This is a genomic window from Bacillus sp. ISL-41 (genome assembly GCF_018613235.1).
In the GTDB taxonomy this organism is placed as follows: domain Bacteria; phylum Bacillota; class Bacilli; order Bacillales; family Cytobacillaceae; genus Mesobacillus.
The window spans coordinates 1-56,751 of record NZ_JAGGQP010000013.1 but is presented as its reverse complement, the minus strand read 5'-3'; the positions used below and the strand labels follow the sequence as shown (position 1 = coordinate 56,751).

57 protein-coding genes, 1 tRNA gene and 2 other annotated features are annotated in these 56,751 nt (G+C 42.0%); of the genes, 19 read left to right on the top strand and 39 right to left on the bottom strand.

Annotated elements, in window-relative coordinates:
- The first annotated feature begins 148 nt into the window (after nucleotides 1-148).
- Both J7I80_RS06275 and J7I80_RS06270 read left to right on the top strand, forming a co-directional pair.
- Entirely contained in the window at nucleotides 149-1,768 is a 1,620-nt protein-coding gene (locus J7I80_RS06275; protein WP_214736686.1) for an ABC-F family ATP-binding cassette domain-containing protein, read from the top strand.
- 55 nt (nucleotides 1,769-1,823) lie between these two features.
- Complete coding sequence (locus tag J7I80_RS06270) at nucleotides 1,824-2,030, top strand: hypothetical protein (RefSeq protein WP_214736684.1); 207 nt, start codon at nucleotides 1,824-1,826, stop codon at nucleotides 2,028-2,030.
- Between the two features lie 226 nt (nucleotides 2,031-2,256).
- Here the strand turns inward: J7I80_RS06270 and J7I80_RS06265 are convergent, their stop codons facing one another.
- A complete protein-coding gene (locus J7I80_RS06265; protein WP_192471704.1) occupies nucleotides 2,257-2,391 on the bottom strand; it encodes a YuzL family protein in 135 nt (44 codons plus the stop codon).
- A 103-nt stretch (nucleotides 2,392-2,494) separates the two neighbouring features.
- Between J7I80_RS06265 and J7I80_RS06260 the strand changes: the two genes are divergently transcribed.
- The 3 genes from J7I80_RS06260 (at nucleotide 2,495) to modB (ending at nucleotide 4,367) form a co-directional block, all read left to right on the top strand.
- Nucleotides 2,495-2,746, top strand: a complete 252-nt coding sequence (locus tag J7I80_RS06260) for a YkuS family protein (RefSeq protein WP_192471703.1) — start codon at nucleotides 2,495-2,497, stop codon at nucleotides 2,744-2,746.
- Between the two features lie 176 nt (nucleotides 2,747-2,922).
- Nucleotides 2,923-3,705, top strand: coding sequence for a molybdate ABC transporter substrate-binding protein (modA, locus tag J7I80_RS06255; RefSeq protein ID WP_214736683.1), 783 nt, complete (start codon nucleotides 2,923-2,925; stop codon nucleotides 3,703-3,705).
- A 5-nt stretch (nucleotides 3,706-3,710) separates the two neighbouring features.
- Nucleotides 3,711-4,367, top strand: a complete 657-nt coding sequence (modB, locus tag J7I80_RS06250) for a molybdate ABC transporter permease subunit (RefSeq protein WP_214736682.1) — start codon at nucleotides 3,711-3,713, stop codon at nucleotides 4,365-4,367.
- Nucleotides 4,368-4,543: 176 nt separating this feature from the next.
- Here the strand turns inward: modB and J7I80_RS06245 are convergent, their stop codons facing one another.
- The 4 genes from J7I80_RS06245 to J7I80_RS06230 all read right to left on the bottom strand — a co-directional run bounded on the left by J7I80_RS06245 (nucleotide 4,544) and on the right by J7I80_RS06230 (nucleotide 9,428).
- Complete coding sequence (locus tag J7I80_RS06245) at nucleotides 4,544-5,197, bottom strand: DUF4352 domain-containing protein (RefSeq protein ID WP_214736681.1); 654 nt, start codon at nucleotides 5,195-5,197, stop codon at nucleotides 4,544-4,546.
- Nucleotides 5,198-5,262: 65 nt separating this feature from the next.
- Entirely contained in the window at nucleotides 5,263-6,651 is a 1,389-nt protein-coding gene (locus J7I80_RS06240) for an alkaline phosphatase (RefSeq protein WP_214736680.1), read from the bottom strand.
- Between the two features lie 140 nt (nucleotides 6,652-6,791).
- Nucleotides 6,792-7,961, bottom strand: a complete 1,170-nt coding sequence (locus J7I80_RS06235; RefSeq protein WP_251027630.1) for a D-alanyl-D-alanine carboxypeptidase family protein — start codon at nucleotides 7,959-7,961, stop codon at nucleotides 6,792-6,794.
- 273 nt (nucleotides 7,962-8,234) lie between these two features.
- On the bottom strand, nucleotides 8,235-9,428 hold the full coding sequence (locus J7I80_RS06230) for a DHH family phosphoesterase (protein ID WP_214736677.1): 1,194 nt from the start codon (nucleotides 9,426-9,428) through the stop codon (nucleotides 8,235-8,237).
- 144 nt (nucleotides 9,429-9,572) lie between these two features.
- Between J7I80_RS06230 and J7I80_RS06225 the strand changes: the two genes are divergently transcribed.
- The 5 genes from J7I80_RS06225 (at nucleotide 9,573) to J7I80_RS06205 (ending at nucleotide 15,980) form a co-directional block, all read left to right on the top strand.
- Complete coding sequence (locus J7I80_RS06225) at nucleotides 9,573-10,022, top strand: cupredoxin domain-containing protein (RefSeq protein WP_214736675.1); 450 nt, start codon at nucleotides 9,573-9,575, stop codon at nucleotides 10,020-10,022.
- 313 nt (nucleotides 10,023-10,335) lie between these two features.
- Nucleotides 10,336-11,694: an IS1182 family transposase gene (locus tag J7I80_RS06220; protein ID WP_214736673.1), complete on the top strand. Its 1,359-nt coding sequence runs from the start codon at nucleotides 10,336-10,338 to the stop codon at nucleotides 11,692-11,694.
- 417 nt (nucleotides 11,695-12,111) lie between these two features.
- On the top strand, nucleotides 12,112-14,337 hold the full coding sequence (pflB, locus tag J7I80_RS06215) for a formate C-acetyltransferase (protein WP_214736670.1): 2,226 nt from the start codon (nucleotides 12,112-12,114) through the stop codon (nucleotides 14,335-14,337).
- A 77-nt stretch (nucleotides 14,338-14,414) separates the two neighbouring features.
- Nucleotides 14,415-15,155, top strand: coding sequence for a pyruvate formate-lyase-activating protein (gene pflA, locus J7I80_RS06210; RefSeq protein WP_214736668.1), 741 nt, complete (start codon nucleotides 14,415-14,417; stop codon nucleotides 15,153-15,155).
- 90 nt (nucleotides 15,156-15,245) lie between these two features.
- Nucleotides 15,246-15,980, top strand: a complete 735-nt coding sequence (locus J7I80_RS06205) for an urease accessory protein UreH domain-containing protein (RefSeq protein ID WP_214736666.1) — start codon at nucleotides 15,246-15,248, stop codon at nucleotides 15,978-15,980.
- 645 nt (nucleotides 15,981-16,625) lie between these two features.
- Here J7I80_RS06205 and J7I80_RS06200 read toward each other — a convergent pair.
- Entirely contained in the window at nucleotides 16,626-16,946 is a 321-nt protein-coding gene (locus tag J7I80_RS06200; RefSeq protein WP_214736664.1) for a hypothetical protein, read from the bottom strand.
- A 181-nt stretch (nucleotides 16,947-17,127) separates the two neighbouring features.
- Here J7I80_RS06200 and J7I80_RS06195 point away from each other — a divergent pair, with 181 nt between their 5' ends.
- The 3 genes from J7I80_RS06195 (at nucleotide 17,128) to abc-f (ending at nucleotide 20,327) form a co-directional block, all read left to right on the top strand.
- Nucleotides 17,128-17,415, top strand: coding sequence for a hypothetical protein (locus tag J7I80_RS06195; protein ID WP_214736662.1), 288 nt, complete (start codon nucleotides 17,128-17,130; stop codon nucleotides 17,413-17,415).
- Between the two features lie 20 nt (nucleotides 17,416-17,435).
- The gene (gene yidC, locus J7I80_RS06190; protein ID WP_214736660.1) at nucleotides 17,436-18,206 is read left to right on the top strand and encodes a membrane protein insertase YidC; all 771 of its coding nucleotides are present in this window, start codon (nucleotides 17,436-17,438) and stop codon (nucleotides 18,204-18,206) included.
- Nucleotides 18,207-18,605: 399 nt separating this feature from the next.
- Nucleotides 18,606-20,327, top strand: a complete 1,722-nt coding sequence (gene abc-f, locus J7I80_RS06185) for a ribosomal protection-like ABC-F family protein (RefSeq protein ID WP_214736657.1) — start codon at nucleotides 18,606-18,608, stop codon at nucleotides 20,325-20,327.
- Between the two features lie 49 nt (nucleotides 20,328-20,376).
- Here the strand turns inward: abc-f and J7I80_RS06180 are convergent, their stop codons facing one another.
- The 12 genes from J7I80_RS06180 to J7I80_RS06125 all read right to left on the bottom strand — a co-directional run bounded on the left by J7I80_RS06180 (nucleotide 20,377) and on the right by J7I80_RS06125 (nucleotide 29,343).
- The gene (locus J7I80_RS06180) at nucleotides 20,377-20,727 is read right to left on the bottom strand and encodes a fluoride efflux transporter FluC (protein WP_214736655.1); all 351 of its coding nucleotides are present in this window, start codon (nucleotides 20,725-20,727) and stop codon (nucleotides 20,377-20,379) included.
- Nucleotides 20,724-21,113 (bottom strand): fluoride efflux transporter CrcB, encoded by a 390-nt coding sequence (crcB, locus tag J7I80_RS06175; RefSeq protein WP_214736653.1) that lies wholly within the window; start codon nucleotides 21,111-21,113, stop codon nucleotides 20,724-20,726. The genes J7I80_RS06180 and crcB overlap by 4 nt, the downstream gene beginning before the upstream one ends.
- 23 nt (nucleotides 21,114-21,136) lie before the next feature.
- Nucleotides 21,137-21,721 (bottom strand): GNAT family N-acetyltransferase, encoded by a 585-nt coding sequence (locus tag J7I80_RS06170; protein WP_214736651.1) that lies wholly within the window; start codon nucleotides 21,719-21,721, stop codon nucleotides 21,137-21,139.
- 213 nt (nucleotides 21,722-21,934) lie between these two features.
- Entirely contained in the window at nucleotides 21,935-22,141 is a 207-nt protein-coding gene (locus J7I80_RS06165; RefSeq protein ID WP_214736649.1) for a DUF6501 family protein, read from the bottom strand.
- Nucleotides 22,142-22,215: 74 nt separating this feature from the next.
- Nucleotides 22,216-22,419, bottom strand: a complete 204-nt coding sequence (locus J7I80_RS06160; RefSeq protein ID WP_214736647.1) for a hypothetical protein — start codon at nucleotides 22,417-22,419, stop codon at nucleotides 22,216-22,218.
- A 107-nt stretch (nucleotides 22,420-22,526) separates the two neighbouring features.
- Nucleotides 22,527-23,195, bottom strand: coding sequence for an SOS response-associated peptidase (locus J7I80_RS06155; RefSeq protein WP_214736645.1), 669 nt, complete (start codon nucleotides 23,193-23,195; stop codon nucleotides 22,527-22,529).
- A gap of 110 nt (nucleotides 23,196-23,305) precedes the next feature.
- On the bottom strand, nucleotides 23,306-23,575 hold the full coding sequence (locus J7I80_RS06150) for a hypothetical protein (protein ID WP_192470569.1): 270 nt from the start codon (nucleotides 23,573-23,575) through the stop codon (nucleotides 23,306-23,308).
- A 172-nt stretch (nucleotides 23,576-23,747) separates the two neighbouring features.
- On the bottom strand, nucleotides 23,748-24,842 hold the full coding sequence (locus tag J7I80_RS06145; protein WP_214736643.1) for a threonine aldolase family protein: 1,095 nt from the start codon (nucleotides 24,840-24,842) through the stop codon (nucleotides 23,748-23,750).
- A 3-nt stretch (nucleotides 24,843-24,845) separates the two neighbouring features.
- Nucleotides 24,846-25,403 carry a GNAT family N-acetyltransferase gene (locus tag J7I80_RS06140; RefSeq protein WP_214736641.1) on the bottom strand — a complete coding sequence of 186 codons (558 nt, stop codon included), beginning with the start codon at nucleotides 25,401-25,403 and terminating at the stop codon, nucleotides 24,846-24,848.
- Between the two features lie 137 nt (nucleotides 25,404-25,540).
- Complete coding sequence (locus tag J7I80_RS06135) at nucleotides 25,541-27,181, bottom strand: AMP-binding protein (RefSeq protein WP_214736791.1); 1,641 nt, start codon at nucleotides 27,179-27,181, stop codon at nucleotides 25,541-25,543.
- A 159-nt stretch (nucleotides 27,182-27,340) separates the two neighbouring features.
- Nucleotides 27,341-27,910, bottom strand: coding sequence for an FAD-dependent oxidoreductase (locus J7I80_RS06130; RefSeq protein WP_214736639.1), 570 nt, complete (start codon nucleotides 27,908-27,910; stop codon nucleotides 27,341-27,343).
- 299 nt (nucleotides 27,911-28,209) lie between these two features.
- Complete coding sequence (locus J7I80_RS06125) at nucleotides 28,210-29,343, bottom strand: MBL fold metallo-hydrolase (protein ID WP_214736638.1); 1,134 nt, start codon at nucleotides 29,341-29,343, stop codon at nucleotides 28,210-28,212.
- Nucleotides 29,344-29,648: 305 nt separating this feature from the next.
- Between J7I80_RS06125 and sda the strand changes: the two genes are divergently transcribed.
- Nucleotides 29,649-29,783 (top strand): sporulation histidine kinase inhibitor Sda, encoded by a 135-nt coding sequence (gene sda, locus J7I80_RS06120; protein ID WP_192470565.1) that lies wholly within the window; start codon nucleotides 29,649-29,651, stop codon nucleotides 29,781-29,783.
- A gap of 199 nt (nucleotides 29,784-29,982) precedes the next feature.
- Nucleotides 29,983-30,891, top strand: coding sequence for a nuclease-related domain-containing protein (locus tag J7I80_RS06115; RefSeq protein ID WP_214736636.1), 909 nt, complete (start codon nucleotides 29,983-29,985; stop codon nucleotides 30,889-30,891).
- An 801-nt stretch (nucleotides 30,892-31,692) separates the two neighbouring features.
- Here the strand turns inward: J7I80_RS06115 and odhB are convergent.
- The 5 genes from odhB to J7I80_RS06090 all read right to left on the bottom strand — a co-directional run bounded on the left by odhB (nucleotide 31,693) and on the right by J7I80_RS06090 (nucleotide 38,342).
- A complete protein-coding gene (odhB, locus tag J7I80_RS06110) occupies nucleotides 31,693-33,018 on the bottom strand; it encodes a 2-oxoglutarate dehydrogenase complex dihydrolipoyllysine-residue succinyltransferase (protein ID WP_214736634.1) in 1,326 nt (441 codons plus the stop codon).
- Nucleotide 33,019: 1 nt separating this feature from the next.
- Nucleotides 33,020-35,860, bottom strand: coding sequence for a 2-oxoglutarate dehydrogenase E1 component (sucA, locus tag J7I80_RS06105; protein WP_214736632.1), 2,841 nt, complete (start codon nucleotides 35,858-35,860; stop codon nucleotides 33,020-33,022).
- A 273-nt stretch (nucleotides 35,861-36,133) separates the two neighbouring features.
- Complete coding sequence (locus J7I80_RS06100) at nucleotides 36,134-36,370, bottom strand: hypothetical protein (protein WP_214736630.1); 237 nt, start codon at nucleotides 36,368-36,370, stop codon at nucleotides 36,134-36,136.
- A gap of 195 nt (nucleotides 36,371-36,565) precedes the next feature.
- Nucleotides 36,566-37,624 carry a tRNA 2-selenouridine(34) synthase MnmH gene (gene mnmH, locus J7I80_RS06095; RefSeq protein WP_214736627.1) on the bottom strand — a complete coding sequence of 353 codons (1,059 nt, stop codon included), beginning with the start codon at nucleotides 37,622-37,624 and terminating at the stop codon, nucleotides 36,566-36,568.
- A gap of 142 nt (nucleotides 37,625-37,766) precedes the next feature.
- The gene (locus J7I80_RS06090; RefSeq protein WP_214736625.1) at nucleotides 37,767-38,342 is read right to left on the bottom strand and encodes a hypothetical protein; all 576 of its coding nucleotides are present in this window, start codon (nucleotides 38,340-38,342) and stop codon (nucleotides 37,767-37,769) included.
- A 391-nt stretch (nucleotides 38,343-38,733) separates the two neighbouring features.
- On the opposite strand from J7I80_RS06090, the gene J7I80_RS06085 reads away from it, so the two are divergent.
- Nucleotides 38,734-39,333, top strand: a complete 600-nt coding sequence (locus tag J7I80_RS06085; RefSeq protein ID WP_214736623.1) for a class I SAM-dependent methyltransferase — start codon at nucleotides 38,734-38,736, stop codon at nucleotides 39,331-39,333.
- 69 nt (nucleotides 39,334-39,402) lie between these two features.
- Here J7I80_RS06085 and trpA read toward each other — a convergent pair whose 3' ends face one another.
- The 8 genes from trpA to J7I80_RS06045 all read right to left on the bottom strand — a co-directional run bounded on the left by trpA (nucleotide 39,403) and on the right by J7I80_RS06045 (nucleotide 47,107).
- Complete coding sequence (gene trpA / locus J7I80_RS06080; protein ID WP_214736789.1) at nucleotides 39,403-40,185, bottom strand: tryptophan synthase subunit alpha; 783 nt, start codon at nucleotides 40,183-40,185, stop codon at nucleotides 39,403-39,405.
- Nucleotides 40,185-41,390 carry a tryptophan synthase subunit beta gene (trpB, locus tag J7I80_RS06075; protein WP_214736621.1) on the bottom strand — a complete coding sequence of 402 codons (1,206 nt, stop codon included), beginning with the start codon at nucleotides 41,388-41,390 and terminating at the stop codon, nucleotides 40,185-40,187. Before trpB ends, trpA begins: the two co-directional genes overlap by 1 nt.
- The gene (locus J7I80_RS06070; RefSeq protein WP_214736619.1) at nucleotides 41,387-42,010 is read right to left on the bottom strand and encodes a phosphoribosylanthranilate isomerase; all 624 of its coding nucleotides are present in this window, start codon (nucleotides 42,008-42,010) and stop codon (nucleotides 41,387-41,389) included. Before J7I80_RS06070 ends, trpB begins: the two co-directional genes overlap by 4 nt.
- Nucleotides 42,007-42,795 (bottom strand): indole-3-glycerol phosphate synthase TrpC, encoded by a 789-nt coding sequence (gene trpC, locus J7I80_RS06065; protein WP_214736616.1) that lies wholly within the window; start codon nucleotides 42,793-42,795, stop codon nucleotides 42,007-42,009. Before trpC ends, J7I80_RS06070 begins: the two co-directional genes overlap by 4 nt.
- 1 nt (nucleotide 42,796) lies before the next feature.
- Entirely contained in the window at nucleotides 42,797-43,822 is a 1,026-nt protein-coding gene (gene trpD / locus J7I80_RS06060) for an anthranilate phosphoribosyltransferase (RefSeq protein WP_214736614.1), read from the bottom strand.
- Nucleotides 43,806-44,408: an anthranilate synthase component II gene (locus J7I80_RS06055; RefSeq protein ID WP_214736612.1), complete on the bottom strand. Its 603-nt coding sequence runs from the start codon at nucleotides 44,406-44,408 to the stop codon at nucleotides 43,806-43,808. Before J7I80_RS06055 ends, trpD begins: the two co-directional genes overlap by 17 nt.
- A complete protein-coding gene (trpE, locus tag J7I80_RS06050; protein ID WP_214736610.1) occupies nucleotides 44,392-45,786 on the bottom strand; it encodes an anthranilate synthase component I in 1,395 nt (464 codons plus the stop codon). The genes J7I80_RS06055 and trpE overlap by 17 nt, the downstream gene beginning before the upstream one ends.
- A gap of 56 nt (nucleotides 45,787-45,842) precedes the next feature.
- Nucleotides 45,843-46,098, bottom strand: a binding site (T-box leader).
- Between the two features lie 59 nt (nucleotides 46,099-46,157).
- Nucleotides 46,158-46,404: a binding site (T-box leader), on the bottom strand.
- A gap of 61 nt (nucleotides 46,405-46,465) precedes the next feature.
- The gene (locus J7I80_RS06045; protein WP_214736608.1) at nucleotides 46,466-47,107 is read right to left on the bottom strand and encodes an MOSC domain-containing protein; all 642 of its coding nucleotides are present in this window, start codon (nucleotides 47,105-47,107) and stop codon (nucleotides 46,466-46,468) included.
- A gap of 162 nt (nucleotides 47,108-47,269) precedes the next feature.
- Here J7I80_RS06045 and bcbE point away from each other — a divergent pair, with 162 nt between their 5' ends.
- Complete coding sequence (gene bcbE, locus J7I80_RS06040; RefSeq protein WP_214736606.1) at nucleotides 47,270-48,538, top strand: bacillibactin exporter BcbE; 1,269 nt, start codon at nucleotides 47,270-47,272, stop codon at nucleotides 48,536-48,538.
- A gap of 30 nt (nucleotides 48,539-48,568) precedes the next feature.
- Here bcbE and J7I80_RS06035 read toward each other — a convergent pair whose 3' ends face one another.
- The 7 genes from J7I80_RS06035 to J7I80_RS06010 form a co-directional block, all read right to left on the bottom strand.
- Nucleotides 48,569-49,339 carry an alpha/beta fold hydrolase gene (locus J7I80_RS06035; RefSeq protein WP_214736604.1) on the bottom strand — a complete coding sequence of 257 codons (771 nt, stop codon included), beginning with the start codon at nucleotides 49,337-49,339 and terminating at the stop codon, nucleotides 48,569-48,571.
- A gap of 241 nt (nucleotides 49,340-49,580) precedes the next feature.
- Complete coding sequence (locus tag J7I80_RS23630; protein ID WP_225649917.1) at nucleotides 49,581-49,670, bottom strand: putative holin-like toxin; 90 nt, start codon at nucleotides 49,668-49,670, stop codon at nucleotides 49,581-49,583.
- Nucleotides 49,671-49,828: 158 nt separating this feature from the next.
- A complete protein-coding gene (locus J7I80_RS06030) occupies nucleotides 49,829-50,629 on the bottom strand; it encodes a DUF2935 domain-containing protein (protein WP_214736602.1) in 801 nt (266 codons plus the stop codon).
- A 109-nt stretch (nucleotides 50,630-50,738) separates the two neighbouring features.
- The gene (locus tag J7I80_RS06025; RefSeq protein ID WP_214736600.1) at nucleotides 50,739-52,595 is read right to left on the bottom strand and encodes a PTS fructose transporter subunit IIABC; all 1,857 of its coding nucleotides are present in this window, start codon (nucleotides 52,593-52,595) and stop codon (nucleotides 50,739-50,741) included.
- Nucleotides 52,596-52,610: 15 nt separating this feature from the next.
- Nucleotides 52,611-53,522 carry a 1-phosphofructokinase gene (gene pfkB, locus J7I80_RS06020; RefSeq protein WP_214736597.1) on the bottom strand — a complete coding sequence of 304 codons (912 nt, stop codon included), beginning with the start codon at nucleotides 53,520-53,522 and terminating at the stop codon, nucleotides 52,611-52,613.
- A complete protein-coding gene (locus tag J7I80_RS06015) occupies nucleotides 53,519-54,271 on the bottom strand; it encodes a DeoR/GlpR family DNA-binding transcription regulator (protein ID WP_214736595.1) in 753 nt (250 codons plus the stop codon). The genes pfkB and J7I80_RS06015 overlap by 4 nt, the downstream gene beginning before the upstream one ends.
- A 174-nt stretch (nucleotides 54,272-54,445) precedes the next feature.
- Nucleotides 54,446-55,078, bottom strand: a complete 633-nt coding sequence (locus J7I80_RS06010; RefSeq protein WP_214736594.1) for a LysE family transporter — start codon at nucleotides 55,076-55,078, stop codon at nucleotides 54,446-54,448.
- Nucleotides 55,079-55,263: 185 nt separating this feature from the next.
- On the opposite strand from J7I80_RS06010, the gene J7I80_RS06005 reads away from it, so the two are divergent.
- Nucleotides 55,264-55,347 (top strand) — tRNA-Leu (locus J7I80_RS06005).
- A gap of 86 nt (nucleotides 55,348-55,433) precedes the next feature.
- Here J7I80_RS06005 and J7I80_RS06000 read toward each other — a convergent pair.
- Nucleotides 55,434-55,640 (bottom strand): cold-shock protein, encoded by a 207-nt coding sequence (locus tag J7I80_RS06000; RefSeq protein WP_192470543.1) that lies wholly within the window; start codon nucleotides 55,638-55,640, stop codon nucleotides 55,434-55,436.
- Between the two features lie 420 nt (nucleotides 55,641-56,060).
- Between J7I80_RS06000 and J7I80_RS05995 the strand changes: the two genes are divergently transcribed.
- Nucleotides 56,061-56,681 carry a LysE family transporter gene (locus tag J7I80_RS05995; RefSeq protein ID WP_214736592.1) on the top strand — a complete coding sequence of 207 codons (621 nt, stop codon included), beginning with the start codon at nucleotides 56,061-56,063 and terminating at the stop codon, nucleotides 56,679-56,681.
- Nucleotides 56,682-56,751: the final 70 nt, after the last annotated feature.

The following is a 56,751-nucleotide window of genomic DNA, read 5'->3' as shown; positions in this document are numbered from 1 at the left end:
ATTATCTCATTTAGTTACTACTCTCGCCTTTTCCCATTTTGTTCCCTCTAAAAACACCTTTCAACAAAAAAATGTTCCATTCATTCGCTCATAGCATTTAAACATGTTATAATCTTTGGGATATATATTAATGGAGGCTACTAAATAAATGATTACAGTTCAAAATGTTGGCTTGAGATATGGTGACCGCAAGCTCTTTGAAGATGTTAATATTAAATTCACACCGGGTAATTGCTACGGCCTGATTGGTGCTAATGGCGCCGGCAAATCAACTTTCCTTAAAATCTTATCAGGAGAAATTGAAGCGCAAGCAGGAAATGTATCCATGACACCTGGTGAGCGTATGGCAGTATTGAAGCAGAACCACTTTGAGTACGAAGATGTGGAAGTGTTGAAAGTCGTCATTATGGGACATGCCCGTTTATATGAAGTCATGCAGGAAAAAGATGCCATATACATGAAGGCAGACTTTACAGATGAAGACGGCATGAAGGCCGCCGAGCTTGAAGGTGAGTTTGCTGAGCTTAATGGCTGGGAAGCAGAATCCGAAGCAGCGATTCTTCTTAAAGGCTTAGGAATCGGCGAAGAGCTTCATGATAAAAAAATGGCTGATATCGGCGGAGGAGAAAAAGTGAAGGTCCTTCTTGCACAGGCACTGTTCGGCAAGCCGGATGTTCTCCTTCTTGATGAACCTACTAACCACCTTGATATCGCTGCGATCCAATGGCTGGAAGAATTCTTGATCAACTTCGAGAATACAGTTATTGTTGTATCCCACGACCGTCACTTCCTGAATAAAGTTTGTACCCATATCGCTGACCTTGACTTTGGCAAAATCCAGCTTTATGTCGGCAACTATGATTTCTGGTATGAATCCAGCCAGCTGGCATTAAGAATGCAGTCGGATACAAATCGCAAAAAAGAAGAGAAAATCAAGGAATTGCAAGCGTTCATTGCGCGTTTTAGTGCAAACGCATCTAAATCCAAACAGGCTACTTCCCGTAAAAAACTGCTTGATAAGATTTCTCTGGATGATATCAAACCATCATCCCGTAAATATCCATACGTTGGATTTACTCCCGAACGTGAAATAGGGAATGACTTATTAAGAGTTGACGGAATTACCAAGACAATTGACGGGGTAAAGGTTTTGGATAATATCAGCTTCATTATGAACAAAGATGACAAAATTGCGCTTGTTGGAAAAAACGAAATCGCGATTACGACATTGTTCAAAATCCTTACCGGTGAAATGGAGCCAGACAGTGGAACTTTCAAATGGGGTGTAACGACATCCCAGGCCTATTTCCCTAAAGATAACTCTGAGTTCTTTGAAGGCAGTGACCTGACCCTGGTTGACTGGCTACGCCAATTCTCACCAAAGGATGACAGCGAAAGCTTCCTTCGCGGATTTCTTGGACGTATGCTTTTCTCCGGTGAAGATGTATTGAAAAAAGCAAGTGTACTTTCCGGTGGCGAAAAAGTACGCTGCATGCTGTCAAAAATGATGCTATCTGGAGCAAACGTCCTTCTATTAGATGAGCCTACTAACCACCTGGATCTTGAATCCATCACTGCCCTGAATAATGGCATGATCAATTTTAAAGGTTCAATGATCTTTTCATCCCATGACCACCAGTTCGTTCAAACTGTGGCGAACAGGATTATGGAAATCACTCCTTCAGGGTTGATTGATAAGCAGATGACTTATGATGAATACCTTGAAAATGAAGAACTGCAAAAGCAAATTGCTGAAATGTACGCATAAGTACAATAAGCGCAAGCGCCTCGTTCAGCCCCGACAAGCGCTGGAGGTCCAGACAGTGAAGTCGTTCTTTGACTTCATTGGCAGGACCGAAACCGAAGAGTATAGCCGACTGTCCAGAAACACAGAAACTGGAGACGCCGACAAAGAAGCGTTTTTTGCTTCTGTCGGAGGTGTTGAAGTTTCGGAGTTTCTAGGAGGCGACACTGGACAATTGGAAAAGCGGAGGCGACTGCCCAACTCCGACAAGCGTTGGAGGTCCTGACAGTGAAGTCGCTCTTTGACTTCATTGTCAGGACCGAAACGTCTCGAGGAGTTAGGAGCCGCAGCTAGACAAGCGTCTCGAGGGGTTAGGCGCTGGAACTGGATTAAGACAACTACTTGTAGTTATCCAAACCTAAATGCTTTTATAATTTCCTGGATAATCACAAAAACCCTCGGGAATATCCCCGAGGGTTTCTCTGTTTAAAGCTTGGATCTTATTAACTTTCTTAATCTTTTTTCTGTTTCTTTCTTGAAGAAGCAGCGGTTCTGCTGCCTGTTTCACTCACCGTTGTCCCCTGTCCTTCAACCTGGGATGAATTCAACCCTATTGTCGATGGATCCTTTTTTCTTTTATTGCTCATAAATACCCCTCCACTTTACAAATAGTCTTCTTTAATATTGTCTTGCGAAAAGAATATTTTATACTGCTGACGGACAACTTAGATTAGTGAGGAGGTGTTATTGATGGCAAGAGTAGGTGTAGAACAATCACTAACGAATATTTCTGAAGCCTTGCGTGAAAGAGGCCATGATGTCGTCGAGTTACGCTCAGAAGCTGATGCACAAGGCTGTGACTGCTGTGTTGTAACTGGAATAGACTCAAACGTCATGGGGATGCAGGATGTTTCAACACAAGGATCAGTCATTGAGGCAAACGGACTTTCCGCAGATGAGGTTTGCAGGCAGATTGATCAAAAAACTGGACAGAATCAATAATACTTATGAAACTGCCGGCCAGGCAGTTTTTTCTTTTCCCCCCCTATTTTTCTTTTCCTGCACCTGATTCATGATATTTTCACTAACTTGTGATATTTTCTGTATGTAGGATCAATCTAATTTCGATATAATCAGTTATATCTATTGTATATGTTTAAAAAGGACTGTTTGAAAGGATGTCAGGATTGAGGAAATTACATATTGTTCTTCTCACAGCCCTCTCACTCTACATTTCAGGATGTACAGATGACAGTGAGTCAAGGAAAACGGAGCTGACTATCTCTGCCGCAGCAAGTCTCCGGGAAGTCATGGAAGAAGCTGGGCAACTATATATGGAACAGAATCCGGGAATTAATATTGTCTTCAATTTTGGCGGATCCGGTTCCCTGCAACAGCAAATCTCCCAGGGTGCCCCAGTAGACTTATTTATTTCCGCGGCTGAGGATAAATTCGATTCCTTACTTTCCAAAAAGCTTATAGATCAGCAACACAGCGTTAAACTGCTCAGAAACGAACTTGTAATGATCACACAGAAAGAAAACAAGGAAATCGACTCAGCTGAAGCGCTGACTAGCGCTAATATTGAAAGAATTGCCATGGGCACTGCCGAATCTGTGCCTGCCGGCATGTATACCAAACAAGCATTGCTATCGTTGCAATTATGGGAAAAGCTTGAGCAAAAAGTTATTCCTGCTAAGGACGTACGCCAGGTTCTTTCCTATGTTGAAACAGGTAATGTCGATGCTGGCTTTGTTTATAAAACAGATGCACTGATTTCCGATAAAATCAGGATTATCCCTTTGAATGGAAAAGCACTTCACGATCCTATTGTTTATCCGGTTGGTGTAGTGGCAGGGACTGAGCATCCTAATGAGTCCATCGACTTTTTCAACTTCCTAAATGGACAAGAAGCAATGAACATTTTTAAAAAATATGGCTTTAAAGCAGCATTGGAATGATTTTTATGAGCAGTGATTTCTGGAGTCCGATTAAACTTTCCCTAGAGGTTGCTTCAGTGTCGGTAGTATTCGTGTTCTTATTTGGCATATTTGCTGCAAGATTTATGGCAAGAAGGCGTTTCATTGGCAAAACAGCTGTAGAGACCCTGTTGACATTGCCTTTAGTACTCCCTCCTACTGTAGTGGGATTTCTATTGATTGTCGTCTTTGGCATAAATAGTCCAATCGGAAGATTTATTGAACATGTTTTTGGCAGTCCCCTTATCTTTAGCTGGTGGGCAGCAGTTATTGCTGCATCTGTCGTTGCGTTTCCATTGATGTATCAATCAGCCAAGACAGGATTTCTGTCAATTGATCCTGGATCAGAGGAAGCAGCGAGAGTAGATGGAGCAAATGAGTGGAAGGTTTTTTTATATGTTACTCTGCCCCTATCAGCAAAAACATTGATTACCGGGCTAATTTTAAGCTTTGCCAGGGCCCTTGGGGAATTCGGCGCAACCCTTATGTTTGCCGGAAACTTGCCCGGGAAGACTCAGACCGCCCCAACAGCAATCTATGTAGCGCTTGAGTCTGGAAATATGCAGACAGCCTGGCTATGGGTAATTGCCATGGTGGGAATATCGTTCCTTATGCTCCTTTCGACTTCATTATTAAAACAATAAATGATGCATACCTATAACGCTGGGTTAACGAATAGATATACCCCCTGATTGAAAAGTTTCCAACCCCTTCAAATCGTATAGAAAAAGCCATGGACCTACCATGGCTTCTTTGCATTCTATTAGACTATAAAGTGGTATATTTTGAAAAAAAGGTTATATTACAAACTATTAACCCTCTAATCAAAGGTTACAACGAGGTTAATAGGTTCGCCGATTTTCTTTTTGTCCTTATCAACCAGGTCGCCTGAGAGGATTTCCACTTTCTCAAGGTTTTCAAGCTCCTCCACGATAAACCCGAGATTCCCTTGCTTCTTTTGTCCTGATAAAATCTCTCCATGTAATTCTTCCAAGTAAAAATCGTCTTCCCATGTCTTGTGGATACTATCATTGATATTAACCATTGCCACAGGCCCAAAATGATAGCTTCCACTGGAATGATTTTTTACTTCTACGCCAATTTTCACAAAATCAAATTCTTCATCATGTGTATACGGATGGAAGAAATCGATCAGGCTGTAATCAGGAATAAAGTGCATCAACTTAATATCTTTAACCTTATATTCAATCCCATTATGATTGAATGTTTTATTGACTTCTTTTACCGCCTTAAGTGTTAATTCTCCTTTAACGTCAATCAAAGATTCCCCTGCTTTAGTCAGTTCCCTGTCATCCGTAACTTGTGGATTCGGTACGTACACTTCAGTATTTTTCTTCATTGGTTTCTCTGCAACAGCTTCAACAGGATTCTTCTCTTCATTTGAATCAGCCTGTGCCAATGAACAGCCTGTCAGCAGTGAAACAGCCAGCATCAACTGCAAATGTTTTTTCATTTTGAAAACCCCTTTTCAGTAAATCTCCCGCAGATCCGGGGTTCCGCGGGAGATTTTCAAATTCATTACTTTCTTTTGCCATTTGCAAGGATATCAAAAATGTTTTTCGCATTGTCAGTATTGTCAATCTGGCCGTAGAAGCGCTCTTTCCCAGGACCGAATGCATATACAGGTACATCTTCACCAGTGTGTCCGCCTGTTGTCCAGCCAGTGTGGGAACGTTTATCGAAGATCTGTTCAATAGCGTTGTCAATGTCTCTGGCTTTCTTTGTTTGAGTTGCGTCTTTTACGGACTGAATTTCTTCCGCAGTCAACTCAGGAAGACCGACAGATTTAAAGTCAATATATTTCTTTAATGTTTGTTCTGCATCAGCACCGTTAGCAATTTCGGCAGCCATGAAATCCGGCGTGCGTTTTGCAGCTTTGATTGGCGCTCCAAACCAGTTATAGATTCCATCTGCACCAATTGAATATCCGCCAGTTGAATGGTCAGCAGTCGCCACAACTAATGTGTGTTTGTCTTTCTTGGCAAATTCGATAGCTGCTTTGTATGCCTTCTCGAAATCTTCCATTTCGCTCATGGCAGCAACAATATCGTTGTCATGTCCAGCCCAGTCGACCTGGCTGCCTTCTACCATCAGGAAGAAACCATCCTTATCCTTATTCAGGTGCTGTATTGCTGATTTTGTCATTTCTTCAAGGGATGGAGTTTCTTGATTGCGATCGATCATCTTGTCCATTCCACCTGGTGCAAATAGGCCAAGTACCTTTTCGTTTTTGTTATTTAGCAAGTCCTGCTTATTCGTTACATAGCTAAAGCCATCTTTCTGGAATTCCTTTGCAAGGTTCCTGTCATTACGAACAAAGTTACTTAATCCCCCGCCAAGCATTACATCGATTTTATGCTCGCCATTAACCAATTCATCATAATAATCATCAGCAATCGCATTCATATTCTTTCGGCTTTCATCATGTGCTCCAAAAGAAGCTGGGGTGGCATGCGTAATTTCAGAAGTAGCTACAAGGCCTGTAGCTTTGCCGTTTTCCTTGGCAGCTTCCAAAACTGTCTTTACTTCTGTTCCGTCATTGTCTACTGCAATTGCATTATTGTAAGTTTTAATCCCTGCTGACATCGCTGTTGCAGCTGAAGCGGAATCAGTTACGTTTTGTTCGGGATCTTCTGGATAAGTCATCTGGCTGCCTACTAGGTATTTGTCAAATTCAGTCTTCTCAGCTTCTACTGTTTCAGGATTGTCCTTCAAGTAGCGGTATGCTGAAGTATAGGAAACTCCCATCCCATCACCAATCAAGAAAATAACATTCTTGATTTTCGCAGAGTTCTCTTTTGCCTCATTTTTCGCATCTGCGTTGAAAGTACCTGCTAAGCTTCCGAACGCTACAGTTGAAAGAACAGCAATCGGAAGAATCTTCTTTTTAAAATTTGCTTTAATCATGTCAAGACCTCCAGAAAAGTTATTTACTACGCCTTTTAATATAATGGGAATCTATTAATCTCTTATTAATTGAATGTAAAAAAACATTGAGTTTTTGTTAAAGCCCTCTCACTTGAGAAAATAAAAAAGCAGGTGATTGCTCACCTGCTTCGAAACCTTCTGCTCTTTTTTTGTTTTCGATTGGCCATCCACACTCCAGCGGCCGCCACTAGCACTACTACTGCTATTAAGGTATTGACAGAAAGCACTCCGCTTTGTTCCGGCTCTGGTGCGGCCTCCTTTTTCACTTCAGGTTTTTTTCCAATCAGGGGTTTAAGTTCGATAGACTGGATTATTTCCCCACCCTTATTATAAATCTTTAAAATTCCATCTTTGTCCACGACTCTCTTGCCATTTTCAACCGGTTCAGTAAAAAGGAGATTTTCACTTGCTTTGAACTTCAGATTACCACTTGCGAAAGTTTCCCCTTTTTTGATTTGAGAGGACTTAAAAGCAGCGAAACCATAGTCGAATAACTTGGCAGTATCCTCATAGATTTTCCGTTTGTATTCTGATTTCAGCAGGATGGCCGTCAATTTCAACTGGCCGTTATCAGCTGTGGTGGCAAGCGTTTGTTTTGACTGGTCTACAAAGCCTGTCTTACCCCCTGTTATTCCTTCATATGGTATTTCACCTTTTAGCATACGATGGTGGGAGTGAATGGTTGTATCCCATGACTCACCATCCCAATCCACTTGCTTAGTGCCAAAAATCTCCCGAAAATCCTGATTGTTCATCGCATAGTTTAAGATTAAGCCAAGGTCCCTGGCTGTTGTATAATGATTTTCATCGAACAAACCATGTGGGTTGACAAAATGAGTATCCTCTACCCCGATATTTGTCTCCAGGAACTGATTAATCTTTTTTGAATAGCTCTCCGTCGATCCATCCAGATGGATGGCAATCGCCAATGCAGCGTCATTTCCTGAATTAATAAGCATACCCTGGATCAGCTTTCTTAATGAAACCTGTTCTCCCGGGTTGAGATAAACCCTTGTTCCATCGATATTCTCTATTTCCTCACTTACTATGACTAGCTCATCAAGATCGGCTGTTTCCATTGCATAGATGGCCGTAGCAATCTTCGTCAAGCTCGCAGGATACATCTTTGTTTCTTCATTTTTCCCGAATAATACCGCACCCGTCTCCGTGTCCATCAAAACGGCGGCTTCAGAAGTTAAAACAGGATCATCTGCCTCTGCATTAACTATTCCGGCAGAAAGATACACGCTCATTAATAACAACATAAACAGGGCCAAAAACTTCCTCATCATACCACTTCCAGTATCCTAATCTCTCCCCTTATTTTAGCAGAATCCTGTCGAAAGATGTTTAGTGTTATTATTTTTTAATTAAAATGGAATAAACTGAAAAGATTGTAAACGTAAAAAACTCCGGGCCTTCTTCTTTTTACCAGTGGCTTACTGGGGCAGAGGAATGGAAGATTTTCAGGAAATACCTCCCCCTGAAAAAACAGGTCACCAATAAAATTTATCGGTGACCTAATTGTAACTATAATTCATTACCATTGACTGAGTTCTCCCTCAATTGCCTCCGTTGAAAACGATATTTTCCAGATAGGAAATATAGACGTCATCCCTGGCTAGAGCGGCTCCATACTCCCTTTTTACAAATCGTTCAGCTAATTCAAAAGCGTCAAAGGGTCCGTGCCGTTCCTTACTCTCCTGTTGAACGAAATATCGGGTACCATCCGTATAAATCAGATAAAAGTCACGGTCGCGATTTTCATATAGACATCCATTTTTGTTGTCCTTTAAATTATAAGTATTTCTAAAGGCGTCCGGCTTGATTGGATCCAGCGGAAAAGCCTGCTCAATATAGCGATTATATGCCTCTTTGTTCATGGAGCATCCAGATGCTTTAGCGTGTCCGCCCCCGCCAAATTCGCCCGCGACAGCAGAGACATCCACGTCATCATGGATTGTCCTGAAGCTTATTTTCTTTCCGCCTAAATTCAAAATCGCTATATAATCCAAATGTGGATATTCCTTGCCAAGCTCGTTCCCCAATTCCGAATGATAGGATTCCGCGTGAACGACACCTCCAAATAAACCATCTGTTTCAATTTGGATAATTTCGCGTTTTTTCCTCCTGATGTATCGCTCTATTTTATCCTCTTCCATCTCAAGCAGTTTTTTTTCAAAATCATCATAATCAAAACGATCTCCAGATGTCAGACGAGGTACCATCCGCTCTTCAAATTCTTCTATCGAAACCATAAAAAACAGGTCGTTCAAATTCTTTGCTTTATAATTCTTAAGGATGTCCCAGTCCCAGGTATCATATTGCCTGACAAGCTCAACAAACTCATCTAGAGATCCATTTTTAACTAGATGGTTTTCCTGGACTAAATAGTCATATACGAGTGATGCTGCGCTAGTCAGCGTCCCGGATTCATCCTCCACTTTTACCCTGCCCCAGCTGTATTCATTAAAATGCATTGCAGTTTTATGGTGGTCAATCAGCTTTGCCTTTCCACCTTCATTAACAAACTGATTGATTTTTTCAGTGTTCTCATGGTTAACAGATAAATCGGTTATGTAAAGGTGGTCCTCCTTTTTCATGCGATCATTCATTCTGTCAAAATATTTCTCCACCTGGAAGTTAAGTCCAGAGACAGAATTATAACGGACATCGGCTTTTTCACCGAACGCAAGCCTGAATAAAATCCCGCATGCCACTCCATCTAAGTCATTATGCGTAAATAAACGGTACATACTTTCCTCCTTGGTTTGTATCTAATCTAATCTATAGTTTGTTGTTGCCCAGTTAATCTATACAAGAGAAATTCAAAAAAAATAGACAAGTTCAGCAAGGGGACGAGCATAGATATTTAAAGAGGATAGTAAGGAGGTGAAAACATGCATTTCTTTGTGTTTAAAAGAAGAACATTATATTTTTTTGGACTAATCGTATTTATTGCCATCGTCGGTACCCTATGGTTGAGCCTAAAGCCTGATGCCACTCCGGCAATTGGCGGACAGAATGAACAAATCCGCGAAATTCATATGGTGACAGGCGAGTTCAAATCTACTACAGATGATGGCAAGGAAATTGAAGCATACCGATGGGACCCAGGAACAATCTTTTTGGAAAAAGGGGAAAAGGTTCGTTTGAAGATCCTGGGGGTCAACGGAAAAGAACATCCCTTCATCATTGAAGGAACCGATATTAAAGGCGTAGTGAAAAAAGGGGAAGAAACAGTCGTCCCTTTACAATTTGAAAAAGAAGGGACATACAGGCTCATTTGTCTGACTCATCCTTCAGCTGAGCATAACGGACCCATGATCGCCTATATCGTCGTCGATTAATCCAAAAGGAGAACAGGATATTGCATCCTGTTTCAGACTGTAGACAAACTCGATGGAAATCGAGCTTGTCTACAGTCTTTTTGTTTGGTGGAAAATTGGGGGCTGTTGATTTCCGTTCCAGGCGCTTCGCTTTCCGCGGGGCCGGCGGTGAGCCTCCTCGCCGCCGTTGGCGTCTGCGGGGTCTCACCTGTCCAGCTGATCCCGCAGGAGTCTACGCGCCTTCCACTCCAATCAACAGGACTTCTAAATTTAGCGTGGAACTACAACGTAGTCTATTTTAAAATAGATACATATAACGCTTGAGGTGATAATGATGCTTACGAAGAACAATCCAATCCAACGAGACCAATTAGAAATGGTTGCTTTAGACCAGCTTGTTCCTCCGGAACATTTAGTCCGCAAGATGGAAGCAGCCCTTGATTTTTCTTTCATTTACGACTTGGTGAAGGATGTGTATTCGGAAGTTGGTCGCCCAAGCATTGACCCTGTGATTTTAATAAAACTCACCTTCATTCAATATACCTTTGGCATCCGTTCCATGCGGCAGACTATTGCCGAAGTAGAAACGAATATGGCCTATCGCTGGTTCTTAGGTTATGGATTCCATGATAAAGTGCCTCACTTCTCCACCTTCGGGAAGAATTACGAACGCCGTTTTAAAGAAACCGATTTGTTTGAGCAGATTTTCTATCGAATCCTTAAGACTGCAGCTGAAAAGAAACTCATCAGTGCCGAACACGTCTTTATTGATTCAACTCACGTAAAAGCCAGTGCGAATAAGCATAAATTTGAGAAGAAAGTGGTTCGAAAGGAAACACGGGCGTATCAAGAGAAACTCCAGGAAGAAATCAATCAGGATCGGGAAGACCATGGGAAGAAGCCTTTTCCTCCTGATAAGTTCGACAAGGAAGAATCGAAAGAAATCAAGGAAAGCACGACCGATCCGGAGAGTGGTTACTACGTCAAGGACGAGCGGACAAAACAGTTTGCCTACTCCTTTCATGCCGCATCAGACCGTAACGGATTTGTCCTGGGGACAATTGTGACACCTGGAAATACGCATGACAGCCTGATCCTTGAGCCACTGGTAGAACAAGTGATAGAGAAAGTAGGAAAGCCTAATGGCGTTGCGGCCGACGCAGCCTATAAAACTCCAGCTATTACGAAGTTTCTGATAGAAAACGAAATGACCCCAGCTCTGCCTTATACCAGACCGCGGACGAAGGATGGCTTTTTTCGCAAATATGACTATGTATATGACGAATTCTACGACTGTTATTTGTGTCCTGCCGGTGAGATCCTGAAGTATTCGACCACCACAAAAGAGGGATATCGTGAATATAAATCCCCAAAAAACATCTGTGCAACCTGCCCGTTTTTAGCGCAATGTACTGAAAGCAAAGACCACCAAAAGGTGGTAACACGCCATATCTGGCAGGAGTATGTGGAAGAAGCGGACCACTTGAGGCATAAGCAAGAAGTAAAAGAAATCTATGCGAAGCGCAAAGAAACCATAGAGCGCGTATTCGCAGATGCAAAAGAAAAGCATGGCATGCGTTGGACAACCCTGAGGGGACTTAAAAAATTGTCGATGCAGGCGATGCTTACTTTCGCTGCCCTAAACCTGAAGAAGATAGCCAACTGGACTTGGAGAAGTCCAGTAATGGCCTAAAAGTATAGCGAAGAGAGTTTATTTTCCTTTGAAAAATCAGATGAAATCCCAAAAGGGGTTCGGAATGAGAACATTCCGAACCCCTTTTGTCGACAAACTGGAACAGGATATTGCATCCTGTTTTTTTTTTGGTTACACTTCTGAAATTGACACAAAACATACATAACACTATAAACACGGTACTAAGTTTCCTGATAGAATTATAGCTATAAAGATTTTTTTATATAACAGCGCCAGAAAATATCCACACAATTATATAACAGTATTTTATTTTAGATCCAGATAAAAGAGAAAAACGTATACCAATATTGTATTGTTCATAATTTCACAAATATGTCACACTCAATCTGTTATATCCGTAGTATGATAAAAGTGTAGCAACTGTTATATAAACATCTACTTTAGAGGTGAATTTAAATGGAACAATGGAAAGGCTTTAAAAATGGTGCTTGGCAGGAAGATATCAATGTTAGGGACTTTATTCTAAAAAACTTCTCTGAATATACCGGTGATTCAAGCTTCCTTGAAGGTGCAACTGAGGAAACGCTTCAATTATGGCAGCAGGTAATGGAATTGACAAAGCAGGAACGAGACAATGGTGGTGTTCTTGATATGGATACCAAAGTTGTATCCACCATTACATCCCATGGACCTGGTTATCTTGACCAGAGCAAAGAAAAAGTCGTCGGCTTCCAGACCGATAAGCCATTTAAACGTTCTATGCAGCCTTTTGGAGGCATTCGTATGGCGAAAGCAGCATGCGAGGCATATGGTTATGAATTGGATAAAGAAGTAGAAAAAATCTTTACTGACTTTCGTAAAACGCATAACCAGGGTGTATTTGATGTTTATACAAAAGAAATGCTCCAGGCTCGTAAAGCAGGAATCATCACTGGCCTGCCGGATGCTTATGGACGCGGCCGCATCATTGGCGACTACCGCCGTGTAGCTCTTTATGGTGTTGACTTCCTGATGGAGCAAAAGAAGAAAGATCATGGAATGACAAGCAGTGTCATGACTGAGGACACAATGCGCCTAAGGGAAGAAATTTCTGAGCAATACCGTTCACTGAATGAATTGAAGCAGCTTGCCCAGAGCTATGGCTATGATATTTCCAAGCCAGCATCCAATGCAGTTGAAGCCTTCCAGTGGGTCTACTTCGCATACCTTGCAGCAATCAAAGAACAGAATGGTGCAGCAATGAGCCTTGGCCGTGTCGCAACATTCCTTGATATCTATATTGAAAGAGACTTGCAAAATGGAACACTTACTGAAAAAGAAGCACAGGAGGTTGTGGATCATTTCGTCATGAAGCTCCGCCTCGTGAAATTTGCACGTACTCCTGACTATAACGAGTTATTCAGCGGTGACCCAACCTGGGTAACTGAATCAATCGGCGGTATGGCACATAACGGGCAATCGCTTGTAACGAAGAATTCTTTCCGCTTCCTTCATACACTTGATAATCTCGGACCTGCTCCAGAGCCAAACCTGACAGTGTTATGGTCACCTGCCCTGCCTGAGAACTTCAAGAAGTATTGTGCGGATATGTCAATCAAAACGAGCTCCATCCAATATGAAAATGACGATTTGATGCGCTGCGAATATGGCGATGACTATGGAATTGCATGCTGCGTATCAGCGATGGAAATCGGCAAGCAAATGCAGTTCTTCGGAGCGCGCGCCAACCTGGCGAAAGCATTGCTTTACGCAATCAATGGCGGAGTCGATGAAAAGCTTAAAATTCAAGTTGCTCCGGCTTTAAGCCCGATCACTTCCGATGTGCTTGACTATAAAGAAGTAATGGCTAAATTCGATACTGTAATGGAATGGCTTGCTGGCCTTTACATCAATACTCTTAATGTCATCCACTACATGCATGATAAATACAGTTACGAAAGAATTGAAATGGCGCTGCATGATACAGAAGTCCTTCGCACAATGGCAACTGGAATCGCTGGCTTAAGTGTAGTAGCGGATTCATTAAGTGCAATAAAACATGCCAAGGTAAAAGTAATCCGGGACGAAAACGGCATTGCCGTTGATTTTGAAACAGAAGGCGATTTCCCTAAATACGGAAACAACGATGACCATGTTGACAGCATCGCAGTTGAACTCGTGAAAAACTTCATGACAAAGCTGCGCAAGCACCCGACATATCGCAACTCTGTCCATACTATGTCAATCTTAACGATAACTTCAAACGTCGTTTATGGTAAAAAGACAGGTAATACACCGGATGGAAGACGCGCTGGCGAACCATTCGCTCCAGGTGCTAACCCAATGCATGGACGTGACACGAAAGGAACACTCGCTTCCCTGTCATCTGTAGCAAAGCTTCCATACAGCTATGCACTGGACGGAATTTCAAACACATTCTCCATCGTGCCAAAAGCACTTGGAAAAGATGAAGACAGCCGTACAAATAACCTTGTATCCATCCTTGATGGCTATGCGATCAAAGACGGTCACCACTTAAACGTAAACGTGTTTAACCGGGAAACTCTATTAAATGCTATGGAGCATCCTGAAGAATATCCGCAGCTGACAATCCGTGTATCTGGATATGCAGTCAACTTCATCAAGCTTACACGTGAGCAGCAGCTGGATGTCATTAACCGTACTTTCCATGAAACAATGTAAATAATTCAAGCGTACCGAAACAGGAGTTGCCCCTCCCCATGGCGGGAACTCCTGTTTTAATGAAAGGAGAAATCATCATGAACGGAAACATTCATTCTATTGAAACCTTTGGAACCGTAGACGGACCTGGGATTCGCTATGTCATCTTTACACAGGGGTGCCTGCTGCGGTGCCAATTTTGCCATAATGCAGATACCTGGGAGATCGGCACGGGCAAACAGATGTCTGTTTCCGAAATTATTGATGATTTGAAAGCCTATCTTCCTTTTATTGAAGCTTCTGGCGGCGGCATCACAGTAAGCGGCGGTGAACCGCTTTTACAGATTCCTTTTATTACTGAGCTTTTCAAGGAGTGCAAAAAACTTGGAGTGCACACCACTATTGATTCTTCAGGAGGATGTTATTCAACCGCTCCCCTTTTTCAGCAGCAGCTGGAAGAGCTTTTAAATTACACTGACCTGATTCTATTAGATTTAAAGCATATCAATAGGAAAAAACATATAAAACTGACAGGAATGGCCAATGATCACATCCTGGATTTCGCCCGTTTTTTATCAGACCATCAAGTTCCAATTTGGGTTCGCCATGTACTGGTCCCTGGAGTCACAAATGAAATTGAGGACCTTACCAAATTAGGCGAATTTATTGGCACACTGGGAAATGTAAAAAAGCTGGAGGTATTGCCGTATCATAAGCTTGGCGTTTATAAATGGGAAGCATTAGGGCTTGAGTATCCACTTAAAGATGTCGAACCTCCTTCCGATGATGAAGTGGAAAATGCCTATAAGCTATTGACGGCCCATATAGCAGTGAATTAACAGCAGGATTCCTACCTGCTGTTTTTTTCTGCATACTATTTGGATATTTTTTTAGTATCATAGTGGTAATAGTTTTTGTGGAGGTTCTTTATGTATCAACTGTTTACAGAGATCAGCAATTTTTTGAGCGGACCATTTTTCACCCTTGTGAACCAGACTGAACAAATCCCCTTATTGGCAAGCTTCCTTTTAGGACTCGTCGGGGCCCTTGCTCCATGCCAGCTGACAGGAAATCTCGGTGCTATCACCTATTATGGCAACCGGAGTCTGCAAACAAAAAGCCAGTGGATCGAAATTGCCTTTTTCATCTTTGGCAAAATATTGGTTTTTACACTTCTAGGCCTTGCAGTCTGGATAGTAGGCCAGAGCTTCCAGCAGGTCTTGCCAGGCTTCTTTTCCTGGTTCCGTAAACTGATGGGACCTCTTTTCATTTTAATCGGTCTGTCACTTATCGGCCTCTTCGCATTTAATTGGATCAATCGTATCACTTCAGTTTTGCCACAATGGACTGGCAGCGGAAAAACAGGATCTTTTTTAATGGGAGTAAGCTTTTCAATCGCATTCTGCCCTACGATGTTTTCTCTATACTTCTTCACACTTATGCCGATTGTCCTGAATACATCGTACGGTGCAGTCCTACCATCTGTTTTTGCCATTGGAACTTCGATTCCGCTGATTATCTTTGCAGTTGTAATTTCATACATCGGCTTGAATGGGGCATTGTTGAAAAAAGGACGCAAGCTGGGGGCAATTGTACAGAAGGTTGCCGGGTACACTTTAATCATCATTGGAATATTTGATACACTCACTTATTGGGGCTTTTAATTTAACTCACTGAAAGCTAGATAACGAGCTTTTCTTGACAGCTTTGCCTCTTTATTCTGAAAAGCTGTCACAATATCGAGCTTTTCTTGACAGCTTTGCCTCCTTATTCTGAAAAGCTGTCACAATAACGGGTTTTTCTTGACAGCTTTGCCTCCTTATTCTGAAAAGCTGTCACAATAACGGGGTTTTCTTGACAGCTTTGCCTCCTTATCCTGAAAAGCTGTCACAATAACGAGCCTTTCTTGACAGCTTTGCCTTCATACCGTTAAAAGCTGTCACAATAACGGGGTTTTCTTGACAGCTTTGCCTCCTTATCCTGAAAAGCTGTCACAATAACGTGCTTTTCTTGACAGCTTTGCCTCCTTTCTCTGAAAAGCTGTCACAATACCCGGCTTTTCTTGACAGCTTTGCCTCCTTATCCTGAAAAGCTGTCACAATACCGGGCTTTTCTTGACAGCTTTGCCTTCATACCGGTAAAAGCTGTCACAATAACTATGTTGATTGCGGAACCAGATGATATGAATGAACAGTTACCAGTTCAAGAAACGCAATCAGCCTGTGAAATGAAGTTACAATATCTATGTCATTACCTGAAAGCATTTTTCAAAACAAAAGCCATGAACCTCGAGTTCACGGCTATTGGTCTTATGCTATATTCATATTTTCCTTGTATCCTGGTTCACAGTTGATGCAGACTGCTTCGTCGTAATCAACAGTGTTGACGTCCTCTGGATTGTACTGGATCCCACATTGTGGGCACTCTACCATTTCTTCTTCATCATAGTCTGCTGCATCTGGAATGGCGTCATTAACCTTGAGCTCTCCTGCCCAAACGCCGCTAACCGTAGACATTTCATTTTCGATATATTCATTCGCTGCTTCTTCTGTTTCCCATACACCATGGTCCCACAGCATCTCGTCAGCGTCACCTGAATTGACCATTAATCCATATACGACTTTTTTCATGTTTGGCACCCCTTTTCAGATTGGGAAGTTTGTTTTATATACATAGCCACTATTCTAATTTTCGAAACCCCCACTATCTGGTAACTGAAACTTTTCAACGTTTATTCCGTATATAATATATGAATTGCTCAGACTACGTTTATCAATTATAATTGAGCAATGATTGAAAAGAGGTGATGGCATGCTTTTGGAAATTTATGCTCAGTCGGTTGATGCAACCGCCGTTTATAGTGTTTATCTGACTTTGCTCATCAGCATGTCGATGTCCGTATTCTGGATATTGCGTGACACCTCCATTCTCGAGTCTAGTCTGTTACGGATCAGGATGAAGCCTTCCGCTTCTGAAACAGCTTTTAAAAATAAAGCTGATCTTGGATTGAGCTTTCACCTGCTAATTTTAAAGATAATAAAAATAAAAATTGAACCTGGTGATGAAGACAGCCATTTTTCTCCTTTAATTAATAACTAGAAACAATTAGGAGGAGAAAAATGAAAAAGCTTTTCACCATGATATTTGTTCTATTTATACCAATCCTTTTAACTGGCTGCCAGGCAATGACCAGTGAGGGTTCATTTTTTCAGTCAACATTTGTTAATCCATTCACGTGGCTTATTCACCTTTTTGCAGGGCTGACCGGCGGCAGTTACGGACTTGCCATTATTATGATTACCCTGCTGATCAGACTGGTATTAATGCCGCTTATGCTAAAACAGTATAAAAACCAGCAGAACATGAAAGAAAAGATGGAAATAGTGAAGCCAGAAATGGATGCCATCCAGAAGAAGCTAAAAGAAACCAAAGATCCTGCGGAGCAGAGGAAGCTTCAGCAGGAAATGATGGGGCTCTATCAAAAGCATGGAGTAAATCCGCTATCAGTCGGATGTCTGCCTATGCTGGTCCAGATGCCGATTTTAATGGGCCTTTACTATGCAATAAGTGGTTCTGCTGAAATAGCCAGCCATTCATTTCTCTGGTTCAATCTTGGACATTCTGATATATGGATTACTGCAGCTGCCGGTCTGATCTACTATTTGCAATTTAAAGTCTCAATGTCTAATGTAACGGAGGAGCAAAAGAAGCAGATGAAGTTGATGGGACTGCTTTCACCAGTCATGATTGTCATGTTCTCAATCAATGCCCCCTCTGCCCTTCCCCTGTACTGGGCAGTTGGCGGGATGTTTCTAATTGTACAGACCCTGCTGGCAAGAAAGGTGTATGCCAAAAACGAAAGTTCCATTAAAGTTGAACAGCAAGTTTAATTTCTTATCGACCTGGGAACCAGCTTCCCAGGTTTTTTTTGTGGAATAATATGGTTGACACCTGACTTTCCCTCGAGCTATACTGTGAATTAATGATATTCGAAGGGAATGGTTAAGAGCCGATGAAATACTAATCTTATTTTCTGCCCGATTTTTCTAATATGAAAAAACGTGTTGCCCGAAAATAGGATTAGTCTGCTCTTTTAGCCATTCCAAGTCGATTTATAGCCTTTCAACCAAGGCATGTTGCCATTTGGCAATATAATGCTTTGTTTTGTGGCCTTTGAATCTGTTGTGAGTGCCGTTGCAGAACCTTCCGGGTAACACCTGGGAGGTTTTTTTGATGGATAAAATACTCACCTTCATTCAATAGATACAAAACGAAAGGTGGAAATTTTTATGACAATCATGAAGATAAGAGGTATTCAGAAGAGCTTTAATGAAAAGCAAATATTACAAAATGCGGAAATTGATATAAAACAAGAAAGCCGTATTGGCCTGGTCGGCAATAATGGCGCCGGTAAGACTACATTGGCGAATATTATATCAGGAAGTCTTTTACCTGATAAAGGTTTCATCGATACTTTTAACAAAACCTTAAACATCGGTTATCTAAAACAATCAACGGAATATTCCATTCATGAACTGGAGGATATTGACTCTCTGACGGGTAGTGATTTATTTCAGATTTCAAGTCAGTTAGGACTTAACAAGGATATTGATTGGGCTGATCCTGATTGGAGTAAGTTAAGCGGCGGCGAAAAGTTGAAAATTTCACTTTCAAGTGTATGGGCAAGCAGGCCAGAACTTCTCATACTCGATGAGCCCACAAACCACTTGGACTTGCAGGGTGTAGAGTGGCTGATTGACGAATTGAAAACATTTAAAGGCGCCGTGATCATTATTTCCCATGATCGATATTTCCTCGACCGGACCGTGACAGAAATTATCGAAATCGAGGATGGCTCAACAAAATTATTCAAAGGTAACTACACTTCTTACCGCAAGGAAAAAGAAAGACTGTATGAAATTCAGCTTCACCATTACGAAATACAGCAAAAACACAAACAACAAATCGAACAGCAAATGGCTAATCTTAAAAACTGGTCGGAAAAAGCCCATCGGGATTCGACGAAACAAGGTTCTGCCTCCGAAAGACGACAAATTGGATATAAGGAATACCATCGTATGAAAGCAAAGAAGATGGATAATCAAATAAAGTCGAAGACGAAACGACTGAATCAGGAGCTTGAAAAGAATGAGGTCAAAGCGCCAAAGGAGGAAGCTAAGGTCCGTTTCGAGTTCCAGGATAGCCGAAAGAAAGGAAAACGGATTATAGAAGCCAGCGAGCTCTCAAAATCCTTCGGCAGCCGCTGTTTGTTTGATAAGAGCCATTTTTATATGAACCACGGAGAAAGAATGGCCCTTCTGGGTAAAAACGGCAGCGGAAAAACAACCCTTGTCAAGATTCTGCTTGGTGATGAAACGGCTTCATCTGGTGAGGTTTGGGTCAGCGAAACAATAAAGATCGGTTATCTCAGCCAGGATGTATCAGACCTCCCTCTCCATCAAACAGCACTAGAATATACAGGACTTACAGACAGAGAATCGATCGGCAGAGCGAGGACGATTTTTGCCAATATTGGACTCCCTGAAGAAAAGCTTACGGTCCCAATCAACAACCTAAGCCTCGGAGAGAGGACGAGGATAAAACTTGTAATGATGCTCTTGGGTGAACTCGATTTACTGATTCTAGACGAACCTACCAATCATCTTGACCTGGCCAGCAGGGAAAGTCTCGAAAAAACTTTATTGAATTTCCAGGGCTCGCTACTGGTGGTATCACACGATGTTTATTTTCAAGAGAAAATCAGTGATAAATTATTATTGATTGATGACGGAAAATTTAGCAGGAAAGAATTTGGCATGAAGGAATTTAACACCAGGAAATCGTCGCCTGATCCAGGCAGTAAGGAAAGAGCCGAGCGATTGATGGTTCTCCAAAATGAAATCAACGCCATTATTGGCAGGCTATCTTTCATGACCAGGGATGAACCTGGTTATGAGCAGCTCGACAAGGACCTTTCCGAGCTATTGAGAAAGAAAAGAGAATTAGAATAATCTATGATGCATAGAAAAAACACCAAAATTCAACTGGTGTTTTTTCCTTTTATAATAATCTGCCAATAAACAATCCTGCCGCTGCACTGAGGAGACCGCCGATATATGTACTTGCAACATATACCACCACGGCTTTACTTTGTTTGTTGTTGATCAGTTTTACTACGTCAACATTAAGTGTGGAAAAGGTAGTAAATGACCCCATAAAGCCTGTTGCAGCAAAAAGGTATAGATTCCCCTGAATTCCTTGACCGACAATCCATCCGAGCAAAAAAGATCCAAGAAGGTTAACCGTAAGCGTAGCACCCGGCAAAACGGTTTGGGGCAATAACTTTTGGACACCGAATCTTGAAAGGGTTCCGGCCATTCCGCCTAAAGCTACCCATACAAAACCAATCATCTTCCCGCCTCCCTGCCGGTCACTGTACCAAGCTTATAACCTGCTGCTGCAAGGAACAACCCGCCAACAGCACTGAGAAGCACATAGAATATTGCCATCCCTATACTTCCGTTCTCTACCATTAACAGGGTTTCCAAACTGAAGGTTGAAAAAGTCGTGAATGATCCTGTTAGACCAGTGCCAATTGTTGCCGACAGTACAGGGTGTAGATTACTTCTCGTTATAATTCGGGCCGTGAACCAACCTAAGAACAATGAGCCTGCTAGATTGGCAATCAGTGTGCCCGTGGGAAACCCATTATTTAAAAAATTACTTGTGCTAAGACTGACTAAGTACCGCAGGAGGCTTCCTAACATACCTCCAAGTCCTACTCCTAAATATACCAAAAAATAACCTTCCTTTTGCACCGCTATACTCGATTCAACTTTTCCTGTAAACCTGCTTTAACCTTTGGCCATTCTTCTTTCAGAATGCTAAAGACGACTGTATCTCTTACAAAGCCGTCGGCGATTACTCGATGTTTCCGCAGCACCCCTTCTCTTTGGGCACCGAGACGGGCAATCGCCGTTTGCGAGCGTATATTCCTGGAATCTGTACAAAATTGCACCCTGTTCATCCCCATACTTTCAAAAGCATATTGGAGCATGAGCAATTTCGTTTCTGTGTTAACACTAGTTCTCCAGTTTTCAGGATTGTACCAGGTCCAGCCTATCTCAAGTGATCTATGTGCTTCTGAAATATCAAGAAATCTTGAACTGCCAACTATTTTACCGTTTTTCTTATCAAGGACGGTAAATGGTATTTGCGTTCCTTTTTCTCTTTCTGCCATCGCTGTTTCAATGACTCTTTTCATCTCGTCTTTATTTCTGACCTTCGAAGATGTAAATTCCCAGATTGACTGGTCTTGCCCAGCTCCCCACAAACCATCAAGCTGACGGGATTCCATTGGCGCCAGCTTTACTGTAATACCTTCCAGGGTGATTTTTTCATCCATCTTCCCAACTCCCATTTGGTCGTATATTCCTTTATCATACCACCGGCGAATATAATCTGGGAATGCCCTATTTGAGAAGGCTGCTTTCTCACTTGATTGCCGCTATTCATACGTAATCCCGCATATGTATTTCTTACTAGCCAACGTGAAAAATGCTTCATTAGGTAACTATAAAAAAAACAGGCTGCACGGTCTTCCGGGCAGCCTGCGAACTTATTTTACCTCTTCAAAATAATCTTTATAATAACCGCCAACCTTGCCGGAATTATCAATAATGAAGTAAAATTCATCAGTCTCGTTTTTGACTTCATAAACCTTTCCAGATGTAAGCTTGTTATTTACAATATACTTTTTTGCATCTGTGTGAATGCACTTTAGCGTCTTGATTGTTTCTCGTTCGTTCCAGTTCGTGTGGATCATCTTCTGCACTTCCTTTAAGTAAGTTTCATATACTATAGTATAGTATAAAGAAAAGATGATCGAATAGGCAATAGTTAGCTGGCACTCGCTTCTTCACCTGCTATTTGCAAACCACGTACTTCCGCTTGATCAAAAGTCATTGTTTCACCAGTAATTACATTTTTTAAAGTTATATAGCAAACATCACATATTAAATCTTTGCGAATATATTGTAAAAAAGAAAAACGTTCATTTTTGTAAATCAATTCATAAAATCCGTTTTTAGTAAACCCATTCATGTTAACCCCTCTTTCCAGGATGTTATTTCATCTTGGTGTTTGGCTGTGTCTTTCTTTACCACAATCAAGACTTGTATTAAACATCCCGGAACTAAAGGAAATTTTTTCTATAGACTGTTAATCGGAGCAATTAGTTCTTTTCCTTCATTTTTGGCCGAATTTATTGCGGTTGAAACCAGGTATGATTCCATAAAGTCGCCATCATACGGAACCAGCATTTTTTTTAGTTTTTCAGTTTTATCTATAGAACGGTCAAGCCACATATCAAGCTTATCCTCCGGCAGAATCACAGGCATCCTGTCATGGATTTTTCCGGTCACTTCATTTGGACTTGTGGTGATGATCGTGCAGGAAGTAATATCCTTCCCACCCTTATTCCAGTGTTCCCAAAGCCCTGCTAACGCGAACGGTTTTTTATTTTTCATTCCAAATCGGTATGGCTGTTTTTGCTTGCCGTCTTTTTTCCATTCGTAAAAACCATCAGTAAGAATCAAGCAGCGCCTTTGTTTGAGAGCATGCTTGAAGCTCGCTTTTTCATCGACCGTCTCTGCGCGTGCATTAATCATTCTATAGCCAATTTTTTCATCATCCGCCCAAAAGGGAACTAATCCCCACCTCATATTGGTCCCAATCCTGCCTTCTCCATTATCAATTACTGTCAAGATGTCCTGACCGGGTGCGATATTGTACCTGGCATCCAGATCATCCGAAAAATCAAACTGAAATTGTTCCTTCAAGGAATCTAGTTCCTCAAACAATGAAAACCGTCCGCACATTTCGCTTCCTCCATCACGTGTTTTTTACTATAATTCCCGACCTGTTAAGGAAGTAACATCTTCTCCTGTAAAAAAAAATAAGCCAGGCTTTTTGTTGAGCCAGGCTTGATCTATATCTTTTCTGCATTCAGATTCTTTTTTATTTTTGCCCTGAGAGCAATATTTGCTGCAACCAGAAATGGTATGATTGACGCAATCGTAAAACCCATCGCATACCCCGATATACTTTCATTCAAAACTCTATCGTTTATGCTGAACCCTAGAAACGTAATACCAATGCCATCCCCATCCACATGGTCAATGACCGACCAAAGCTCAATTCCTTTAATAAGGAATAAAACACTTATGATCGACAGCACTAAAACCCATAGCCATTTCATACGACCATCCTCCCATAATCCCAAAACCATAACAAGGTCCAGGTATATACACTATATTATAGGGAGATATGGTATTAATTAATATAATGCTGGTACAGTTGTAACAAAATGTTCAAAATGATGTTCAAAATTTGTTCAATTCAATGTGTTTTATTTGCTAAATTCAAAACAATCATAATGGAAATTTACTCTTCATCAAATGATCCAGCTGTAAAAATGCGTTTTTTACCGTTTCTTTCGGAACTTCTTCGTAACGGTCACCAATACTTACTTCAAAATAACAAGAGTGTTCTCCAGTTGACTTTAGATGATTGATGAATCCTACACCTGTTTTTCGTATTGCCTCTATTAAAACTGTTTCTATTTCTTCTCTCGGATGACGAAAATGCACATGAAACATGTTAGAAACCGGCATTTCGGGCAGTGTTGTAACCGAATGGCACGAGTTATAAAAGCCAGCCAGTTCCTTTGCATTTTCATAATACTGTCCCATTTTGTGAGATTTCTGATTGAAATAGTGGTCTGCTGAAAGAATATATGGATACAGGCTAATCAAATCTCCGCCATACCGCCGTTTCCAGATCTTTGATTTTGATACGAATTCTTCCTCGCCCGCTAGGATTGCACCAGAAATCCCTCCTATTCCCTTGTAAAAAGAGAGATAGACGCTGTCAAAAAGCTCGCACACTTGAGAAGCTGTCTTCTCATAATAGGGAAGCACTTCAAGGAGTCTTGCTCCATCAAGATGCAGCTTAATACCATTCTTTCGGCAATAACGGGATATGTCTTCAAGAGTCTCATAGCTTGGCAGCTGCCCACCAATCTCCCTTTGAGGCAATTCCAGCAATAGGCAAGCAACAGACTCCTCCATGGATACCACGTCTTCAAGCTCGATCACACGAGTCTCGTCTGCTATCAAAATCGTTTTGATATTATGTAATTCCTTCAGTCCATCTTCCTCATGGATTTCCAGGTGGCTTAACGGATGGTAAGCTACTTTTGGTAATTCTTTTTCATCACACCAAATACGCAATGCGATTTGTTGCGCCATCGTTCCGCTCGGAAAGAAAACGGCCTTCTCCTTGCCCAGGAATGCGGCCATTTTATCCTGAAAGTCTTCTATAACTTTTCCAGTTCCATAAATATCACTATCCAGCTGTCCCTCGATTTTTTCAAAAGCGTCCTTTAAGACCTGGACATTTCTCTTGCCGTGGCCGGTCAATTGGTATGTCGATTCAGTAAAAGCTTCCTGCAATGTATTAATCATGAATCATCCCTCCATTCCGTTATTTAATCGCCCCATCACAACCATATTATAAAAATTGCCATCAGACAGCAGTTTATCATTCTTCAAGACACCTTCGATTTCAAATCCAAGCTTTTCATAGAGCCTCCTGGCACCCTCATTAGTTTCCATCACATGCAGAGTGATTTTCTTAATTTGGTTTTCATCTGCCCAGGAAATCGATTCTTGTAACAAATTTTTGCCGATACCATAGCCCCAAAACTCTTTTAATACGCCTACCCCGAATTCTACTTTATGCCTGAACCTTTTTAGGTCAGTTCCAGCACATCTTGAAAACCCGATAAGCCTTCCTTTTGTTTCAGCCACCAAAAAGATGTTTGTAGGACTCTCACTGTCTGCTTTTATAATGGATCGAAAGCTTTGGGGGTCAATGAATGCCTCGCCTGGTTCCCGGTCAAGATTTTCAGTTTCTCCGTCAATTTGCAGCCTTAAATCAGACAAAGCTTCTGCATCAATATCGGCTGCAGATCGAATTTTGTATTTTAAATCCCTAATATTAAAATCTTTTTCACTTATCAGCATCGAATTTCCTCCAAAATATACCTTAGCTTAATTTTAGACATTGAGAACCTTTCTGTATAGTTCAAATTATCACACCGATGTCCAAAATGCTTACAACAACGTTAAAAGGATGGAATCAGGTGATTCCATCCTCTCTTTTATACATTTTTAAGCTCTTCCACAGCTTCCATCGCCTGTTCTCTTAACTTGAACTTTTGAATTTTTCCTGAAGCGGTCATAGGATAGCTTTCTGTGAATTCGATATATCTTGGAATTTTGTGTCTTGAGATTTTGCCTTTGCAATATTCTTTGATTTCTTCAGCTGTGGCAGATTCTCTATCTTTTAAAATAATCCATGCCATGACTTCCTCGCCATACACACTATCTGGGATTCCTACAACCTGGACATCAAGGACTTTCGGATGTCTGTAAAGGAATTCTTCGATTTCGCGTGGGTAGATGTTTTCCCCACCCCTGATGATCATATCCTTTAGTCTGCCGGTTACTCGGCAATAGCCGTTTTCATCCATAACAGCCAAATCCCCTGTGTGGAGCCAGCCCTCTGCGTCAATCGCTTCCCTCGTTGCGTCAGGATTTTTATAATACCCGTCCATAACATGGTAGCCGCGTGTGCAAAGTTCTCCCTGGACTCCACTTGGAACCTCCTCCATCGTACCTGGCTTGACGATTTTCACCTCCACCTCAGGAAGGGCTTTTCCTACAGTTTCCACCCTCAATTCCAGTGGATCGTTCGTCCTCGTCTGCGTAATGACTGGAGACGATTCTGTTTGACCATAGGCAATTGTTATTTCCTTAGCTCCCATTTTCTCATTCAAAGCTTTCATCACTTCAATCGGGCAATTGGATCCAGCCATAATCCCCGTTCTCAAGGATGAAAGGTCATATTTTTCAAATTCAGGATCATTCAGCTCGGCGATGAACATGGTTGGTACACCGTGAAGGGCCGTACACTTTTCTTTTTCGACGGTCTCAAGAACTGCTTTTGGACTGAACTCCTGGACAGGAACCATTGTTGCACCAACAGTGGCACAAGCAAGGGTACCCATTACACAGCCGAAGCAATGGAAAAACGGTACAGGAATACACAGTCTATCTTGATCCGTAAGCTTCATTGCAGACGCAACATTATACGCGTTATTGACAATATTGCTGTGAGTCAGCATAACTCCCTTTGGAAATCCAGTCGTACCTGAAGTATACTGCATGTTGATGACTTCACTCTGCTTCAGCGTTGCCATTTGCTCGTCCAATTCTTCCTCTGTCACGCCATCAGCCATATCCAGGATGTCCTGCCAGCTGTATGTGCCCGGAAAACGCTTTTCTCCCATTACAATCACATTTTTCAAATATGGCAGAGTGCTGCTTTCGAGCTGGCCTGGCTCACTCGTTTTCAACTCTGGAACAATCTCGTATACCATGTCAATGTAAGAAGCGTCTTTGTATTGTTCCATCAATATGATGGTCGTGGAATCTGACTGTTTTAATAGATACTCCAATTCCGCCGTCCGATAATTTGTGTTGACAGTAACAAGGACTGCCCCCATCTTTCCTGTGGCAAACTGAGACACCACCCATTCCGGCGTATTAGAAGACCAGGCAGCAATGTGCTCTCCTTTTTTCACTCCCAGCTTCATCAATCCTCTGGCAGCTTTGCGGCATAGCATGTTGAACTCCTTATAATTCATCCTCAGGTCACGGTCCGCATAAACAACCGCTTCATGCTCTGGATACTTCTTAGCTTGAACTTCCAGTAATTCACCTACCGTGTATGGCAGCAGATTTTCCATTAAACCAACCTCCTAATTAAGTTAAATTATGTAAGCGTTTACTAATAACTATAACACTCTAGTTTGAATATTCAATATTTTTAAAATACATTCCTCCCTTTTTACTAAAAATACAAATAAAAAAGCAGGGAAAATTCCCCGCTTTAGTAGTTACTTGTCATGCCACATATAGGATTTTCCAGTTTCCTTGGACACAATCGATATGCCAATAGAAGCGCCATGTCCCGCGGCTATGACGGATTGACTTGACAGACCTGCTAACAAGCTGGTGATATAAAGATTTGGGAGTTTTGTGGTTCCATCGTGCTCAATCCCCAATACCTTTTTAATTTTCCCGCTAGGTACCTTCTCATTTACTGCCAACTCGAATCCTAGGCTTTCAAGCAATGAAGTTTGAAGGTTCGTGGCAATAACCAGGTACTTTGCAGCTCTTTCATTGCCATCAGTCAATTTGATTGAATAGCCATGATCGGTCCGTGTGACTGTTTCAACCGAACCCTCAAGCCATTCAGTGCCCCCATCAATTGCCTGGTCTTTAATGTTATCCAGAAGTTCTGGACCGGCAATTTCTTTGATTCCCGGATAATTAAAAAGCTTTGAAACTTGTTTGATTTGGGATTTCCCTGAATCGATGACTGCAGTTTTCAATCCGCCCTGGGAAGTGTAAATCGCAGCTGATCCACCTGAAATCCCGCCTCCAATCACTAGTACATCTAGCATTCAAACTTTCCCTCCTGAATCTTATGTATCCTCCCCTTTTCTACTGGGAGGCTATCTTTTTTTTAGAATAACTTAGAAATCAAATAAATGACTCCTGCCAGGAGCCATACGTACGTGGCTGGTCATATAGGCGGAAAGCCAGAAAACTTCCCTTGCCCTTCATTACCTGTACGCTTTGGTCCGATTCCTCAGGAACCGCCTGCACAATGGTTATTTTTCTTATTTTCTTCCAAGTTCTCACCTCACAAGCAATCATTAGACTTAAAAAGAGGAAAGCAGTGCTTCCCTCTTTTTGTTTTTTAGTGAGTGTGGTGTACAGCGCAGCGGTTAGGACCGATTTCCAGCTCCATTGCTTCTTCTGCTGTCACTTCTTTTACACCGCGGTTGATCGCAACAATATCCTCAAAATTTGGCGGTGTCTCACTTGATGCAGATTGAGCTACATGGTCGACAAACTCATCAACTGTTTTACCTGCCATAATTTCATTTTGCTTGCGGATCAAACCTATTTGGCTTCCAATGAAACCTTCTTCATTTACTTCGTCATCAAAGGCAGCATAGTGTCCCGGCAATACAATTACATCATCCGCAATTTGGGATACTTTGCTATAAACAGTATCATACAAGTCTTTTGCCCACTCAGCAGCTTTTCCGCCAAGGTCTGGGCGTCCAAGGCCATTTACAAAGATAGTATCGCCTGAGAATAGAAGTTTATTATTCACAAAGAACGAAACACTGCCCGGGGTATGTCCTGGTGTCTTAACGGCCAAGACTTCAAGTGTAATGTTCTCGAATTCAATTTTATCATGCTGCTCTAGCGCTTCAAAGTCAAATACCGCGCCTTCACTCTTCATCAGGTAATATTTCGCTCCTGTGACCTCAGCCAGTTCCTTTCCGCCGGATAGGTGGTCAGCATGAAGGTGAGAATCAACGATGTGTGTGATTTTTACATTTTCCTTTTGTGCAACTTCAGTATAACGGTTGGTGAACCTTGATGGATCCACAACAAGTGCCTCATTTTCAGAAAGAACCATATATGAAAGACAGCCTTTTCCAACACGGATGAACTGAAGGACTTTGACCTTTTCATCCTTATATACTTCAACTGGATACAGGTATTCGCTCCAGGATTTCATCCCGCCAGAAAGATAGGAAACATCAAAACCTGCATCAGAAAGCATTTCAGCAACCATTACTGAAGAACCTTCCTTAGCACAGATTACCACGATGTCTTTATCCTTCGGAAGCTGGTCAACTACTTCGTCAACACCATCGATTAAGTCAAAGTAAGGGATATTAAGGTAGTCGATTTTTTCACCTTCAACCTTCCAGTCTTCAAAGTCTTTAACATTTCTTACGTCAAAAATGAAAAATTCTTTTTTGTTTACTACCCATTCATTTAATTTTTCAGCAGTGATTGCTTGCATTCCCATAATAATTCCTCCCGTTGATAAAAATGATTATGTCGAGTATTAAATCCCCATTTAATACCCTTATGGGTATATATTATAATTTCGAATGATAAATTGCAAGCTTTTTTTGTTTAATAATGTGACTATGGTGTTTTGTCCAATTTTCTTAACGATTCCATCGGTTTTTTAACTGTCCAGAATATGAAAAAATTTCTAATAAAAATTCTTCATAATGGGTTTTCAAAACCTTAATAAACCTTTACAATGAATGAAACTATACAATATAGTTTGAAAATTCAATCCATTCTTACCGAGGAGGAATGCAAATGAAAATTATGAGCAATGAACAGTTGGTGGTCTCGTATCGTGATGCATTAAAGTCGGAACATGATAAAGAATGGGCAAAAATACTTAAAACAGAAATCTCCAAAAGAGGACTCAAGCCATTTAAAAATCGTTAATCAGAAACAAGAAAAACATTTGTCGCTTGATGACAAAAGCCGCTTGCTGCCATATTGGCAGTAGAGCGGTTTTTTTAATTTTTTTAAAGAGATTATGACTGATTCGCGGCTGAATTATTGGCGGAGAAATGTTAACAAAAAATTCACAAAATTACTTATCTGTTTAGATTAAAATGAGCTTATAGAAAGGAAGTGGACCATGCTACTAAAAGCACGTACCGAGCCAATGGAATTAATTGCATTAAGGCATTTAAACAGAAGAATGGAATTATCTTCGGAGAATAAGTTCCAGCTTTGGAAGATGGAAAAGGGTTTTACAGGAGAAATGATCTTCGACCGGATGACCGAAAATCTCGCTGAAGAAAGGTATATCATCGATGACCTCCTACTTCAAGTTAATAACTCTTATTTCCAGCTGGATAAAGTTATCATTGCGCAAGATGGAGTTTATCTTATCGATGTCAAATATCACGAAGGCGATTACTATCTCGATGGAGACAAATTATATTCAGTCCGTACGAATCGAGAATACAAAAACCCCGTCATTCAATTGACACGAAGTGAGACCCTGTTCCGTCAGCTGCTCCAAAACCTCAGGATGAATCACCTAGGCCGCGCCACCGTGATCTTCAACAATCCTGAATTCACCCTCTACCAGGCCCCGATGGATCAACCGATCATTCTACCAACACAAATTAACCGGTTTCTAAAAGAGTTAAACAACACTCCTTCCAAAATGGATGATAGCCACAAGAAACTCGCCCAAACATTGCTTTCACTGCACCAGGTTAAAAATCCATTTTCCACCCTGCCTCACTACCAATATGAACAACTGGAAAAAGGAATGCATTGCTGTGAATGCGGGTCCTTGAATACCGAAATTGATCAATATGACCTCGTTTGCGGAAAATGTGGAACCCATGAAAGAATCGAAAAGGCGATTGTGCGGCATATCGAGGAAATCAAAGTGCTTTTTCCTGAAGAGAAAATCACTACGCAAATCGTTTATGAGTGGTGTAATCGGAAGGTTAGCAGGAGGACGTTTTTGAGGGTGTTGAAGAAGTATTATAGTCCAGTTGGAAAGACCAAGGATGTATATTTTGAGTGAAAAGCAAGCTGACTTAAGGATCTTCGAGAATTAATGACAGCTTTGACCTCTAAACACTGAAACCTGTCACATTAACGGCGGTTTCTTGACAGCTTTGGCTCGATATACTGAAACCTGTCCCAATAACGCTGGTTTCTTGACAGCTTTGGGCTCGATGCACTGAAACCTGTCATAATAACCGCGGTTTCTTGACAGCTTTGGGCTCGATGCACTGAAACCTGTCATAATAACCGCGGTTTCTTGACAGCTTTGGGCTCTAAACACTTAAACCTGTCATAATAACGTCATTTTCTTGACAGCTCTGAGCTCGATGCACTGAAACCTGTCACAATAACCGCGGTTTCTTGACAGCTTTGGGCTCAATGCACTGAAACCTGTCATAATAACCGCGGTTTCTTGACAGCTTTGAGCTCGATACACTGAAACCTGTCATAATAACAACGGATTCTTGACAGCTTTGGCCTCTACACACAAAAACCTGTCATAATAACCGCGGTTTCTTGACAGCTTTGAGCTCTGTACACTGAAACCTGTCATAATAATAGCGGTTTCTTGACAGCTTTGGGCTCTAAACACTTAAACCTGTCATAATAACGTCATTTTCTTGACAGCTTTGGGCTCGATGCACTGAAACCTGTCATAATAACCGCGGTTTCTTGACAGCTTTGGCCTCTACACACAAAAACCTGTCATAATAACCGCGGTTTTTTGACAGCTCTAGGATCAACAAGAAAACTGTTCCGCCAAACCCTTCAAAACCAAAAAAAGCACTGCCGATAATCCCCGGCAGTGCTCTATTAATTACCCCTGTAGCAATAAAGATTCTGGATCTTCCATCAGTTCCTTGATCCGCTTCAAGAAGGTAACGGCTTCCTTTCCATCCACGATCCTGTGGTCATAGGATAAAGCGATGTACATCATCGGCCTGTTTTCCATTCGGTCCTTATCGATTGCTACGGGACGAAGCTGGATGGTATGCATTCCGAGGATACCTACCTGCGGACCATTGATGATCGGTGTGGACAGCAATGATCCAAATACGCCTCCGTTTGTAATCGTAAAGCTTCCTCCCTGAAGGTCTTTCAAGGAAAGTTTGTTTGTTCGTGCCTTTTCAGCCAATTCGTTTATATCGTTTTCGATCTCTGCAAAGTTTTTTCTGTCTGCGTCCCTGATGACCGGCACTACAAGTCCTTCGTCTGCGGCAACAGCGACTCCAATGTCATAAAACTTTTTGAGGACGATTTCGTCTCCCTGGATTTCAGCATTCAGGTAAGGAGTCTTTTTCAACGCCGCCACAACAGCTTTCGTGAAAAATGACATAAACCCTAAACGAACATCGTTCTCCTCATAGAAACGATCCTTCCATTTCTTCCTCAATTCCATAACAGCCGTCATATCGACTTCATTAAAAGTCGTTAGCATCGCTGCTGTCTGTTGGACCTCTACCAGTCTGTTCGCGATAGTCTGGCGTCTTCGTGACATCTTGATACGTTCGACCCGGCTGTCATCAGCAGAATTTCCGGCAGTAGCAGCCTTTGGCGCAGCAGCTTTTTCATCCACTGGCTTTTGTGCAGCACTTTCACCAGTTGCCTTTTGTCCTGGAGTAAAAGACTCCACATCCTGTTTCCTTACTCGGCCAAGCGGATCCTGGGAGGTTACCTTGCTCAAATCGATGCCCTTTTCCCTGGCCAGCTTTCTGGCAGCTGGTGATGCAATGATACGCTCCGATGCTTCTTCGGCACCAGACTGTTCACCCGATTTACTGGTCTCGGTTTTTTTTGCTTCAGAAGAACCACCAGCACGTTCATCAGGTGACTCAGTCTCCCTTCCTGCTACTGCAGTATTCGGATTGTTTCCTGCTTCCGCAGTATTCTGATCGTTTCCTGCACTCCCCTGCTCACCAACAATTGCGATTGCTTCCCCAACCTTCACTGTATCTCCTTCTTCAGCGAGCAGCTCCGTCAATACTCCGTCATAGTCAGAGATAATCTCAACATTCACTTTATCGGTTTCCAGTTCAACGACATATTCACCTTTCTCGACTTGATCACCCTTTTTTTTCAGCCATTGGGCAATCGTTCCCTCGGTGATTGATTCGGCCAATTCAGGAACTTTAATCTCTGCCATCTTAAATTCCTCCTCCATTTGTCCTTGTCAGTGCATCTCTTACAATTCTTGCCTGCTCCAACTTGTGGATGTTCGGATCTCCCTCTGCCGGGCTTGATCGTCTTCTTCTGCCAATATACGAAGCTTCCAGCCCGTTTGGTGCTGCTTCATTGATTCTCGGCTCGACGAAAGTCCATGCACCCATATTCTTTGGTTCTTCCTGGACCCAGACGATTTCTTTTAAGTTCGGATAACTCCTTAACTTCTCTTTTAAAAGTTCAAGCGGGAAAGGATAGATTTCCTCGACTCTCAATACATGCAGCCATCCATGCTCTTTCGGCTGTATCTTTTCTGCGATATCAATGCTCACTTTTCCAGTGCACAGAACCACGCGCTCGACATTTTCCGGCTGGCCACCAAGTCCTGGCTGCTCAATGATCGGCTTGAAGCTGCCTTCGGCCAATTGTTGTGGGTCCGCTGCAACCGTAGGATTTCTGAGCAGACTCTTAGGTGTCATCAACACCAGCGGGCGTACAGCCTCCTGCCTTAAAATCGCCGCCTGTCTTCTGAGGATATGGAAATATTGAGCTGCAGAAGACAGGTTGGCAACAGTCCAGTTGTTCTCAGCTGCGAGTGTTAAAAATCTTTCTACTCTGCCGCTTGAATGCTCTGGGCCCTGGCCTTCATAACCATGAGGCAGAAGCATGACCAGACCGGATTTCTGTCCCCACTTCGCTCTGCCAGCCGCCACGAACTGGTCGAACAATACTTGGGCAGCGTTGGCAAAATCACCATATTGCGCTTCCCAGAGTACTAAGGTTTCCGGGGCGAATACGTTATAGCCATATTCAAAGCCCACTACAGCAGCTTCGGATAGCGGGCTGTTATGAATCGAGAAGGATGCTTTTGCATCAGGCAATACATGGAGTGGTGAAAATTGCTCTCCAGTTTCACTATCATGCAAAACTAGATTTCTCTGTGCGAAGGTTCCTCTCTCAGAATCCTGTCCTGTAAGTCTGACTGGTGTACCGTCTTTGATTATAGAAGCAAACGCCAATGTTTCCGCAAGTCCCCAGTCGATTTTACCGCTCGCAGAAAAGGCTTCTTTCCTTCTCTGAAGAATTTTCTCCAATTTATTAAAAACATTGAATCCTTCAGGCCAGTTAAGGAGATCACTATTCATTTTTCTTAATGCTTCGATTGGCACCCCAGTTTCTATCTCTGGTATTCCCATTTCCACTACTTCTGGAATATCGGGTTCGTTCGTTACTTCCTTTTCTTTCTTCGGGACTTTTTCATATGCCTCTGTCAGCCTGTTCGTGACTCTTTGCTCAATCTCGTTTCTTTTCTCATCAGACATTGATCCCTGATCTACAAGCTTATTGCCATAGAGTTTCTTAACTGTCGGATGTTTGTGGACCAGTACATACATTTCAGGATTTGTAGTCATTGGCTCATCCATTTCGTTATGGCCAAATCGTCGGTACCCAATCAGGTCAATCAAGAAATCCTTCCCGAAAGTCTTTCTGTATTCAAAAGCCAGTCTGGCTGCCATTAAGCAAGCCTCAGGATCATCAGCATTGACGTGGATGATCGGAATTTCATATCCCTTTGCCAGGTCGCTCGCATAGCGAGTGGAACGTGAATCCATTGATTCGGTAGTAAAGCCAATGGTGTTATTGGCGATTACGTGAATGGTTCCGCCTGTCTTATATCCGTTTAAACGGCTCAAGTTCAGCGTTTCAGCCACGATTCCCTGCCCCGGGAATGCAGCATCTCCATGGATCAGGAGCGCCATCGCTTTAACTGGATCATATTTTGCGTAACCAGGTTCGTCCCTGTCATCCTGAGCGGCTCGCGTAAAGCCCTCAACCACAGCACCTGCAAATTCCAGGTGACTCGGGTTATTGGCCAGAGTCAGTCTTGCATTCGCTGTATTGTCTGACTTTATCTTCCGGTCAAGGCCAAGGTGATATTTAACATCGCCGGTCCAGCCGAAATTAATTCCAATAGATCCTTCTGATGGAACCAGCTCTTTATTTGGTGCATGCTGGAATTCAGCAAAAATCATTTCATACGGTTTACCGAGAACATGGGCAAGGACATTGAGTCTACCCCTGTGTGCCATTCCTATGTTAATTGTTTCAACACCATTATTCACTGCGCCAGCGATAACCTCATCAAGAAGAGGAATCATTGAATCAAGACCCTCGATTGAAAACCTCTTTTGGCCGACAAAAGTACGGTGCAGATACTTCTCAAAGTTCTCGACCTCTGTAAGACGTTCATATAAACTGATTTTTCTTTCTGCTTCAACTTTAGGAATTAGTTCACCAGACTCAACCTTCTGTCTTAGCCATTCCTTTTCAGCCATTTCATTTACATGTTCAAATTCGTACGCAATTGTATCGGAGTAAACCTGTTTAAGGAATTGAAAAGCCTCTTTCCCATTCTTTATAGAAGTAGGGGCACTCGGACATATGAGATCTACTGGAATGTCCGTCAAATCAGCATCAGTCAATCCCCATTTTTCATAGTCATCAAGTTGAGGATCCTTGCTGCCAAACTGCAATGGATAAATATTTGCAGATAAATGGCCATAAGAACGGATATAATCAGCATATCTCAATGCAGCTGCGATTTTCGCCGGAGACCCCGCTGGTTTTTCTACAATTGTTTCTTCATTACGTTTTTCAGGTTCTTTCAATTGAAGATTAGAATGCTGTTCAAAATATTCCTTGATATCAGCTTCAACGGAATCAGGATCTCTAAGGTACATTTCATATAATTCATCAACATACCCCTGGTTTGGCCCATGAAATCCCGGCCATATTGCCTTATTCCCCGTAACTGGCTTTTTCACAAAAAAACCCCCTTGCCAATACTATATTCGCTAATTATCTGTTACCCTGTCGTGCTTATTTCTAACTGTTAATTCAAAGAATAATATTATAATTCAGATATCAACCGTTTACATTAATATTTTAACATGATTTTTCCTTTTAACCAAAGGTTTTGACTATGGCGATAGTGTTAATTAAATGCATAGTTTTATTATTTCGAAAAAACTATTACTGTTAAAAAGGACAATAAAAAAAACCGGTTATACCGGTTTTTGAGTTTGTTGCCTTATAATCTATAAACTCATCATTGTAGCAAACATGTTTTTCGGTGCAAAAAGATTATTTCTTTTTTCAATCTGACTGGGCTCGATCATTTCACTATGTTCTACAGGCATTTCAATATGCCCGCATGTTATGCACTTCTGGAATCTTGATCCGGCTGTAAAAATGTCTACACCATCATTGGTTGTAAATCCAACATGTTCCTCGTGGAAAGAAAAACGGTGGTGGCAATTTTTCGATTCGCGCATATTCACCCTCCTGTTAATGTTCCTCATTCAAATTATATATCAAATATTCAGAATTTTGCGTGACAAATATCATAATTAAAGTCCAAACTGCAAAATAATTTCACTCTGCCAAAAGAAGAGCTTACTTATAGGCCAAAAAGAAAAGGGAAAGCATTTCATATGCCTTCCCTACTTAATTACCTTTTATCTGACAGTTTAAACCGCTGTTGAGCCAGAAAGTGTTTTTTGTATTTCTTTTTCTATATTTTGAATGACGTCTGGGGCGTCTGCATCAACTTCTACAAAAGGACCATCATACTCTAGCAGTGCATGGTTATACCGGGGATCATAATAATGGACCAGTAAAATCTCAATCAAATCTTTATAATTTTTTTCTTCCAGAGCTACAGCCAAAGAGGGTGATATTTCATGATTGATCCGCCTTATCAGCTTTGTTACCTTCTCCCTGACTTCTTCTTCAAACCAGGCTTCTCCCATAAAAGGCTGAACATATTCACCGTATATGCGTTCAACTCTTTTAGGTATAGAGCTTTTAACCAGGAAATGGATTCCGTTTTGTTTTTTATAGATCAACTCTTCAGGCTGGGCTGACCGCCCGATTCTTTTGCTCTCCGCTTCAATGATAAAGTAGTTGGAACCTGTCAGCTCATTCAGCCTTTCAAACAGTAAAGCGTCAAATGTTTTCTGATTGTGCGCCTCTCCCTTGCCAATCATTCCAAAAATGGATCCTCTATGGTTTGCGATTTTTTCCAGATCGACAACAGGGTATCCCTTTTCCTGGAGAGCCTGCAAGATATCCGTTTTGCCAGTACCTGTCATTCCATGCAAAACGATGGCTTTTTCGGGCAGCAACTGGGGAGTTTTCTCCAAAATATATTCCCTGTACGCACGGTAACCGCCTTCCAGACGCATTGCGGGGATTCCGGCATATTCAAGGAATGATGCTACAGACCTGCTTCGCATTCCGCCTCTCCAACAATGGATTACAGGTTCAGCACCTGTCTTTTTGAGATCCTTTATCTCACCGAGCAAGCGTGGAAGCTTTGGAGAAACAATCTCCATAGCCCGCCATTTTGCCGCCTCTTCACCAGACCGCTTATAAAGTGTGCCAATTTCTTGTCTTTCATCGTCTGTGAATAATGGTATATTGACTGACCCGGGTATGGCAGATTCACGATGCTCGATTGGCGCTCTGACATCGACTGGTATATATTCCTTTGAGCTGATTAATTGTTGTACTGATATATCTTTCATTTCTCGATTGACCTCCATGGTCGCATGTTTAAAACTACATCTACTTATTGTACCTAAAACAAGCAGATTTTTCACCATTATTCCCTTAAATCAGCTTAATCCTATCATTTTTTAAAAACAAAAAACCGCAGAAGGTCTGCGGTTAACATGAAAACTTTTTGCCTACGAGTACACTGACTGCCTGGCAAAATTCCTTCCAATGTTCCGGAAAGGAATCAAGGCCCCTGCTTTCATAGGTCCTGCCTTTTGTTTTTAATTTTACTGACCAGCTGGTTCCATCAACTACAATGCCTTCTGTTTGATAATCTTTTCTCCACTCCCATAACTTCAAATAATACAGCTTCTTTTTAAAATCCTCCACGCTTCCATAGGTGCCGACTTCAAGCGGCTCGGTAGCTTTAGCATCAAGATGCCATTCAAAGTAAGTGAAGGTGTTCCTTTTAAAATCTATTCTCACCCTCATTTCAGGTCCCGGATATCCATGCAATACCACTGTCATCAAAAGGGGCTCCTTATCAGGCCTTATTGAAACGATGTCATCTTTTAATAGAAATAATTCCTTATTGCTGCTAACAAGTGTTTTTATATAAGAAGGTTCCACTAGATCATTCTCACTTACAAAGCTTTGTTCATGTCCACTCATTTCCTGGCAAATCACTGGTATTGTCGCATTTCCCTTTTTACCTAAAATATCGAGAATCGCTTCGTACATTTTCATCTCGTTCAACGTCCTTTATTAAAAACTAATTATTTCGTCTCTTTTATTTCCAGCCTTGAAAAACTTTAAGTAAAGTATATACAACAAATAATTGAATGTACTGTAACAAATCGCACGCTTTAAGAAAAAATATACATTATCACACCTGACAAATTTAGTCATTTTTTTCATTTACCATACTTTTATTGTTGTATATTGTCCGTTTCTGCGCTTTCCCGAGAAATAATTTTCAGAATAGACTGTCTTTATTCCCACCCCGTGTTGCTATCATCATTTTTCATGAGGTTAAAATGATAGGTATTTACAGGTTGAAAAGTTTAAAAATAAGCGATAACTGGTATAAAAGAACAACCAGGAATAAATCCGGGTAAAATAATCAGGAGTGACGAATATGATAGATTCGATGGCAAAGCAGTTCGAGAAGCCAAGAGGCATTCTTGGAAAGCTGGCAGGAACTATAATGTATTTTGAGAATCGCAAAATCAATCGATGGAGTATAAACAAACTTCAAGTGAATAAAAATGATCGTATCTTGGAAGTTGGCTTCGGTCCCGGTTATGGCATCAAGACTTTAATGTCAAATTTTCGCGGAATTGAAGTGGATGGAATTGACTTATCTGCAAAAATGAAGGAGGAGGCGGCAAAGAGAAATAAAGAATGGATTGAAACAGGGAAAGTACAACTGACTTTAGGTGATGTTGCCGACTTCCAACCCGATCATCGTTACAATAAGATCATTTCGGTAAATAATTACCCACTTTGGGACCAACCGCAGACTTCCTTAAGGCATTTATTTCGATTGTCGAAAATAGGAGGCAGAATCGTCCTGACTGTCCAGCCTCGAGAAGAAGGTTCGACTGCAGAGACAGCCAAGCAATTGGGAGAACGTATGAAAAAAGATTTAATAGATGCTGGATTCAAAAACCCAGAGACATCCTATCTGCAGGTAAGACCTGTTTTGACAGTATGTGTCACTGCAGAAAGGAAATAGCCGCTGCTTGGAAGGCAGCGGCTATTTCTTTGTTGTTTTTTAGCGATTAATTGATTCTTCGTAAAAGAGTTACTTGTAAACTTGTAAACCAACCTCTTCAGCAGTATGAACGAGCTGTTTTATTCCATCAAGGTCTCTTTGTTCAAATAAATCAACAATCTTACTTCCAACGATCACACCATCACAATGCTTGCACACTTCTCTAACTTGTTCAGCGTTTGATACTCCGAACCCTGCAAGCACCGGGACTGAACTGACACTTTTAACTGAACTTAGGAAAGCAGCAAGATCCTCGCTGAAATTGTTTCTTGCACCTGTGATACCTGTTACGGTTACGGCATAAATAAACCCTGTTGCCCTGGAGCCGATTTCCTTTATTCTCTCAACTGGTGTTGTGAGTGTTACTAGCCTGATTAAGGCGATTTCCTGCTGCTCGAGCGCCGGAAGAATGAAATCTTCCTCCTCAAGAGGGAGATCGGGGATGATGCACCCAGATACACCAGCGTTCGCAGCATCTTCGGCAAACTTGTTGATCCCGTATGCTACAAGGGGATTCAAATAAGTCATTAGAATTAGAGGAATTGAGATTTCAGTTTTGAAGGTTTGTATCGTCTCCAATACTTTTCTCAAGGTAGTTCCTTTTTTAAGCGCACGTATTCCGGCCTCCTGGATTGTGGGCCCATCAGCAACAGGATCTGAAAAGGGGATGCCAAGTTCTACCGCATCGGCACCACACTCCTGTAAAAACAACAGCTTCTCTTTGAGGGTTTCTAGCCCTCCATCCCCAGCCATTATATATGGAACAAAAGCCTTTTTTTCTTTTTCAGTAAGAGCCTTCTGAATTTTATCCATCATTCCAGTCCTCCGATTCTGTCCTTAATTGTCTGAACATCTTTATCACCGCGGCCAGATAAGCAGACAACGATACTCTCATCCTTACTCATCCCGGCGGCTAGCTTGACTGCGTACGCAATGGCATGTGCACTTTCCAGAGCAGGGATGATTCCCTCTAATTTTGAAAGCAGTTGAAATGAATGAAGTGCTTCGTCATCCGTTACGGATTCATACATGATTCTATTAATATCATGAAGATAGCTGTGCTCAGGACCAATTCCAGGGTAGTCCAAGCCAGCTGAAATCGAGTGTGCTTCCTGAATTTGACCGTCTTCATTCTGAAGAAGGTACATCATCGCACCATGCAGTACTCCTGGTTTGCCCTTGGTTAGTGAGGCGGCATGCTTGTCAGTTGCCAGGCCTAGACCTGCAGCTTCTACACCATAAATTGACACACTTTCCTCCTCAATGAACGGATAAAACAAACCAATCGAATTGCTGCCCCCTCCTATGCAAGCTACAAGGGCATCAGGCAGCTTCCCTTCTTTTTCGAAAAATTGCTGTTTTGTTTCTTTGCCGATGACGCTCTGAAAGTCACGAACCATTTTTGGAAACGGATGAGGACCCATTACAGACCCAAGTATATAATGAGTATCCCTGACATTTGTAACCCAGTAGCGAAGAGCTTCATTGACCGCATCCTTCAATGTGCCGCTACCAGCATCTACACTGACCACCTTTGCCCCCAGGAGTTCCATCCTGAAAACATTTAATTGCTGCCGTCTGATATCCTCTTTGCCCATGAAAATCACACATTCCAAATTTAGCAGGGCACAGACTGTTGCAGTAGCAACTCCATGCTGTCCAGCACCTGTTTCAGCTACGATTTTCCGTTTGCCCATTCTGACTGCAAGCAAGGCCTGGCCGACAGTATTGTTGATTTTATGGGCTCCTGTATGGTTAAGGTCCTCCCGTTTCAAATATATTTTTGCTCCGCCGGCATGTTCCGTGAGATTTCCCGCTAGATATAATGGCGTTTCCCTCCCTACGTAATCCTTCATTAATTTTTGTAATTCTCTATGGAACTCCTCGTCTTCCTGCGCCCTCTTGTATTCCTTCTCCAATTCGAGGACAGCCTGCATCAATGTTTCTGGTACGAACCTGCCTCCGTAATTTCCAAAGTGTCCCTTTTCGTCTGGTAAATTATAAGTAGTTAAACTCATCCTGCATTTTCCTCCCTCGATTTTTTTGCGCTATTGATAAATTCTTTTATTTTCACTAGATCCTTTTCTCCGTTTGTTTCGACACCGCTGCTGACATCAACCATCAAGGGGTTAATCTTTGAGATTGCTTTGCTGACGTTTACAGAATCCAAGCCACCTGCCAGAATTACTTTGGTGTTTGAATTTTTTAATGCATTTGCCAGATCCCACTCAAAACTTAACCCGTTTCCTCCCCGATATTCCGCCGGAGGACTGTCAAGAAGGATATAATCTGCTTCTATATCATCAATTTTCTCGAGATCTCCCGGTGACTTAACAGAAACAGCCTTTATTAACGGCAGCCCAATTGATCGATATTCAGCAGGAACCTCGTCACCATGAAGCTGAATATGTGTAAGCCCTGCAGTTCCGGCGATTTGCTGTATTGTTGCAGCATCCTCATTTACAAAAACTCCTACCTTCCAGACATGTGCCGGTATATCCGCAATAATCTGCTGTGCCTGCAGAACTGTTACTTGCCTTTTACTTTCTGCAAAGACAAATCCAAGAGCGTCTGCACCTTTCTCTACAGCATGGCTTGCTGCTTCAACCGTTTTAATGCCGCATACCTTAACCTTCATGTAAAATCCCTCACAATAGGAACAGTGAACTGAGTGAAAGTATTTTTGATATCTGTTGAAGTCATAAAAGTTTCTCCAATCAATACCCCGCTTGCACCTGCAGCTGCGACACGGAGTACATCCTCCCTTGTTCTTATACCGCTTTCGCTGATCAGCAAGGCGCCTGCTTTTTTGACAAGAGGTCCAAGTTTTTCGGTATTTTCCAGATTGACCTCGAATGTTTTCAAATCACGATTGTTGATTCCGATGATTTGAGCTTTTATATGGAGTGCCTTTTCTAAATCTGTTTCGTCGTGGATTTCAACGAGGCACTCAAGTCCCTTTTCAGAGGCATACTCGTATAGCTCTGCCAGTTTTTCCAGGGGCAATGCCGATGCGATGAGCAAGATGATATCTGCTCCTGCGGAAAGGGCCAGGTCTATTTGGATCGAATCAACGATAAAATCCTTGCAGAGAACCGGAAGCTCCACGGCTTCTCTGACTTCTTTCAAATCGCTGAAAGACCCCTTAAACCCCTTTTCATCCGTTAACACAGATATAGTCGATGCACCAGACAGGGCATAAAGTTTTGCCTGCTCAGCAGGGTCCAAAGAAAGATTGATGTCTCCTTTCGAAGGTGAAGCCCTTTTAAATTCTGAAATGATGGCAACATTATTTGCCTCTCTTAGGGCTTTTAGCAGAGACCGGGGCTTCGAAAGAATTTCAGGTATTTCCTTGGCTGACTTCCTCAGCTCTTCCACCTCAACTTTTTTTCTTTCTATTATTGAATCAAGTATTGTACTCATCTCATCCTACCGCCTTTTTGTTTTGATTACTGATGCTGATTAAGTTCTCCAGTTTGGACATTGCCCTGCCTGAATCGATGCTTTCCGCTGCCAGATTCACTCCCTGCAGAATCGATTCAGCCTTCCCTGCGGTATAGATTCCAATACCAGCGTTAAGCAGCACTGTATCCCGTTGTGCACCTTTTTTACCTTGAAGGACTTGGAGCAATATGTCAGCATTATCTCGTGCATCTCCACCCCTGATCCTGCTGTTATCGTATAAGGGCAAGTTGACTTCTTCTGGATTAAGCGTGAATCGCTTGGTTTCTCCTTCAGAAACGAGGACCATTTCGTTTTCACCCGCTAGAGATGCTTCATCCATTCCTCCTGCTCCGTTAATGACGATGGCCCGCTTCCTGTTCAGGTTTGCCAGCACATGGGCAAACTTATCAAGCATATCCCTGCGGTAGATTCCAAGCAGCTGATAATCAAGCTGTACTGGATTTGTCAGTGGCCCGATTAAATTAAAGATCGTAGGGATTTTCAAGTCCCTTCTTACCTTCATGATTTGTTTTAGTTTTGGATGGACATGGGGAGCAAAAAGAAATGCAATCCCATTCTGTTCAAGGACCTCTTCTGTTGCTTCAGGAGATAAGTCCAGACCAACACCTAGCGCCTCCAAAACATCCGCGCTTCCGGTCTTGCTTGATACGCTTCTGTTTCCATGCTTTGCTACCGTAATTCCGACCCCTGCTATGACAAATGCGGAAGTCGTGCTAATGTTGAAGCTTTTGGATCCATCTCCACCTGTTCCGCAATTATCCAAAACATTCGGTATATTTTTTGTAAAATTCAGTGCATGTTTTCTGATTGCCTTTACCAGACCTGATACTTCCTCTGCGCTTTCTCCTTTTAACTTAAGTCCAGTCAAGAATGATGCGATTTCGGCATCGGATGTATCCTGGGTGAAAATTCCCTGGACTGCTTCTTCCATTTCATGCTCCGACAGTGATTTTCCTTCGACCACCATTTCAAGATATTGTTTCATGAGTTAAAGTCCCCTCTCTGATTTCAGTAAGAAAATTCGATAAAATCTGCTTTCCACTCTTCGTTCCAATGGATTCCGGATGAAACTGAAGTCCGTATAAAGGATAATGTTTATGCTTGATTGCCATGATTTCTTCGTCATCAGCTGCTTCAGCCAGAACCTGAAAATCTTCAGTCATCGTCGTCCGGTCGATCACCAAGGAGTGATATCTCATGACTTCAGGATGTTCCTCCAGATGATTCATCAGTGAAGTTCCTGTATGTCTGAGCTTAGATTCCTTGCCATGCCTGATTTTTTTTGCCTTGATGATCGAGCTGCCAAATGCATGTGCTATCGCCTGATGGCCAAGACATATCCCCAGGATCGGGATAGATGGAGCCAATTGTTTAACAGTTTCAATACAGATTCCGGCTTGTTCCGGCCTGCCTGGACCTGGAGAAAGAACGATTGCTTCAGGTTGCATACGTGAGATTTCCAGAACCGATATTTTATCGTTCCGGATCGTTTTCACTTCAGCCCCAAGTTCGCTTAGATACTGATAAAGGTTATAGGTAAATGAATCGTAATTATCAATGAGTAGAATCATTGGCTGCCTCCATCAATGCTTTTAATTTATGGTTGGTTTCATCGAATTCTTTTGCAGGATCAGAGTCATAAACAATACCGGCACCTGCCTGCAGATACCCTTTGCCATCCTTGACAACCAATGTTCTGATTGCGAGGGCAAAGTCCATGCTTCCACAAGCAGAGAAGTAACCGACTGCTCCTGAATAAACACCTCTTTTTTCAGCTTCAAGCTCGTTGATGATTTGCATCGCACGAATTTTTGGAGCTCCTGACACTGTACCTGCAGGCAGGCAAGCCGCCAGTCCATCAACAGGATGAGCTACTGGCAAGAGCCTCCCGCTCACCTCTGATACGAGATGCATGACAAACTGATACCTCTCAACAGCCAGGAATTTATCCACCTTTACACTGCCAATCTCACAAATCCTTCCTAAATCGTTCCTCGACAGGTCGACCAGCATCTTATGTTCGGCCAATTCCTTTTCATCCTGTGCTAATTCCATTTCCAGTTTTATATCTTCCTCAGCTGTTTTCCCTCTAGGCCTTGTACCTGCAATTGGATTGGTAATCATCGTTCCATCCCTGTACTTCACAAGGCTTTCAGGGGATGTACCGGCAACAACATAGCCTTCAAAGTCAATGAAGTACATATAAGGGGAAGGATTATCCACTCGCAGCTTTCGATAGAACGAAAATGGATCTCCTTTGGCATCCGCTGAAAGCCTTCTTGATAGCACAACCTGAAAGATTTCTCCCTCTTCAATCAGGCTCTTTGCGGTCCTGACCGATTTTTCAAATTCCTCCCTGTTTTGCGATGTTCTAAAATCTGATAATGCAAATCGATTGACAGGTTGTTTTTTGACTGACGAATCAAGTTCTTCTTTTCGTTTCTTTATTTTCTTTATAAGATCGTCATTGCTGTATCCTGGGAACGGAATGCCGATCAGGTTGATCTTTTGTTTAAGATGGTCAAACACGATGACTTCATTGAAGAACATCAAATGTGCTTCTGGCATATCGAGAGGGTCTTCCTTAAGCGGCCCAATTTCTTCAAAGTCGCGAATGAAATCATAGCTGACAAAACCTACCCCTCCACCTATAAAAGGAATATCGAATTCAGTATTTAATTTAGGAAGCATTTCTTTCAGCGCCTTGGAAAATGGTTCCTTTACTCGCTCCTTAACCCCTTTCCTTGAAAGATAGGTCTCGCCCTTCTCATTCAAAAGCTCGTAAACTGGATCGCAGCCAATAAAAGAAAACCGGCCGGAATCATTATGTTTATGAGAGCTTTCCAGAAGGAATTTTTTCTTTCCTGATATCATTTGAAATACAGATATAGGCGTTAATGTATCTCCCTCAATTTCCTCAATAAAAACATCTGGAGCTTCTACATTCATATAAATCCTCCTTAGAAATAAAAAAGTCCCCTATACATGCACAATGATTGTGCTGTATAGAGGACGATTACGATTGGACCGCGGTGCCACCTCAAATTGGAGCTTTAAGAGCTCCCTCTTTTCAGGTACAGGAAAACCAAAAAAGCTTTCGATATACCCTATCCTTTTAACGGAGGAGTCCGGGCAGCCCTACTGTTACTTCAGGCTGCCTCTCACAAGGCCATTCGGCAAGTATTTCTGTACCGGTTCACACCATACCCGGCTCTCTGCAACAGAAATATCCTGCTTACTCTTCTTGTTCATCGAGTTTACATAATATTATTATCGATATTTAACAGCAGACAAAAAGGGCCCCCATCCTTATTGAATACAAAAAGGACGAGAGACCCGTGGTGCCACCTTAATTAGCTGTAAAACAGCTCACTTAACAGCATCGAGCATTGAATGCTTAATGCCTGCCTTTTATAACGATAAGGCCATTTCGCCAGAGCCTACTCTCATAAGGGTTCGGTCCGGAAGCTCGGAAGTCCATTCGCTGCAACAGTTACACTGATTCCCACCAACCATCAGCTCTCTGAGGTACCTGATCCAGTTACTACTCTTCGTCATCGCTCATTCATATATTAATCATTATAATAAAGCGGTGATTCACAAATGTCAAACAAAAAAAAGAAATATTTTAATTTTTCTGCATTAAAAGCTTCTCAAGGTTTTTCTTCCAGTCTTCTGCCAATTCCTCGATTTCTATAAGTTCTTCAATCGACTGATAGTCCTTTCTCTGCTGAAAATAAATTTCATTTGCCCTTAAAATCGAAAAGTTATTTTGTATCCTCTCCAAAAAAATAATTTCGGAGTCTTCATAGACCATTCCCTCTTGAAGAACACGGAAAAAATAGCCTGTATAGCCAGTATCGACTACCCTTTTCAGCAGCCGGTCAATTTGGTTATTCTTTGATATTTTTGAACACGGAATCCTTCCCTGTGTCACCTGGATCACAGATTCTCCAAGCTTGAATGTATCACCTATATAGATATCGGCTTCCAACATGCCTGGGGCTGAAATATTCTCGCCAAAGGTTGGAGGAGCTAATTCCTTTCCGAATTCAACTGACCATTTTGAATAATGCTCTGCGGGATAAAAACAAACAGCCCTATCAGGTCCTCCATGAAATTCTGTTGCTGCCACGCCATCTCCCTGAAAGGATTGTTTTGTTAGTAACGCTTGTGTCACTCTTTTTTTTCCAATTGCTGATCGTTCTTGTTTGCCGTTCCAAGTCTTAAGCTCCGGCTTCCCGACATTCAGATACAATATTTGTGTCATGACTCCACCAACCTTCAAGCCTTTTCCAATTATTTTATCCTTTTCACTCTAAAAACTCCATAAGGATTGTTCACATCAAAAATTTTCCCATAAAAAGACATCTGTTTTTTCTATTGTTTAAGTCCAAACTAAAAATAGTATGAAAAAAGGCAGGTTACTATCATGAATTATATTGAAAGCTTGTTTCCAAAATCCGGTGGAGTTTCGGATAAAAAAGATACGAAAAAGGATAATGTCAATAATCAAAAATGGGCAATTGTCTCTCTCGCATCCATTCCACTTGTGATGACACTTGGCAATTCGATGCTGATTCCTGTTTTGCCTGTCATGGAAAAGAAAATGGGCATTTCTGCCTTCCAATCAAGCCTGATCATAACTGTATATTCAATAGTAGCCATATTTTTAATCCCGATAGCCGGGTATTTATCTGATCATATTGGCCGAAAAAAAGTCATCATCCCCAGCCTGATCATCACTGGAATTGGCGGAACTATATCTGGATGGGCATCATGGCAAATGAACGATGGATACTGGGTTGTCTTAATCGGAAGAGCCTTGCAGGGTGTGGGAGCAGCCGGAGCTTTTCCAATCGTTTTGCCCCTGGTTGGAGATATGTTTAAAAACGATGATGAAGTGAGCGGTGCCCTTGGAGAAATCGAAACGGCAAACACGCTTGGGAAGGTTCTCAGCCCGGTTTTAGGCTCGTTCCTTGCAGGATTCATCTGGTTCATTCCATTTTTTTCAATACCAGTGTTCTGTGCTCTTTCGATTATTATGATGATCTTCCTGGTAAAAAGTCCAAAAAAGAAAGAAAAACCATTACCTTTTAAGGATTTCCTTAAGAAAATAAAACTGACATTTACCGAGAATGGGCGCTGGCTTTATGCCATCTTTTTTATTGGTGCAATTGTCATGTTTGTATTGTTTGGAGTCTTATTTTACCTGTCCGATATTCTGGAGAACAAATATGGAATAAAGGATTTGAAAAAAGGACTGTTCCTTGCCCTGCCTTTAGGGGCTCTGTGCCTTTCATCATTTATTACTGGAAAAGTAATAAAGAAGAACATGATTCTTATGAAGTGGATAACGTTCTCGAGCTTAGTGTTGCTTGGTATTTCAGTGGCCCTCTTAAGTTTTTCAAGAGAGCTATGGTTTCTGATTTCCATGTTCCTCGTTGCCGGTATTGGTATCGGAGCTAGCCTGCCTCCACTGGATGCATTGATTACTGAGAGTATTGAAAAAGAAGAACGAGGGACCATTACATCCTTATACAGCTCAATGAGATTCATCGGAGTAGCTGCAGGTCCGCCTGTCATCGCTTTAATGATGAAAAATTCTAGTAAGCTAATGTTCATTATCCTGACCGTATTAAGTATTGCTGCCGCTCTTGCAACATTTCTTGCCATAAAACCGGATAAACAAGAAGCGTAAAAACGCATTGTTTTTCGAACAATGCGTTTTTTAACGTCTGGCTGATTGCTCTTCCAAAAATTTGGCCACTTCATTATTGAACTCCTGCCATTTCTTTACAGGTACCTGATGTGAGACTTTTGGGATGATCGCTGTCCGGAAATCTTCAAGCTCTCGTTCATAGGCCCTTAGGTGCTGGTTGATAAAATCCCTCTCCCCATAAATAAGCAATAAAGGGACATTCAAATTTTTCAGCCGGCCGATACAAGAATAATTCAATGACTCATGGTAAAAATGGAACCATGTATTTAAATCTGTCTTCAACATATGTTCAATCAGGTCGGTCCTGTAGTCTTTATCGAATGTGTGAGCGGTTGCAATCACCTTGGCCAGGTTTTTTGGTGAATTCCTGACGAAGTACATCCCTAGCATATGTTCATATTTCAATGATGGCGATTGTACCTCAGCAAAGCCTCCACACAGGATAATCGATTCTGTTCGTTCCGGGTAGGCAAGGGCGAATTCCTGAGCGATGCTGCCTCCAGAGGAATAGCCGCATAACGTTACTTTTTCCAGGCCAATAGAGTCAGCCAGCTCCAATACTTCTTTTGCATACCTTTGAATGGTAACGTTCTTTAGTAAAGCCGAAGACTCCCCATGACCGCTTAAGTCGGGTAAAATAAGTCTATAATGTTCGCTTAGTGGCTTCTGAAATTGAAATACTTTCCTCCCCATACCAGGTGGATGCAGAAAGATTATTGGATTTCCCTGCCCAATCTCTTCGTAAAAGAGATCACCATATTCTAATGTGCATCTAGGCATCCGTCATTCACTCCTATGCATGGATTATACAACTTCATTAGTATAGCCAAATCGCAAAACATCTCATGCATAAAACCCTTATAACCGTGACAATGACAGTCTCCTATGGTATTCTTGTATTGTATAAATGTAAAGAATGACTGCCGGTGTTGGCCCACCAGCAGTCTCCGCAATAGCCGTTCCCGCCTGAGGTTCGGCAAGAGAAGCAGATGGACCTCTCACTGTATTACAGTAGTGAGGTCTATTTTTTTTGGCTTAACGTTAGGATTGCGAGGATTAGACTGGCAAATGAAAACATAGCCATAAAGGTTTCGAATACCGTCAAAGGCATCACCCCCTTCCTCCGGGGCTTAGCCGACCACCTCGAGATTGACTATTGCTTCTCAAGTATAACATAACCTTGTCCAAAACAAGAACATCTGTTCTGTGTCAGAACAAAATTAGGGCTAAGATACTAGACGGAATAAATTCTATCTAGTATCCCCGCCTTCAGTATGTCTTCAATCTCGGCTTCCCCGGATCACATTCCGGCATATTCATTGAGGCCGCTTCAGCGACTTTGGATAAATAATAGCACTCTTCCCTGAACATATGGTCAGCCATAAGCGGAGCAAAGCTTCCCAGTGCCTGTTCAGTTAACTCGAGTTCCTTCAGTTCATCGAGAAACTTCATGAACAGCTGAATTTCTAATGATACCTCTTGATTCATCCTTTGCAGAGCTGGAAATGAACTTAAATTCGTTCGCAGATAACCCGTCATTTCGACAGCTTTTAAGTAAAAATCCTCAAAATGCTTCATATATTTCTCACTCTTTGCCTTCAATTGTTTTTCAACCTGGTCAAGATTGCTTTGGATGGCACCAGCATGACCTGCAGCATCTAGCAGCCAGACAGTATGATGGTGCAATTCATGGAATACCGGCGGTACTTCTCCTCTTTTTAAATACTCGAGAACTCTGATATACTCCTCAACCTCATTTACCATATGGTTTACAAAGGTGGGGCCGAAATTGATTTTGACATTGCCAGTCAGCATTTTTTCTATCAGGTCCAGCTTAAATTGCCGGATTTTCTTTGCTTCTTCATCTGCTCTCATGCTCAAATGAATGAGATCTGTTGTTTCCACCCTTTGCAGCAGTCTGTCAAAGGTATTAATGAAGTACTTCGCCGTTTCAATTTCCTCCTGCTCTACAGGTACAAGCGCCTCGTGCAGGAATCTCCCATGGTCACCAAGAACCTGAAGCCAAAAACGGTGTTCATACAAGGCAGCAGCGTTGAAATCCCTTTCCATCCTCTTACCTCCTTCACAAATCACTTCATAAAAGCTTATAGGCTAAGCGGTGGAAATATTCATATACACACAAAAAGCCTGCAGACTTTAAGCCTGCAGGCCTTTTGTTTTATTTAACTGGTTTCTTCAATATTCCAAGCAAGATTGCTGTGACAACTGAACCGATGAGAATTGCGGCCAGGTATAACAGCCACCCTCCCTCGACAAGCGGGACAACGAACAGTCCGCCATGAGGTGCTCTCAGGCCAATGTTAAACATCATAGTCAATCCGCCTGCAACAGCTGATCCAGCCATTACTGAAGGGATAACACGGAGTGGGTCGGCTGCTGCAAATGGAATGGCACCTTCAGTGATGAAAGAAAGTCCCATGATATAATTTGCCTTCCCTGCATCCTGGTCTTCCTTGGAAAACTTATTTTTAAAGAAAGTAGTCGCCAAAGCAATGCCAAGCGGAGGAACCATACCAGCTGCCATAATCGCAGCCATTGGCTCATAAACACCGTTTGCAAGCAAGCCTGTTCCGAAGACGTAAGCTGCTTTATTTACCGGACCGCCCATGTCGAAGGCCATCATTAAACCGAGGACGATCCCAAGCACTACAGCATTGCCTGTTCCTAAGCCCGAAAGCCAATCAGTGATTGCCTGGTTCAGGGCACCGACTGGTTTGTTTACTAAGAACAGCATAATGAATCCTGTTGAAGCAATACCGAACAATGGATACAAGAGAATGGTCTTAATTCCCTCAAGTGATGCAGGAAGTCCAGCGAACAATTTCTTCAATCCTAACACTAGATAACCAGCGAGGAATCCGGCAACCAAACCTCCTAGGAACCCGCCGCCTCCAGTTGCTGCGAGCAAACCGCCCACCATACCCGGTGCAAAACCTGGTCTGTCAGCAATACTTAGTGCGATAAAGCCGGCAAGGATTGGCACTAACAATCCAAAGGCACCGGCGCCTCCGCCAATGTCCATCAATGCCTTGGCAATTGGGTGATAGGAAGGATCATCTGGATTAAATGCGTTATAGCCGAACATGAACGAAATTGCGATTAAAATCCCGCCTCCGACTACGAAAGGCAGCATATTTGATACGCCATTCATTAAATGCTTATAGATGCCGCCGCGGCTTTCCTTTTTTTCTGTCGTTGCATTGCCTGATGCCTTATAAAGTGGAGCGTCCTTTTTGACAGCTTTTTCAATCAAGTCCTTTGGTTTGCGGATTCCGTCCGCAACAGGAACATCAATTAGAGGCTTGCCAGCAAAGCGATCCATATCCACCTTTGTGTCAGCTGCAATGATGACTGCTTCAGCGTTTTCAATGTCTTCTTTCGTAAGGACATTTTTCGCCCCGCCCGAACCATTCGTTTCAACCTTTATATCTACGCCCATTTCGGCTGCTTTCGCTTTTAAGGAATCTGCGGCCATATAAGTATGGGCAATTCCCGTAGGGCAAGCAGTAACTGCAACGATGAACTTTTTATTATTCCTCTCAACCTGCTCTTCGCTTTCATCCTTGTCATAGCTGTTAATGATTCCAATGACATCTTCAGCATTCTTTGCTCCTAGAAGCTTTTCACGTGCATCAGCTTTCATCAAAATGGAAGAAAGTCGCGCGAGTGCTTCCAGGTGGGTATTGTTCGCTCCTTCTGGTGCTGCAATCATAAAGAACAGATGTGCAGGCTGTCCGTCCAATGATTCATAATCAATTCCAGCCTCAGATCTTCCGAATACAATTGCCGCTTCCTTTACCACTGAAGTTTTTGCGTGTGGAATGGCGATTCCATCCCCTACGCCTGTGGTGCTCTGTTGTTCTCGTTTTAGGATTGCTTCTTTAAATGTATTGCGGTCTGTGATTTTCCCCGCCCGCTCAAGCACTCCTACAAGCTCATTTACTGCATCCTGCTTTGATGCAGCACTCATTGATAATAGAATCGTCTCTCTTGTCAGCAGTTCTGTGATTCTCATGTTTTCTCCCCCTTACTAGCTGTTTAGTATTTTTACTTCTTGAAGAAGTTTTTCAACTTTCTCAGGTGTACATAATCCGATGGAAAAAGCGGTAGCGCTTCCGGAAGCAACACTATAGCGGAATGCCTCTTTACGGTCACCACTTTTTAGATACTGAGCCAGGAAACCAGCCACCATTGAGTCACCAGCACCCACTGAGCTTTTCACCTCACCTTGTGGAACATCAGCTTTATAGGCTTCGTTTTCATTGATATAGACGGCACCTTTCTCAGCCAATGAAACGATGACATTTTTAGCACCAGCTTCAACAAGTTTTTTTCCATAAAAAATCGCTTCATCAGCTTCGGTGATTTCCTTGTTGAAGAACTGCCCTAACTCGTGATGATTCGGCTTGATCAGAAAAGGCCTGTGAACAAGGATGTTTTTCAGCAAATCACCTTCTGCATCCACAATCACTTCTGCTCCTGTATCCTTACAGATTCGAACTATCTCTTCATAAATGGAATCAGGCATGCTGGAGGGAATGCTTCCAGCGAGGACCAGGTAATCGCCCTTACCAAGCTGCTTAATTTGCTCTTTTAATGCACTTTTTGCTATTGCTGAAATCTCAGGGCCCCGGGCATTTATTTCTGTCTCTGATCCTGCCTTAAGCTTAATATTGATTCGAGTATCACCCTCTACATTGACAAAAATCGTTTGCACATCTTCACTGTTTAGAAATTCCTCGACATACCTGCCGGTGAAACCTCCGATAAAACCTGTAGCCTTGCTTTCAACTCCAAGGGAGCGTAGTACCCTTGAAACATTGATGCCTTTGCCTCCGGGAAGTTTTGTTTCATTTAAACTTCTATTCAAACTGCCTAACTGGATTTCATCTGCTTCAACGATGTAATCGACAGATGGATTGAGAGTCAGTGTGTAAATCATGATGTCACAACCTTTATTGAAGTTTTGCTCGTATATTGTCCTTTATGATCCTCATCAATGGTATTTGTGATGATCGCAGCCTCATGCAAATCGGCAATTTTTGCGAAGGTAATCTCAGAAAACTTTGTGTCATCAGCAAGGACAAATGTCTCTCGGGACAATGTCATCGCTTTTTGCTTAATCAGCGCTTCTTCCTGGTCTGGCGTCGTATACCCTGAGTGCGGATGAATTCCATTAACTCCGAGGAAGCATTTATCGAATCGGTACTGTTCAAGGCTAGCCAGAGCTCCTCTTCCAATGACCGCATTCGTTTTTGGCTTGGCATATCCGCCTATCACATACGTTTCTATATTTCTTTCAAGAAGCTGCGGTAAGTGCATGAGACCATTAGTAACCACGACAATATCTTTAACCGGAAGGAAACTGACCATTTCCAAAATAGTCGAACCGGCATCAAGATAAATGCTGTCACCTTCTTCCACAAGACTTGCAGCATATTGAGCGATTTGTCTTTTTTCCTGAAGGTATTTGGTTGATTTTTCAACCATGCTCGGCTCCTGGAGTTTACCCCTTAACCTGGCTGCTCCGCCATGGACTCTTTTCAGAAACTTCCCTTCCTCAAGGATGGTCAGGTCCCGGCGGATGGTCGATTCCGAAGCCTCAGTTAGATCAACTAGTTCCTGTATCTTCACTATTGGTTTTTCTTTGATTATTTGTAAGATGAGCTGGTGGCGCTCAGGCGTCAACATGAGCCATTCCTCCTATTTGCTTCGTATTATCATCATAATGTAATCGATTTCAGAAATCAATCATTTTCTTTCAAAAACAATCACTTTTAATCAAATATGAAATTAATTTGAACGTTTTTGATTGTTATCAGAAAATAAAAAAACCTCCTGAATGGAGGTTTTCTACTAGTATGACTAAAATAATAAAGCCTTGATACCCTGGTAGCCGAAATAAACGCCAAAACCAAGCAATGAGAGTCCTGACATTATTGAAATGGCCCTCAAGCTGCCATAATTCAAGAACCTTCTGAAACCTGTTGTAATAGCTGCCACAAAAATATCCCATAATGCCAGTCCGAGAAAAATCATACTGCTATAAATCAGCAAGTCTGTCCGTCCATAGTTACTGGCTGTTTTTGCAAGCACAGAACCATAGATTCCCAGCCAAAAAAGAATGGATAAAGGGCTGCTGATCGACATGATAAATCCGGTAAGGAAACATTTTAGCATCGATTCTTTACCGCGGCTGAAAGCGAGATCAATGGTATTGGCCTTTATAATAGATTCTATTCCCGAGTAAATCAGGACGAATCCGCCAAACAACCAGAGAAATATTTGAATAATAGGCATGTCCAAAAAATTCACAAGACCCAAATAGATTAACAGCATAAAAATGGCGTCGGCAATCATTGAGCCTGTCCCTACAATCCAGGCATGCCAGAAACCATTTTTGATCCCCTTATCCAGCCTGGCTGAATTTACCGGGCCGATTGGGGCAGCCAGCGTTAACCCAAGGAATATGTAACTGACTAGTAAACTGACACTCAAGGCTTCGTCCCCCAACATACAAAAACTTTTTACATTGTATGTTGGAAAATTCAATCCTAATACTACCTGTCCAATTTTTTAAAATAGAAATTGCACCTATGTTTAAACGGAATTCCTTAATGCACTGCACGAAAATTTTCACATTGTAATCTATTGTTTTTATGCTATAATTCTTGTATAAATACGCGGGTGTGGCGGAATCGGCAGACGCGCTAGATTCAGGTTCTAGTGGTGGCAACACCGTGGAGGTTCAAGTCCTCTCATCCGCATACAGAAAAGGTGCCTATACATTGGGCACTTTTTTTGTGCAAAAAAAACAGCCTGGATATCCATCCAGACTGTTTTGGCTACAATATTATCCAATTAAATTCTGACTATGGTTGTTGACTACTTCAAGAACCTTAGTCTCCTGCTCCATATCACTTTGACAAATTGGGCATGCGGGGACATTGCTGCTTTTAAAGTTGTCGCGAACCCAGCAATTGCAATCATCAGAAGTACATACCCATATTTTCGTTTCAGCGGTTACGATCTCTTCAGGCGGTTTTCTTCCAAATGCCATTTCCTCACGCTCCTATAGTTTGATTATGGTCCTTTTCCGTTTTGCGGACTTTCAATAATTCAGTTACTGCTGGATCATCATTCGAAAATCCGCAAAACATCCTAAAAGACCTTATCATCGTTCGATTGATAAAAAAATTCATTTATTATAAAAAGCCGGCAAAATGAAACTTTTTATAATAAATGAATGATCCGAAAGTTGATATCTATTCCATTTTACCACACTTTCTTATTTTTACCAAAAGTGACACACCAGCAGTTGCCTGCGCAACAGTTACTAGTATATTCTTTTCATTTTAAATTTATTAAGACTGCCATAAAAAAATATTGTATTTCTGCAAAAACAGGTTGTACACCTACATAAATATGAATAGAAATAGTACAAGCAAATTACGATTGACTATTGGAGGTATTGTAAAAAGTGAATGTCTTCTTGGGTTATATTTTCCTTGGATTATCTCTGGCCGCCCCAATTGGCCCTGTTAATGCAGCACAGATGGACAAAGGGATCAAAAGCGGTTTTTTTCAGGCATGGCTCCTTGGTCTGGGCGCACTGACAGCTGATATTATTTACATGCTGACTGTCTATCTTGGTGTAGTTAAATACCTCGAGACTCCATTCATGCAATCCTTTCTCTGGCTGTTCGGATTCTTTGTCTTGATGTATACAGGTATAGAGACAATTATCGGCTCTGGCAAAATCGTCATGGATAATCGAAGCGAAGAATCGGGTTTCAAGTCATTTTTATCCGGGTTTATCATGTCCATTTCCAATCCGCTGACTATTTTATTTTGGCTGGGAATTTACGGATCAGTCCTTGCCAAGACTGCTTCTTCGTATGGCACTGGCGAACTAGTCATTTACAGCTTTGGGATCATACTTGGGCTTATTCTCTGGGATATCGTTATGGCGGCAATCTCCAGCAGCTTCCGAAAGCTGCTTACAACAAGGTTACTTACGGTCATTTCACTATTATCCGGGATTTCGCTGATTGGCTTTGCCCTCTTTTTCGGATATCAAGCATTAAAGCTCTTTCTTTAAAAATGAGTGCCCAATGCTTTGCATGTTCTGAAAAGCTGTCACAATAACGGCTGGTTCTTGACAGCTTTGA

What these genes read in the sequence shown, in the direction of transcription:
- J7I80_RS06220 (WP_214736673.1), top strand. Translation starts at nt 10,336, where the DNA reads ATGCTTACGAAGAACAATCCAATCCAACGAGACCAATTAGAAATGGTT.
- pflA (WP_214736668.1), top strand. Translation starts at nt 14,415, where the DNA reads ATGAACGGAAACATTCATTCTATTGAAACCTTTGGAACCGTAGACGGA.
- J7I80_RS06240 (WP_214736680.1), bottom strand. Translation starts at nt 6,651, where the DNA reads ATGATTAAAGCAAATTTTAAAAAGAAGATTCTTCCGATTGCTGTTCTT.
- J7I80_RS06245 (WP_214736681.1), bottom strand. Translation starts at nt 5,197, where the DNA reads ATGAAAAAACATTTGCAGTTGATGCTGGCTGTTTCACTGCTGACAGGC.
- bcbE (WP_214736606.1), top strand. Translation starts at nt 47,270, where the DNA reads ATGAATTATATTGAAAGCTTGTTTCCAAAATCCGGTGGAGTTTCGGAT.
- J7I80_RS23630 (WP_225649917.1), bottom strand. Translation starts at nt 49,670, where the DNA reads ATGCCTTTGACGGTATTCGAAACCTTTATGGCTATGTTTTCATTTGCC.
- J7I80_RS06090 (WP_214736625.1), bottom strand. Translation starts at nt 38,342, where the DNA reads ATGAAAATGTACGAAGCGATTCTCGATATTTTAGGTAAAAAGGGAAAT.
- trpC (WP_214736616.1), bottom strand. Translation starts at nt 42,795, where the DNA reads ATGAGTACAATACTTGATTCAATAATAGAAAGAAAAAAAGTTGAGGTG.
- J7I80_RS06115 (WP_214736636.1), top strand. Translation starts at nt 29,983, where the DNA reads ATGCTACTAAAAGCACGTACCGAGCCAATGGAATTAATTGCATTAAGG.
- J7I80_RS06200 (WP_214736664.1), bottom strand. Translation starts at nt 16,946, where the DNA reads ATGAAAAAAGTCGTATATGGATTAATGGTCAATTCAGGTGACGCTGAC.
- J7I80_RS06125 (WP_214736638.1), bottom strand. Translation starts at nt 29,343, where the DNA reads ATGGGAATGCAAGCAATCACTGCTGAAAAATTAAATGAATGGGTAGTA.
- J7I80_RS06045 (WP_214736608.1), bottom strand. Translation starts at nt 47,107, where the DNA reads ATGACACAAATATTGTATCTGAATGTCGGGAAGCCGGAGCTTAAGACT.
- mnmH (WP_214736627.1), bottom strand. Translation starts at nt 37,624, where the DNA reads ATGAAAGATATATCAGTACAACAATTAATCAGCTCAAAGGAATATATA.
- J7I80_RS06165 (WP_214736649.1), bottom strand. Translation starts at nt 22,141, where the DNA reads ATGATCCACACGAACTGGAACGAACGAGAAACAATCAAGACGCTAAAG.
- trpB (WP_214736621.1), bottom strand. Translation starts at nt 41,390, where the DNA reads ATGAGTTTAACTACTTATAATTTACCAGACGAAAAGGGACACTTTGGA.
- trpD (WP_214736614.1), bottom strand. Translation starts at nt 43,822, where the DNA reads ATGAAACAATATCTTGAAATGGTGGTCGAAGGAAAATCACTGTCGGAG.
- J7I80_RS06055 (WP_214736612.1), bottom strand. Translation starts at nt 44,408, where the DNA reads ATGATTCTACTCATTGATAATTACGATTCATTTACCTATAACCTTTAT.
- J7I80_RS06130 (WP_214736639.1), bottom strand. Translation starts at nt 27,910, where the DNA reads ATGCTAGATGTACTAGTGATTGGAGGCGGGATTTCAGGTGGATCAGCT.
- abc-f (WP_214736657.1), top strand. Translation starts at nt 18,606, where the DNA reads ATGACAATCATGAAGATAAGAGGTATTCAGAAGAGCTTTAATGAAAAG.
- J7I80_RS06140 (WP_214736641.1), bottom strand. Translation starts at nt 25,403, where the DNA reads ATGCTGATAAGTGAAAAAGATTTTAATATTAGGGATTTAAAATACAAA.
- J7I80_RS06035 (WP_214736604.1), bottom strand. Translation starts at nt 49,339, where the DNA reads ATGCCTAGATGCACATTAGAATATGGTGATCTCTTTTACGAAGAGATT.
- J7I80_RS06000 (WP_192470543.1), bottom strand. Translation starts at nt 55,640, where the DNA reads ATGGCATTTGGAAGAAAACCGCCTGAAGAGATCGTAACCGCTGAAACG.
- J7I80_RS06225 (WP_214736675.1), top strand. Translation starts at nt 9,573, where the DNA reads ATGCATTTCTTTGTGTTTAAAAGAAGAACATTATATTTTTTTGGACTA.
- yidC (WP_214736660.1), top strand. Translation starts at nt 17,436, where the DNA reads ATGAAAAAGCTTTTCACCATGATATTTGTTCTATTTATACCAATCCTT.
- modB (WP_214736682.1), top strand. Translation starts at nt 3,711, where the DNA reads ATGAGCAGTGATTTCTGGAGTCCGATTAAACTTTCCCTAGAGGTTGCT.
- J7I80_RS06170 (WP_214736651.1), bottom strand. Translation starts at nt 21,721, where the DNA reads ATGGATGAAAAAATCACCCTGGAAGGTATTACAGTAAAGCTGGCGCCA.
- J7I80_RS06155 (WP_214736645.1), bottom strand. Translation starts at nt 23,195, where the DNA reads ATGTGCGGACGGTTTTCATTGTTTGAGGAACTAGATTCCTTGAAGGAA.
- pflB (WP_214736670.1), top strand. Translation starts at nt 12,112, where the DNA reads ATGGAACAATGGAAAGGCTTTAAAAATGGTGCTTGGCAGGAAGATATC.
- odhB (WP_214736634.1), bottom strand. Translation starts at nt 33,018, where the DNA reads ATGGCAGAGATTAAAGTTCCTGAATTGGCCGAATCAATCACCGAGGGA.
- sda (WP_192470565.1), top strand. Translation starts at nt 29,649, where the DNA reads ATGAAAATTATGAGCAATGAACAGTTGGTGGTCTCGTATCGTGATGCA.
- J7I80_RS06015 (WP_214736595.1), bottom strand. Translation starts at nt 54,271, where the DNA reads ATGTTGACGCCTGAGCGCCACCAGCTCATCTTACAAATAATCAAAGAA.
- modA (WP_214736683.1), top strand. Translation starts at nt 2,923, where the DNA reads ATGTCAGGATTGAGGAAATTACATATTGTTCTTCTCACAGCCCTCTCA.
- J7I80_RS06025 (WP_214736600.1), bottom strand. Translation starts at nt 52,595, where the DNA reads ATGAGAATCACAGAACTGCTGACAAGAGAGACGATTCTATTATCAATG.
- J7I80_RS06195 (WP_214736662.1), top strand. Translation starts at nt 17,128, where the DNA reads ATGCTTTTGGAAATTTATGCTCAGTCGGTTGATGCAACCGCCGTTTAT.
- J7I80_RS06205 (WP_214736666.1), top strand. Translation starts at nt 15,246, where the DNA reads ATGTATCAACTGTTTACAGAGATCAGCAATTTTTTGAGCGGACCATTT.
- J7I80_RS06150 (WP_192470569.1), bottom strand. Translation starts at nt 23,575, where the DNA reads ATGAAATGGCTATGGGTTTTAGTGCTGTCGATCATAAGTGTTTTATTC.
- trpA (WP_214736789.1), bottom strand. Translation starts at nt 40,185, where the DNA reads ATGGATAAAATTCAGAAGGCTCTTACTGAAAAAGAAAAAAAGGCTTTT.
- J7I80_RS06085 (WP_214736623.1), top strand. Translation starts at nt 38,734, where the DNA reads ATGATAGATTCGATGGCAAAGCAGTTCGAGAAGCCAAGAGGCATTCTT.
- J7I80_RS06100 (WP_214736630.1), bottom strand. Translation starts at nt 36,370, where the DNA reads ATGCGCGAATCGAAAAATTGCCACCACCGTTTTTCTTTCCACGAGGAA.
- J7I80_RS06145 (WP_214736643.1), bottom strand. Translation starts at nt 24,842, where the DNA reads ATGATTAATACATTGCAGGAAGCTTTTACTGAATCGACATACCAATTG.
- J7I80_RS06030 (WP_214736602.1), bottom strand. Translation starts at nt 50,629, where the DNA reads ATGGAAAGGGATTTCAACGCTGCTGCCTTGTATGAACACCGTTTTTGG.
- pfkB (WP_214736597.1), bottom strand. Translation starts at nt 53,522, where the DNA reads ATGATTTACACACTGACTCTCAATCCATCTGTCGATTACATCGTTGAA.
- trpE (WP_214736610.1), bottom strand. Translation starts at nt 45,786, where the DNA reads ATGAATGTAGAAGCTCCAGATGTTTTTATTGAGGAAATTGAGGGAGAT.
- J7I80_RS06235 (WP_251027630.1), bottom strand. Translation starts at nt 7,961, where the DNA reads ATGAGGAAGTTTTTGGCCCTGTTTATGTTGTTATTAATGAGCGTGTAT.
- J7I80_RS06265 (WP_192471704.1), bottom strand. Translation starts at nt 2,391, where the DNA reads ATGAGCAATAAAAGAAAAAAGGATCCATCGACAATAGGGTTGAATTCA.
- J7I80_RS06160 (WP_214736647.1), bottom strand. Translation starts at nt 22,419, where the DNA reads ATGAATGGGTTTACTAAAAACGGATTTTATGAATTGATTTACAAAAAT.
- J7I80_RS06275 (WP_214736686.1), top strand. Translation starts at nt 149, where the DNA reads ATGATTACAGTTCAAAATGTTGGCTTGAGATATGGTGACCGCAAGCTC.
- J7I80_RS06260 (WP_192471703.1), top strand. Translation starts at nt 2,495, where the DNA reads ATGGCAAGAGTAGGTGTAGAACAATCACTAACGAATATTTCTGAAGCC.
- J7I80_RS06180 (WP_214736655.1), bottom strand. Translation starts at nt 20,727, where the DNA reads ATGATTGGTTTTGTATGGGTAGCTTTAGGCGGAATGGCCGGAACCCTT.
- J7I80_RS06070 (WP_214736619.1), bottom strand. Translation starts at nt 42,010, where the DNA reads ATGAAGGTTAAGGTATGCGGCATTAAAACGGTTGAAGCAGCAAGCCAT.
- J7I80_RS06230 (WP_214736677.1), bottom strand. Translation starts at nt 9,428, where the DNA reads ATGTACCGTTTATTTACGCATAATGACTTAGATGGAGTGGCATGCGGG.